Annotated in this window: 54 protein-coding genes (2 of these 54 running past the window's edge); 18 read left to right on the forward strand and 36 right to left on the reverse strand. The window is 74.2% G+C overall.

All coding sequences use genetic code 11. From position 1 onward, the window contains the following. Positions 1-744, reverse strand: the 5' portion of a protein-coding gene (locus ACA361_RS35710) for an alpha/beta hydrolase (protein ID WP_375019509.1). It extends 129 nt beyond the left edge of the window; 744 of the gene's 873 nt are visible here — the first part of the coding sequence; its start codon is at positions 742-744; its stop codon lies beyond the left edge, outside the window. A gap of 14 nt (positions 745-758) precedes the next feature. After that, complete coding sequence (locus ACA361_RS35715) at positions 759-2,339, reverse strand: ABC-F family ATP-binding cassette domain-containing protein (protein WP_375019572.1); 1,581 nt, start codon at positions 2,337-2,339, stop codon at positions 759-761. An 85-nt stretch (positions 2,340-2,424) separates the two neighbouring features. Here ACA361_RS35715 and ACA361_RS35720 point away from each other — a divergent pair, with 85 nt between their 5' ends. Next, a complete protein-coding gene (locus ACA361_RS35720) occupies positions 2,425-3,126 on the forward strand; it encodes a TetR/AcrR family transcriptional regulator (RefSeq protein ID WP_375019510.1) in 702 nt (233 codons plus the stop codon). Here ACA361_RS35720 and ACA361_RS35725 read toward each other — a convergent pair. The 3 genes from ACA361_RS35725 to ACA361_RS35735 form a co-directional block, all read right to left on the reverse strand. Next, on the reverse strand, positions 3,086-5,437 hold the full coding sequence (locus ACA361_RS35725) for a penicillin acylase family protein (protein ID WP_375019511.1): 2,352 nt from the start codon (positions 5,435-5,437) through the stop codon (positions 3,086-3,088). The two genes, ACA361_RS35720 and ACA361_RS35725, sit on opposite strands and share 41 nt — an antisense overlap. 114 nt (positions 5,438-5,551) lie before the next feature. After that, the gene (locus ACA361_RS35730; protein ID WP_375019512.1) at positions 5,552-6,190 is read right to left on the reverse strand and encodes a LuxR C-terminal-related transcriptional regulator; all 639 of its coding nucleotides are present in this window, start codon (positions 6,188-6,190) and stop codon (positions 5,552-5,554) included. Next, positions 6,178-7,413 carry a sensor histidine kinase gene (locus tag ACA361_RS35735; RefSeq protein WP_375019513.1) on the reverse strand — a complete coding sequence of 412 codons (1,236 nt, stop codon included), beginning with the start codon at positions 7,411-7,413 and terminating at the stop codon, positions 6,178-6,180. The genes ACA361_RS35730 and ACA361_RS35735 overlap by 13 nt, the downstream gene beginning before the upstream one ends. A gap of 115 nt (positions 7,414-7,528) precedes the next feature. Here ACA361_RS35735 and ACA361_RS35740 point away from each other — a divergent pair, with 115 nt between their 5' ends. The 4 genes from ACA361_RS35740 to ACA361_RS35755 all read left to right on the forward strand — a co-directional run bounded on the left by ACA361_RS35740 (position 7,529) and on the right by ACA361_RS35755 (position 12,343). Continuing rightward, complete coding sequence (locus ACA361_RS35740; protein WP_375019514.1) at positions 7,529-9,925, forward strand: FtsX-like permease family protein; 2,397 nt, start codon at positions 7,529-7,531, stop codon at positions 9,923-9,925. Between the two features lie 22 nt (positions 9,926-9,947). Further along, positions 9,948-10,118 (forward strand): hypothetical protein, encoded by a 171-nt coding sequence (locus ACA361_RS35745; RefSeq protein ID WP_375019515.1) that lies wholly within the window; start codon positions 9,948-9,950, stop codon positions 10,116-10,118. 120 nt (positions 10,119-10,238) lie between these two features. Beyond that, the gene (locus tag ACA361_RS35750) at positions 10,239-11,069 is read left to right on the forward strand and encodes a DUF4253 domain-containing protein (RefSeq protein WP_375019516.1); all 831 of its coding nucleotides are present in this window, start codon (positions 10,239-10,241) and stop codon (positions 11,067-11,069) included. 140 nt (positions 11,070-11,209) lie between these two features. Beyond that, positions 11,210-12,343 (forward strand): hypothetical protein, encoded by a 1,134-nt coding sequence (locus tag ACA361_RS35755; RefSeq protein ID WP_375019517.1) that lies wholly within the window; start codon positions 11,210-11,212, stop codon positions 12,341-12,343. Between the two features lie 22 nt (positions 12,344-12,365). Here the strand turns inward: ACA361_RS35755 and ACA361_RS35760 are convergent, their stop codons facing one another. The 3 genes from ACA361_RS35760 to ACA361_RS35770 form a co-directional block, all read right to left on the reverse strand. Then, positions 12,366-14,339 (reverse strand): SpoIIE family protein phosphatase, encoded by a 1,974-nt coding sequence (locus tag ACA361_RS35760; RefSeq protein WP_375019518.1) that lies wholly within the window; start codon positions 14,337-14,339, stop codon positions 12,366-12,368. Positions 14,340-14,513: 174 nt separating this feature from the next. Next, positions 14,514-15,440, reverse strand: a complete 927-nt coding sequence (locus tag ACA361_RS35765; RefSeq protein WP_375019519.1) for an RNA polymerase sigma-70 factor — start codon at positions 15,438-15,440, stop codon at positions 14,514-14,516. A gap of 57 nt (positions 15,441-15,497) precedes the next feature. Beyond that, positions 15,498-16,361, reverse strand: coding sequence for a spermidine synthase (locus tag ACA361_RS35770; RefSeq protein WP_375019520.1), 864 nt, complete (start codon positions 16,359-16,361; stop codon positions 15,498-15,500). Between the two features lie 56 nt (positions 16,362-16,417). Between ACA361_RS35770 and ACA361_RS35775 the strand changes: the two genes are divergently transcribed. Further along, complete coding sequence (locus ACA361_RS35775) at positions 16,418-17,299, forward strand: DUF72 domain-containing protein (protein WP_375019521.1); 882 nt, start codon at positions 16,418-16,420, stop codon at positions 17,297-17,299. Here the strand turns inward: ACA361_RS35775 and ACA361_RS35780 are convergent. Genes ACA361_RS35780 through ACA361_RS35800 form a run of 5 tightly spaced genes read right to left on the reverse strand, consistent with a single transcriptional unit; the run spans position 17,289 to position 22,810 of the window. Beyond that, positions 17,289-18,311, reverse strand: coding sequence for an ABC transporter ATP-binding protein (locus ACA361_RS35780; protein ID WP_375019522.1), 1,023 nt, complete (start codon positions 18,309-18,311; stop codon positions 17,289-17,291). The genes ACA361_RS35775 and ACA361_RS35780 overlap by 11 nt on opposite strands. Then, the gene (locus ACA361_RS35785; RefSeq protein WP_375019523.1) at positions 18,304-19,296 is read right to left on the reverse strand and encodes an ABC transporter ATP-binding protein; all 993 of its coding nucleotides are present in this window, start codon (positions 19,294-19,296) and stop codon (positions 18,304-18,306) included. Before ACA361_RS35785 ends, ACA361_RS35780 begins: the two co-directional genes overlap by 8 nt. Then, positions 19,296-20,264 (reverse strand): ABC transporter permease, encoded by a 969-nt coding sequence (locus tag ACA361_RS35790; RefSeq protein ID WP_375019524.1) that lies wholly within the window; start codon positions 20,262-20,264, stop codon positions 19,296-19,298. Before ACA361_RS35790 ends, ACA361_RS35785 begins: the two co-directional genes overlap by 1 nt. Continuing rightward, positions 20,261-21,187, reverse strand: coding sequence for an ABC transporter permease (locus ACA361_RS35795; protein WP_375019525.1), 927 nt, complete (start codon positions 21,185-21,187; stop codon positions 20,261-20,263). Before ACA361_RS35795 ends, ACA361_RS35790 begins: the two co-directional genes overlap by 4 nt. Positions 21,188-21,193: 6 nt before the next feature. Next, positions 21,194-22,810 (reverse strand): ABC transporter substrate-binding protein, encoded by a 1,617-nt coding sequence (locus ACA361_RS35800; protein WP_375019526.1) that lies wholly within the window; start codon positions 22,808-22,810, stop codon positions 21,194-21,196. Between the two features lie 225 nt (positions 22,811-23,035). Here ACA361_RS35800 and ACA361_RS35805 point away from each other — a divergent pair, with 225 nt between their 5' ends. Further along, positions 23,036-24,364, forward strand: coding sequence for a M20/M25/M40 family metallo-hydrolase (locus ACA361_RS35805; protein ID WP_375019527.1), 1,329 nt, complete (start codon positions 23,036-23,038; stop codon positions 24,362-24,364). Between the two features lie 26 nt (positions 24,365-24,390). On the opposite strand, the gene ACA361_RS35810 is transcribed toward ACA361_RS35805, so the two are convergent. The 3 genes from ACA361_RS35810 to ACA361_RS35820 all read right to left on the reverse strand — a co-directional run bounded on the left by ACA361_RS35810 (position 24,391) and on the right by ACA361_RS35820 (position 26,501). After that, positions 24,391-24,597 carry a DUF5988 family protein gene (locus ACA361_RS35810; RefSeq protein ID WP_375019528.1) on the reverse strand — a complete coding sequence of 69 codons (207 nt, stop codon included), beginning with the start codon at positions 24,595-24,597 and terminating at the stop codon, positions 24,391-24,393. A 32-nt stretch (positions 24,598-24,629) separates the two neighbouring features. Next, complete coding sequence (locus ACA361_RS35815; RefSeq protein ID WP_375019529.1) at positions 24,630-25,070, reverse strand: hypothetical protein; 441 nt, start codon at positions 25,068-25,070, stop codon at positions 24,630-24,632. A 228-nt stretch (positions 25,071-25,298) separates the two neighbouring features. Continuing rightward, positions 25,299-26,501, reverse strand: coding sequence for a glycosyltransferase (locus ACA361_RS35820; RefSeq protein ID WP_375019530.1), 1,203 nt, complete (start codon positions 26,499-26,501; stop codon positions 25,299-25,301). Between the two features lie 19 nt (positions 26,502-26,520). On the opposite strand from ACA361_RS35820, the gene ACA361_RS35825 reads away from it, so the two are divergent. The 3 genes from ACA361_RS35825 to ACA361_RS35835 are packed head-to-tail and all read left to right on the forward strand — an operon-like array spanning position 26,521 to position 28,799. Then, on the forward strand, positions 26,521-27,015 hold the full coding sequence (locus ACA361_RS35825; RefSeq protein WP_375019531.1) for a MarR family winged helix-turn-helix transcriptional regulator: 495 nt from the start codon (positions 26,521-26,523) through the stop codon (positions 27,013-27,015). Then, the gene (locus ACA361_RS35830; RefSeq protein WP_375019532.1) at positions 26,984-27,958 is read left to right on the forward strand and encodes a threonine/serine dehydratase; all 975 of its coding nucleotides are present in this window, start codon (positions 26,984-26,986) and stop codon (positions 27,956-27,958) included. The genes ACA361_RS35825 and ACA361_RS35830 overlap by 32 nt, the downstream gene beginning before the upstream one ends. Positions 27,959-28,004: 46 nt before the next feature. Beyond that, on the forward strand, positions 28,005-28,799 hold the full coding sequence (locus ACA361_RS35835; RefSeq protein WP_375019533.1) for an SMI1/KNR4 family protein: 795 nt from the start codon (positions 28,005-28,007) through the stop codon (positions 28,797-28,799). Positions 28,800-28,823: 24 nt separating this feature from the next. Here the strand turns inward: ACA361_RS35835 and ACA361_RS35840 are convergent, their stop codons facing one another. From ACA361_RS35840 to ACA361_RS35850, 3 genes are all read right to left on the reverse strand, one after another. Beyond that, positions 28,824-29,465 (reverse strand): gamma carbonic anhydrase family protein, encoded by a 642-nt coding sequence (locus ACA361_RS35840; protein ID WP_375019534.1) that lies wholly within the window; start codon positions 29,463-29,465, stop codon positions 28,824-28,826. A gap of 81 nt (positions 29,466-29,546) precedes the next feature. After that, complete coding sequence (locus tag ACA361_RS35845; protein ID WP_375019535.1) at positions 29,547-29,732, reverse strand: DUF397 domain-containing protein; 186 nt, start codon at positions 29,730-29,732, stop codon at positions 29,547-29,549. Beyond that, entirely contained in the window at positions 29,723-30,529 is an 807-nt protein-coding gene (locus ACA361_RS35850; RefSeq protein WP_375019536.1) for a helix-turn-helix domain-containing protein, read from the reverse strand. Before ACA361_RS35850 ends, ACA361_RS35845 begins: the two co-directional genes overlap by 10 nt. Positions 30,530-30,570: 41 nt before the next feature. On the opposite strand from ACA361_RS35850, the gene ACA361_RS35855 reads away from it, so the two are divergent. Continuing rightward, a complete protein-coding gene (locus ACA361_RS35855) occupies positions 30,571-31,137 on the forward strand; it encodes an ATP-binding protein (protein WP_375019537.1) in 567 nt (188 codons plus the stop codon). Between the two features lie 22 nt (positions 31,138-31,159). Here ACA361_RS35855 and ACA361_RS35860 read toward each other — a convergent pair whose 3' ends face one another. The 3 genes from ACA361_RS35860 to ACA361_RS35870 form a co-directional block, all read right to left on the reverse strand. After that, positions 31,160-33,703, reverse strand: a complete 2,544-nt coding sequence (locus tag ACA361_RS35860; RefSeq protein ID WP_375019538.1) for an ABC transporter permease — start codon at positions 33,701-33,703, stop codon at positions 31,160-31,162. 7 nt (positions 33,704-33,710) lie between these two features. Further along, positions 33,711-34,472 (reverse strand): ABC transporter ATP-binding protein, encoded by a 762-nt coding sequence (locus ACA361_RS35865; protein ID WP_375019539.1) that lies wholly within the window; start codon positions 34,470-34,472, stop codon positions 33,711-33,713. 66 nt (positions 34,473-34,538) lie between these two features. After that, positions 34,539-35,477 carry a TIGR03620 family F420-dependent LLM class oxidoreductase gene (locus ACA361_RS35870; protein WP_375019540.1) on the reverse strand — a complete coding sequence of 313 codons (939 nt, stop codon included), beginning with the start codon at positions 35,475-35,477 and terminating at the stop codon, positions 34,539-34,541. A gap of 101 nt (positions 35,478-35,578) precedes the next feature. Between ACA361_RS35870 and ACA361_RS35875 the strand changes: the two genes are divergently transcribed. From ACA361_RS35875 to ACA361_RS35885, 3 genes are all read left to right on the forward strand, one after another. Continuing rightward, positions 35,579-36,133 carry a TetR/AcrR family transcriptional regulator gene (locus ACA361_RS35875; RefSeq protein ID WP_375019541.1) on the forward strand — a complete coding sequence of 185 codons (555 nt, stop codon included), beginning with the start codon at positions 35,579-35,581 and terminating at the stop codon, positions 36,131-36,133. A gap of 9 nt (positions 36,134-36,142) precedes the next feature. Beyond that, entirely contained in the window at positions 36,143-36,973 is an 831-nt protein-coding gene (locus ACA361_RS35880; RefSeq protein WP_375019542.1) for a hypothetical protein, read from the forward strand. Positions 36,974-37,082: 109 nt separating this feature from the next. Then, a complete protein-coding gene (locus tag ACA361_RS35885) occupies positions 37,083-38,105 on the forward strand; it encodes an MBL fold metallo-hydrolase (protein ID WP_375019543.1) in 1,023 nt (340 codons plus the stop codon). Here the strand turns inward: ACA361_RS35885 and ACA361_RS35890 are convergent. Then, positions 38,087-38,710, reverse strand: a complete 624-nt coding sequence (locus tag ACA361_RS35890; RefSeq protein WP_375019544.1) for a TIGR03086 family metal-binding protein — start codon at positions 38,708-38,710, stop codon at positions 38,087-38,089. The two genes, ACA361_RS35885 and ACA361_RS35890, sit on opposite strands and share 19 nt — an antisense overlap. A 253-nt stretch (positions 38,711-38,963) precedes the next feature. On the opposite strand from ACA361_RS35890, the gene ACA361_RS35895 reads away from it, so the two are divergent. Beyond that, complete coding sequence (locus tag ACA361_RS35895) at positions 38,964-39,938, forward strand: sulfite exporter TauE/SafE family protein (protein ID WP_375019545.1); 975 nt, start codon at positions 38,964-38,966, stop codon at positions 39,936-39,938. A 257-nt stretch (positions 39,939-40,195) separates the two neighbouring features. Here the strand turns inward: ACA361_RS35895 and ACA361_RS35900 are convergent, their stop codons facing one another. The 9 genes from ACA361_RS35900 to ACA361_RS35940 all read right to left on the reverse strand — a co-directional run bounded on the left by ACA361_RS35900 (position 40,196) and on the right by ACA361_RS35940 (position 49,353). Further along, complete coding sequence (locus ACA361_RS35900) at positions 40,196-41,584, reverse strand: MFS transporter (protein WP_375019546.1); 1,389 nt, start codon at positions 41,582-41,584, stop codon at positions 40,196-40,198. Between the two features lie 187 nt (positions 41,585-41,771). After that, the gene (locus tag ACA361_RS35905; RefSeq protein ID WP_375019547.1) at positions 41,772-42,437 is read right to left on the reverse strand and encodes a dienelactone hydrolase family protein; all 666 of its coding nucleotides are present in this window, start codon (positions 42,435-42,437) and stop codon (positions 41,772-41,774) included. After that, on the reverse strand, positions 42,437-44,077 hold the full coding sequence (locus ACA361_RS35910) for a thiamine pyrophosphate-binding protein (protein WP_375019548.1): 1,641 nt from the start codon (positions 44,075-44,077) through the stop codon (positions 42,437-42,439). The genes ACA361_RS35905 and ACA361_RS35910 overlap by 1 nt, the downstream gene beginning before the upstream one ends. After that, positions 44,070-44,852 (reverse strand): SDR family oxidoreductase, encoded by a 783-nt coding sequence (locus ACA361_RS35915; protein ID WP_375019549.1) that lies wholly within the window; start codon positions 44,850-44,852, stop codon positions 44,070-44,072. Before ACA361_RS35915 ends, ACA361_RS35910 begins: the two co-directional genes overlap by 8 nt. A gap of 7 nt (positions 44,853-44,859) precedes the next feature. Further along, positions 44,860-45,612 carry an SDR family oxidoreductase gene (locus ACA361_RS35920; protein ID WP_375019550.1) on the reverse strand — a complete coding sequence of 251 codons (753 nt, stop codon included), beginning with the start codon at positions 45,610-45,612 and terminating at the stop codon, positions 44,860-44,862. After that, on the reverse strand, positions 45,600-46,523 hold the full coding sequence (locus ACA361_RS35925) for a VOC family protein (protein WP_375019551.1): 924 nt from the start codon (positions 46,521-46,523) through the stop codon (positions 45,600-45,602). Before ACA361_RS35925 ends, ACA361_RS35920 begins: the two co-directional genes overlap by 13 nt. Next, positions 46,520-47,890, reverse strand: a complete 1,371-nt coding sequence (locus tag ACA361_RS35930; RefSeq protein WP_375019552.1) for a recombinase-like helix-turn-helix domain-containing protein — start codon at positions 47,888-47,890, stop codon at positions 46,520-46,522. The genes ACA361_RS35925 and ACA361_RS35930 overlap by 4 nt, the downstream gene beginning before the upstream one ends. A gap of 26 nt (positions 47,891-47,916) precedes the next feature. Continuing rightward, the gene (locus ACA361_RS35935) at positions 47,917-48,852 is read right to left on the reverse strand and encodes a PDR/VanB family oxidoreductase (protein ID WP_375019553.1); all 936 of its coding nucleotides are present in this window, start codon (positions 48,850-48,852) and stop codon (positions 47,917-47,919) included. Positions 48,853-48,855: 3 nt separating this feature from the next. Further along, positions 48,856-49,353, reverse strand: a complete 498-nt coding sequence (locus ACA361_RS35940) for a cupin domain-containing protein (protein ID WP_375019554.1) — start codon at positions 49,351-49,353, stop codon at positions 48,856-48,858. A 173-nt stretch (positions 49,354-49,526) separates the two neighbouring features. On the opposite strand from ACA361_RS35940, the gene ACA361_RS35945 reads away from it, so the two are divergent. Beyond that, on the forward strand, positions 49,527-50,090 hold the full coding sequence (locus ACA361_RS35945; protein WP_375019555.1) for a MarR family winged helix-turn-helix transcriptional regulator: 564 nt from the start codon (positions 49,527-49,529) through the stop codon (positions 50,088-50,090). A gap of 27 nt (positions 50,091-50,117) precedes the next feature. Here the strand turns inward: ACA361_RS35945 and ACA361_RS35950 are convergent, their stop codons facing one another. Continuing rightward, positions 50,118-51,593 carry an aldehyde dehydrogenase gene (locus ACA361_RS35950; protein WP_375019556.1) on the reverse strand — a complete coding sequence of 492 codons (1,476 nt, stop codon included), beginning with the start codon at positions 51,591-51,593 and terminating at the stop codon, positions 50,118-50,120. Positions 51,594-51,727: 134 nt separating this feature from the next. On the opposite strand from ACA361_RS35950, the gene ACA361_RS35955 reads away from it, so the two are divergent. Beyond that, the gene (locus tag ACA361_RS35955) at positions 51,728-52,366 is read left to right on the forward strand and encodes a pyridoxamine 5'-phosphate oxidase family protein (RefSeq protein ID WP_375019573.1); all 639 of its coding nucleotides are present in this window, start codon (positions 51,728-51,730) and stop codon (positions 52,364-52,366) included. Between the two features lie 93 nt (positions 52,367-52,459). Here ACA361_RS35955 and ACA361_RS35960 read toward each other — a convergent pair whose 3' ends face one another. From ACA361_RS35960 to ACA361_RS35970, 3 genes are all read right to left on the reverse strand, one after another. Further along, entirely contained in the window at positions 52,460-52,651 is a 192-nt protein-coding gene (locus ACA361_RS35960; protein ID WP_375019557.1) for a DUF5302 domain-containing protein, read from the reverse strand. A 94-nt stretch (positions 52,652-52,745) separates the two neighbouring features. After that, positions 52,746-54,191: an aminotransferase class I/II-fold pyridoxal phosphate-dependent enzyme gene (locus ACA361_RS35965; RefSeq protein ID WP_375019558.1), complete on the reverse strand. Its 1,446-nt coding sequence runs from the start codon at positions 54,189-54,191 to the stop codon at positions 52,746-52,748. A 28-nt stretch (positions 54,192-54,219) separates the two neighbouring features. After that, a complete protein-coding gene (locus tag ACA361_RS35970) occupies positions 54,220-55,170 on the reverse strand; it encodes an endonuclease/exonuclease/phosphatase family protein (RefSeq protein ID WP_375019559.1) in 951 nt (316 codons plus the stop codon). Between the two features lie 107 nt (positions 55,171-55,277). Between ACA361_RS35970 and ACA361_RS35975 the strand changes: the two genes are divergently transcribed. Next, positions 55,278-55,294 carry the start of a DUF2795 domain-containing protein gene (locus tag ACA361_RS35975; protein WP_375019560.1) on the forward strand. It continues 394 nt past the right edge of the window, so only the first 17 of its 411 coding nucleotides appear in the window; its start codon is at positions 55,278-55,280; the stop codon falls past the right edge of the window.

Below are 55,294 nucleotides of genomic sequence, written 5' to 3' on the forward strand. Positions count from 1 at the left end.
GGCGAAGCGGCGGGACTGGTCCAGGAAGCCCGTCCCGTCGTGCTCCGCGACCGCGACCACGGCCGGGCACCGGCGCCCCGCCGGGAGCAGCCCCGGGCTGAGCGCCGCCGCGCGCGCGGTGTCGAGGCCGAGCCACTCGTTGACGTACACGCGCTGGAGCGGGCGCAGGTCGAACAGGCCGCTGAACGGCATCGCCGCCTTCACCACGTCGTCCGGGAGGCCGGACTCCGCCTGCCAGCCGCCCGCCATGAGCATGCCGGTCAGGTGGCCGCCGGCCGAGCTGCCGCCGGCGACGATCCGCTCCGGGTCGAGCCCGTGCGCGCGGCCCTCGCGGTGCACCCAGGCGACCGCCGCGCGCACCTGCCGGACGATCTCCTCCAGCGTGGCCTCGGGCGCGAGCGTGTAGTCCGGGACGACCGTGGCGATCCCCTCGCCGGCCAGCATCCGGGCCATGAACGCCGAGTCGCCGCGCGACAGCGCCCGCCAGTAGCCGCCGTGCACGAAGACGAACACCGGGCGGAGCCGTCCCTCCTCGACGCCCCAGACGTCCAGCGCCTCGCCGCTCGCCGCGTCGTAGACGATCCCCGGGCGGCCCGGCAGCCCGGCGACCGCCGCGTCCGACATCGAGCGGTAGCGGGCCATGTGGCGGGCGAAGAGCTCCTCGCCCGCCTTGGCGCGCACGTTGTAGGCGGTGTCGAGTTCGGCGTCGGACAGCTCGTGGCCGGGCCAGTCGTTCAGGTTCATACCGCCGGATGCTCTCACCCCGGACCGGCCGGATCGGCGGACTCGCGCACGTGTCCGTCCGTTCCGCAGATGAGGTAGCGGTCGAAGTCGGCGGCGAACCAGCGGTCGTGGGTGACCGCCAGGACCGTCCCCTCGAAGCCCTCCAGTCCCTGCTGGAGGGCCTCGGCGCTGGCCAGGTCGAGGTTGTCGGTGGGCTCGTCGAGGAGGAGCAGCGTGGCGCCCGACAGCTCCAGCAGCAGGATCTGCAGGCGCGCCTGCTGGCCGCCCGACAGCGTCTCGAACGGGCGCGCCCCGGCCGGTGCCAGCTCGTACCGGGCCAGCGCCGCCATCGCGTCGTTGCGGACGAGCGCGTGCTCGCTCATCACGATCTCGGCCGGGGTGCGCCCGTGCAGGTCGGGCCGGGTGTGCGTCTGGACGAAGTGCCCGGGGACGACGCGCGCGCCGAGCCTGGCCGTCCCCGTGTGCGGGACGGGCTCGCCGGCCAGGAGGCGCAGGAGCGAGGACTTGCCCGTGCCGTTGGAGCCCAGCAGCGCCACGCGCTCGCCGTACCGGATCTCGGTGTCGAACGGCCGCAGCAGCCCGGGCAGCCCGAGCGACTCGCACACCAGCGCCCGCTTGCCCGTGCGGCCGCCGCGCAGGCGCATCCGCACGTTCTGCTCCTTGGGGGCGCCGCGGGGCGGGCCCGCCTCCTCGTACCGTCTCAGCCGCGTGCGGGCCGCCTGGTAGGACGACGCGACCGCGTCGTTGTTGGCGGCGCGCTGGCGCAGCGTGTGGACGAGCCGCTTCAGCCTGGCGTGCTCGTCGTCCCACCGGCGGCGCAGCTCGTGGAGCCGTTCGGTGCGGTCGCGCCTGGCCTGCGCGTAGCCCGCGTAGCCGCCGCCGTGGACCCACACGTCGCCCGACTCCACGGTGACGATCCGGTCGGCGACGTCGGCGAGGAGCCGCCGGTCGTGGGAGACCAGCAGGACGGTCTTGGCGACCGCGTTCAGCCGCTCGGCGAGCCACTCCTTGCCCGCGATGTCGAGGTAGTTGTCGGGCTCGTCCAGCAGCAGCACGCCGTCGGGCCCGCGGAGCAGCGCCTCCAGGACGAGCCGCTTCTGCTCGCCGCCCGACAGGGTCGTGACGGGCCGCTCCCTCACCGCGTCGAAGGGCAGGCCGAGCGCGGCCGTGGCGCAGGTGTCCCAGACGACCTCCATGTCGTAGCCGCCCGCGTCGCCGTAGTCGGCGACGGCCTGCGCGTACGCGAGCTGCGACCGCTCGTCGCCGCCCAGCTCCCGCTCGGCCCGCGCGAGCCGTCCGGCGGCGGCGCGGACCGGCGCGGGCGCCACCGACAGCAGCAGGTCGTGCACGCTCCTCCCGTCCCGCACGCCGCCGATGAACTGCCGCATCACGCCGAGCCCGCCGGTGCCGGCCACCACGCCCCGCGCCGGCCGCAGGTCGCCCGCGACGAGCCTCAGCAGCGTGGTCTTCCCCGCCCCGTTCGGCCCCACCAGCGCGGCCTTGGCGCCCTCCCCGACCCGGAACGACACGTCGTCGAGGAGCACCCGCCCGTCGGGCAGGGCGTAGGTCAGCCGGCTCACCTCGACGTGCCCCATCGCCGCCTCCTCGTACACTGTTCGAGTCACCGGACCAACGTTCCATTACTCGCCCAACGTACTAGACGGCCGTAGGATCCCGCCCATGAGCGTGTGGATGAGACAGGACCGGCCGAGGCGGGGGAACCCGCCGCTGACCCGCGAGCGCATCGTCGAGGCGGCGGTGGCCTTCCTGGACGAGGAGGGGCACGAGCGGCTCACGATGCGGCGGCTCGCCGAGCGGCTGGGCACCGGGGCGACCACGCTCTACTGGCACGTCGACACCAAGGACGACGTGCTCGACCTGGCCCTGGACGCGATCTTCGGGGAGGCGCGCATCCCGGCGGGCGAGGCCGGCTGGCGGGACGACGTCAGGGCGCTGATCGGCGAGTGGCGGGCGGCGATGCTGCGCCATCCGTGGTCGGCGGCGCTGCTCGACCGGCCGCTGCTGGGCCCGAACGTGCTCGCACGGACCGAGTTCATGTACGCCACGCTGGTCCGCGCCGGCTTCCGCGGGCCGCGGCTGACGGCCGCCGCGGCCGGCCTGTCCAACTACGTCATCGGCGCCGCCCTGATGGAAGGGGGCGGGCACACGCGGAAAGCAGCGGACACGGCGGACGCGGCGGACCGGGCCGCCGGGGAGCTGGTGCGGCGGCGCCGCGACCTCTACCCCAACCTCGCCGAGCACGGCCATCCCGGCGGCGAGGACCGGGAGGCCGCGTTCGAGCAGGGCCTGACGTACCTGCTGGACGGGATGGCGCCCTACGTCAGCGGAGGCGGATCTCCTTCAAGGCCGGGGACCGCCTGATGTCGTTCTCGCAGAACGGGGTGCGCACCCAGCGGTTCTGCGAGAAGAGGCGGGTCTGGTCGGCGTAGTGCGGGGAGGTGGGGTCGGCGGACTGGGAGTAGGTGAGCACCGTCCGGACGTCGGGGCAGCGGCCGCGGCCGAACGCGACCACCTGGACGTAGCTGGAGCCGTGCTCGACCTCGGTGTAGCCCGCGCCGGGCGTCCAGGTCGCCTCGATCTTGTTGAGGATGCCCTGCGACTCCGTGCCGCCGCCGATCGGGATCCGCGCGCCGTTGCGGGTCACGTACTGGTGGTCGCCCAGGGGCGCGTCGAGCGGGATGCCGGCGCCCTTGAGCTCGGCGACGGCGTCGGCCAGGGCCGCGCGGACGGCGGGCGAGGCGGTGTTGAGGTCGCGCGGGGTGTTCACCGGGTCGGACGCGTCGAACGGCACGCGCCACAGGTCGGCGGCGCGCGCCGCCCGGCGCCAGTAGCGGTCGAACAGGAGCGCTCCCCTGCTGCCGGTGCCGGCCGTGCGGTCCCAGCGGGCGAGGACGTCGCAGACCTGGCCGAGGTCCATCTCGCGGCACATCGCGGCGGTGTCCGCCGCGGCCAGCTCGCCCGCGTGGTTGCGGTTGGCGAAGACCAGGTCCTGCATGTCCTGGCGGGTGAAGCGGCCCTTCTTCAGCTGGTCCTCGACGGCGACCAGGCCGCTGCGGGTGCGCAGCGAGCGCGTCGTGCGCTCGGTGCCGATGATGCGGTCGAAGCCCTCCAGCGGGCGCTCGGGGTTGGCGAGCCAGTGGCTGTCGTTGGAGTTGGTGACGTAGTCGGGGCGGTCCAGCACCGGGTAGCGGTCCGGGGACAGGATGCCGGGCTGGAGAGCGCCCTTGGCGTGGCCGGGCGTGCAGGACGATGTGGCGCCGTCCAGGATCGCCACGCCCGAGGACGCGAACACGGTCCTGCCGAGCGGGGTGTTGCACGTGCCGGCGAATTCGTTCGTGATGTTCGGGAGCACCTGGATCTGGGCGTAGACGGCCTTGCCGCGCGAGTCGGCGGCCAGGGTGTTGACCCACGGCATGCCCTGCGTGCCCTTGAGCGCGCGGATCGCCTCGTCGGTCGTGCGGGCCTTGCCCAGCTCCAGGGAGGTGTTGGAGATGCGCAGGTTGGCGGCGTTGGGGTCGTTCAGCGCGTACGCGGCCGTCGAGGTCCAGGGCAGCGGCACCGAGCCGAGGGAGGTGACGACCGGGCCGTAGCGGGTGCGCCACTGCGTGCCGGCGACCGGCTTCACCGAGCCGTCGGCCTGCCTGGCGGGGACGGTGATGCGGCGCTGCGTCATCTTCTCCGTGCGGCCGTCCACGAGGTACGAGGTGGGGTCGCCCGGGGCGAGCCGGAGCTGCGTCAGCGAGAACGGGACGCCGGTGGCGACGGTGTGGCTCCAGGCCATCGTGGCGTTGTGCCCGATCGACACCGAGACCGAGCCCAGCAGGGCGCCGCCGCTGACGTCCAGCTTCCCGGGGATGGTCTGGTGCATCTGCCAGAACCGGCGTCCGGTGTGCCAGGGGTAGTGCGGGTTGCCGAGCAGGAGGCCGCGGCCGTTCGCGGTCGCGGCGCGTCCCGCGGCGATCGCGTTGCTGCCCATGTCGGAGCCCGCCGTCATCGCGCGGACCTCGGCCGCGATCCGCCCCGGGTCGGGCGCCGCCTGGGCCGTGCCGGACGGGGGCCGCGCCGCGGCGATCTGGTCGGCCATCCGGCCGGAGCCGCCGAGCATCGCGAGCGCGTAGCCGCGGCGGGTCACGTCCAGCTCGGTGATCGGCCGGACCCACGGGGCGCCCTTGCACGCCGGGTCGGTGATCTTCCCCTCGCGCAGGTACTCGTTGTAGCCCGCCGCCCAGCCGCGGCCCAGGTCGCGCACCTCGCGGCTCGGCCCGTACGGGGCGGGCCGCCGCGCCAGCCGCTCGACGACACCGCTGGCGTTGATCTCGCGGAAGAACACGTCGCTGGCCAGGTTGGTGGTCGCGGACGTGAGCGACTGGTCCGGCGCGGCCTCGGCGCCGAAGTACCGGGAGCGTTCCCCGCGCAGCGTGACCATCCCCTGGGCGAGCAGGCACACGTTGTCGCGGGCGGCCGCGTACCCGGTGCCGAACCCCAGGCCCGCGTAGTCGCGGGCGACGATGTGCGGGATGCCGTACTCGGTGTAGCGGATCGTCGCCGACAGGCCCCTGCCGCCGTGCACGCCCTCGGCGGACGCGGGCGTGGCGGACGCGGTGACGGGCGAGAGCGCGGCGGCCAGCAGGACCGTCACGGTCCCCAGGCGGCGCGGGCCGGTGCGTGGCATGCACACTCCTTGATCACGACGGCCCCGCAAAAGTGGCACAGAACACCCCCGGCGGCAAGAGGCGCGGCTTGGCCGGATGGTGCGCGTCCGGGCGTTGCCCGCCAAGCGGCTCGGTCAGGAGTTGAGGTAGGCGAGGACGGCGAGCACGCGGCGGTGGCCCGAGTCGGACGGCGGCAGGCCGAGCTTGGCGAACACGGCGCCGATGTGCTTGCTCACCGAGCGCTCGGTGATGACGAGCGTGGTGGCGATGGTGGCGTTGTCGAGGCCCTGCGCCATGAGCCCGAGCACCTCGCGCTCGCGCGGGGTGAGGGCGCTGAGCGGGTCGTGCCGGGCCGTCATGAGCTGCGCGACGACCTCCGGGTCCAGCGCGGTGCCGCCGGCGGCGACGCGCTGGAGGGCGTCCAGGAACTCCTCCACCCGGCCCACGCGGTCCTTGAGCAGGTAGCCGATGCCGCCGGCGCCGCCGGCCAGCAGCTCGGCGGCGTAGGTCTCCTCGACGTACTGCGACAGGACGAGCACCGGCAGGCCGGGGATCTCCTTGCGGGCGGCGATGGCGGCGCGCAGCCCCTCGTCGCGGAAGCCGGGCGGGAGGCGCACGTCCAGGACGGCGGCGTCGGGCCGGTGCTCCAGCAGGGCGGGCAGGACGCCGGGGCCGTCCTCGGCGACCGCGGCCACCTCGTGCCCGTCGCCGGTGAGCAGCAGCACCAGGCCCTCGCGCAGCAGCGCGTTGTCCTCGGCGATCACGATCCGCACGGCAGCTCCACTTCGAGCGTCGTTCCCTGTCCGGCGGGGCTGTCGATGCGGGCCGTCCCGTCGAGCGCGGCGACCCGCCGGCGGATCCCGGCCAGGCCGCTGCCCCCGGCGGCGTCGGCGCCGCCCTTGCCATCGTCTCGCACCAGGACGTGCAGGGACGAATCGGAGCGGCGCAGCACGACCTCGGCGCTCGCGGCGCCGCTGTGCCTGGCGATGTTGGTGAGGGCCTCGGCGACGACGAAGTACGCGGCGGCCTCGACGGCGGCGGGCACCCGCGCCTCGGCCTCGCCGGGCAGCTCCAGCCGTACCGGGATGTGCTGGCCCGCCGCGAGCGTGCGGATCGCGCCGGGCAGGCCCCGGTCGGACAGGATCGGCGGGTAGATGCCGCGGATGACGGTGCGGAGCTGGGTGAGCGCGTCCTCGATGCCGTCGCGCGCCTGGAGGAAGAGGGCGCGGGCGGCGTCCGGGTCGGCGTCGAACCGGCGGTCGGCCAGGCCGAGCCGCAGCGCGACGGCGACGAGCTGCGCCTGCGTGCCGTCGTGCAGGTCCCGCTCGATGCGGCGCAGCTCGGCGCCGTGGGCCTCCAGCGCCTCGGCGCGGGTCTCGGTCAGCCGCTCGACCCGCCGGGTGAGGCGGGACCGCCGCGACGGCCCGAGCAGCCACCCGGCCAGCCGGGCCTGGAACCGCGCCAGGTACGGCAGCAGCCAGATCAGGGCGGCGGTGTTGACCGCGGCCTGGAGGAACGGCATCGTCAGCGCCCTGGGCCAGCCGTCCAGGACGACGAGCGCCGACACCGACCCCTCGGGCGCCGCCCACCACCACAGCGGCATCGACAGCGCGAACGCGATGGACGGCCACAGCGCGATCGCCAGCACGCCCATGACGAGCCCGCTGAGCCCGTGCAGCACCATCCACGCGAGGTCGCGCCAGGTGGACGGGTCCCGCAGCAGCCGGACGGCCCGTTCCAGGGTGGGGCCCTCGGCCGCCGGGTACGGTTCGGGGATCTCGCGGCCGAGCGCCCGCCCGGCCCGCCGCCGCTCGATCGCGGCCAGCGTGCGGACCGGCCGCAGCAGCCCGGGCAGCCAGGGCAGCACGACGAACAGCAGCGCGAGCAGGCCCGCGAACGGCAGCGCGAGCAGGCCCAGCATCGAGGGCAGTGCGGTGCGCAGGCCGGCCACCAGGTAGGCGGTGGCGGCGGCGCTGCGTCTGAGTGCTCGGTACATGGTCGCTATGAACCGTAGAGCACCCGGGGACCGGCGCGCGGTGTAGCGGGCTACACCATGCATTGGGGGGCGCGCGCCCATGTGCCGGAGCGCCCGCGAGCCTACGTTCGACCAGGTGAGAGTCGATACGGCCAGGGTGAAGTCCCGGCACGGGGTGTTCGTGGCGCTGGCGTTCGCGGCCATGCTCGCCGGAGCGTGCGGCGTTCTGCTGGAGACGGCGCTGCGGGCGCACGCGCCGACCGGGCGGTACGCGCCGGCGGCGGCCGTGGTGAGCGCCCCGCAGGAGGTGTCGGCGCGGATCGCGTCGGCGGGGTCGGAGCCGGAGACGCGGACCCTGCCGGCCGCGGAGCGGGCGCGGGTGCCGGCCGGCGCGGCCGAGCGGCTGCGCCGGGTCCCGGGCGTGCGGGACGTGGTCGCGGACGTGTCGTTCCCCGTCGCGCCCGTCGGCGGGCGGCCGCTGACCGGCCACAACTGGAGCAGGCTGGCCGGCCTGCGCGCGGGCCGCGTCCCGCGGGCGGCGCACGAGGTCGCGCTGCCCCGCTCCGCCGGCTTCGAGGTGGGGCGATGGGCGCGGCTGCAGGTCGACGGCGCGCCGCGCCCGTACCTGGTGACCGGGCTGGTCTCCTCCGGCGCCTACTTCGCGCAGACCCCCGCCCGCGTGGACGCGCTGCTGGTGTTCGGGACCGGGGTGGACGTGGACGCGCTGCGCGCGGCGGCCCCCGGCCTGAAGGTGTCGACCGGCGCCGCGCGCGGCGACGTGGCGGACCTCGCCGTGCCGGCCGCCCGGCCCGGCCTCGTCGAGATGGCGCTGTCGTTCGGCGGTGCGGCGATCATGACGGCGCTGATCGTGGTCGGCGGGCTGATCGCGCTGTCGATCCGCGAGCGGGCCCGCGAGTTCGCGCTGCTGCGCGCGATCGGCGCGACGTCCGGGCAGGTGCGCGCCGCGATCGTCCGGGAGAGCGCGCGGACGGCGGTCCGGGCCGGCCTGGCCGGCGGGCCGCTGTCGCTGCCGCTCGGCGCCGCGATGCACGCGGCGATGGTCCGCGGCGGGGTGCTGCCCGAGGGCTTCGGGCTGTCGCTGAGCCCGGCGCCCGCGGCCGCGGGCTTCCTGGTCGCGGTGGCGGCGGCGGTCCCGGCCGCGCTGGTGGCGTCGCTGCGGCTGGCGCGGATCCGGCCCGTCCAGGCGCTCGGCGAGTCCGCCGCCGAGCCCGCGGAGCTGCCCCGGTGGCGCCGGATCGCCGGCGTGGCCTTCCTCGTGGTCGGCGTGAACGCGCTGGGCGTCTCCGGACTGACCTCCGGCCCCACCGCGGCCGCGTCCGTCGGCGGCCTGGTCCTCTCGCTGATCGCGGCGACCGCGTTCCTCGGCCCCGTCATCGCGCGCTTCGGCGCCCGCACGCTCGGCGGCGCGGTCCGCCGCCTGGACCCGCGCATGGGCAACCTGGCGGCCCGCGCCGCCGGCGCCGCCGCGATGCGGGCCGGCGCGGTCCTGACGCCGGTGGCGCTGGCGGTGGCGTTCGCGGGGACGCAGCTGTTCGTGCAGTCCACGCTGGCGGACGCGACGCGGGAGCAGGCGCGCGACGCGACGCGGGCCGGCCAGGTGCTGGTCGCGGACGGCACCGGGCTCCCCGCCGAGGCGGCACGGGCCGTACGGGCCGTCCCGGGCGTCACGGCCGCGACCGCGGTGAAGCGGACGACGGTCGTCATGGCGGTCAGCGAGCTGGGCGACAAGCAGCTGCGGTCGGTGCCCGCGCGCGGCGTGAGCCCCGAGGGCCTGGAGCGCACCACCGATCCCGGCGTCGTCGAAGGCCGGCTGGCCGACCTGCGCGGCACGGCCGTCGCGCTCAGCCGCGACGTGGCCGGCGGCACCCGGGTCGGCGCGATCAAGCCGCTCTGGCTCGGCGACGGCACCCGCGTCAGGCCCCGCGTGGTCGCGATCTACGAGCGCGGCCTCGGCCTCGGCGACGTGCTGCTGCCGCGCGACCTGGTCGCCGCGCACGCCACGTCCCCGCTGGACGACCACGTCCTGGTCGCGGGCGGCGCCGACCTGCGGCCGGTCGCGGCCCGCTACGCCGGTGCCCGCGCGCTGCCCGCGGCGGCGCTGGACGGGCGGCTGTCGCAGGAGCTGCGGATGCAGGGCTTCATGAGCCGCGTCGCCGTCGCCGCCATCGCCGGCTTCATCGTCATCGGCCTGGTCACCACGCTCGCGCTGGCGACGTCCGGGCGCGGCCGGGAGCTGGCGCTGCTGCGGCTGGCGGGCGCCACCCGGCGCCAGGTCCTGCGCGCGGTGCGGCTGGAGACCGCGATCGTCCTCGGCACCGGCCTGGCGGCCGGGACGCTCATCGCCGCCGTGACGCTGGCGGCGTTCGCGGCGGTCGTGACCGGGCTCCCGCTGCCGTCCGTGTCCCCCGTCCCGACGGCGCTGATCGTGCTGTTCATCGCGGGCTCGGGCACCGCCGCCACCATGCTCCCCGCGCGCGTGCTGCTGTGCCGGGGCCGTCCCACCCTCAACTGAACCGAAGACCGAAGGGAACCTCATGGACAACGGCAAGCGCTGGAGCCTGTTCACCCTCCTGCTCCTGGTCAACGTCACGTTCAGCGTGCTGGCGAACGGCACCTGGTACCAGATCGTGATCGGCGCGCTGACCGGCGCCGGGATGCTGGCCCTGGCGGTCGAGTACCTGGTGCGGCGGCGCCGCGACGGCTGATCCGCGGGCGGCGGCCCCAACGAACCCGGCAGGACGTTCCCCCCGGCCGGGCCGTCGCCGTTAACATCTCCGGAGTGCCAAGATCCCTGTTGGCATGATCTGTACCGGAAACGGCGGGAGATGGACGATCTAGAGCTCCGGCACGGCCTGCCGGGCCACCTTCCTCAGCTGTTCGCCGACGGCGCCGCCGAGCGGACGCTGTCGGCCGAGCTGCCCGACGGGGACGTGGTGTGGCCGGACCCCGGCTATCCGCAGCACCAGGTGGTGCGCAGGCCCGCGTTCTGGGTCAGCGACGACCCGGTCGGCGGGGACCTGTGGGCCCGGTTGCGGGCCGAGCATCCGCGGTCCGGGCTGTGGCCGCTGCTGCTGGACGAGTCCGACCAGCCGTGGGCCGCCGGGCAGGTGGCGCCCGAGCCGGTCGCCGACGTCGCCAACTACGCGCCCGGCGCGTTCATGTACGAGGTGTGGGCCGACTGGTCGGAGCAGGCGTCCGAGGACGACATCGACGACCTGGCGCCGTTCGGGCTGCACTGCCCGGGCCCCGCGGCGCCCGGCGCGCCGATGCACGACCCGGACGCGCTGGCCGACCGGCACGCGGGGGTGCTCGCCCGCCGCGGCCTGTCGCTGGGCCTGGCGGCCGTGGAGCGCGGCGCCGACGCGCTGGCGGCGATGGGCTGGCAGGGCGCGCTCAACCACAACGAGTGGGCCGCCCCGCTCGCCGCGGTCGTGCGGGGCTGGGAGGACCGCTTCGGGGCGCGCGTCATCGGCCTGGGCTTCAACACCCTGGAGCTGAGCGTCGCCGCTCCCCCGCTGACCACCCGGCACGCGGTCCACGTCGCGGCCGAGCACTGGACGTTCTGCCCCGACATCCTGTTCCAGGGCCCCGGCACGCTCGCCGGCTACGCCGAGGAGATCCGCGGCAAGACGTCGTGGTCCTTCTGGTGGGACTGACCGCCCCGGGCTACCGGGTCCGGGTGGCGTTCATTCGTCGCCGTGTCTAATATTCGGCGAAAGATCGGCGGCGAGCCCCTCCTCGCCTCCACCGGGCACGCTGAGTCAGGACGGAGGCCTGGGTGCGTACGCGCGGGCGGGTGCTTTCGGGGGTCATCGGGGTCGCCGTGGCCGTCACGCTGGTCACCGACGTGGTGATCGTGGCGACGGGACGGCTGGACGGCCGCGAGGCGAAGGGCGGGGAGCGGCTGGTGTCGGTCGCCGGGGGCGCGGCGCCCCAGGCGCCGGTGGTGGCGCCCCTCACCAAGCGCTATACGCCCCATCTCCTCATCGCCGGTACCGGGACCATCCCCCCGGCGGCCGTGGAGCGCACGAGGCGCCTCAAGGGCGTCACGGGCGTCACCGTCGTGGACGCGGCGCGCGCCCAGGTCGGCGACCGCCGGATGGGGCTGCTGGGCGTGGACCCCTCGTCGTTCCGCGCGTTCGCCCCGGCGCAGTCGGCCGAGTCCGACCAGCTGTGGCAGACCGTCGCGACCGGCGGCCTCGCGGTGTCGTTCACGATGAGCCAGGACGGCTCGCTGCCGCTCGGCGGCGTGGTGCGGGCCGGGCGCAGCGACCGGCCGGGGCAGGTGCGGGTGGGCGCGTACGCGGCGATGGGCATCGGCGACGTGGACGCCGTCGTGTCCCGCAAGAAGGCGCGCGCGCTCGGGATGCCGCAGGGGAACGCCCTGGTGGTCAGCGCCCCGAAGGCGAACGCCGGGGCGCTGCAGAAGAAGCTCCAGAAGATCCTGCCGAAGGGCACCAGGATCGCCCGGCTGAACGCCGCGGCCACCACCCCCGCGCAGAACAAGGCGCGCCGGCAGCCCCGCGTCACCGGGCGGCCGGACGGGGTACGGTCGGCGCGCTCGCCGATCACCGGCAACATGATGACCGCGACCATGCGCACGCTGGTGCTGGAGATCGACTCGATGTTCGGGCCGTTCCCGACCATCGGCTGCTTCCGCAGCGGCGCGGACGCGCAGGACCACGGGGTCGGCCGGGCGTGCGACTTCATGGAGAGCGGCGGCGGCCGGATGCCGAGCGCGGGCGCCATGCGGCACGGCGACCAGGTGGCGCAGTACGCGATCAGCAACGCCCGCCGGCTGGGCGTCTCGTACGTGATCTGGAAGCAGCACATCTGGAACGTGCGCGGCGGCGGCTGGCGGCCGATGGCCGACCGGGGCAGCATCACCCAGAACCACTACGACCACGTGCACATCTCGGTGCTGCGCTAGGCCGCGCCGGCCCGCCCCCGGGCTACGGCAGCTCCTGCTCGCACCAGACGGCCTTGCCGCCCGCGGTGCGGCGCACGCCCCAGCGCCGGGCGAGCCGGCCGACCACGTGCAGGCCGCGGCCCGTCTCGGCGAGGTCGTCGCCCTCGTCGTGCCGGATGCGGGGGCGGCCGTCGGAGGAGTCGTAGACCTCGCACACCAGGCCGCCCTCGCGCACCAGCCGCACGGTGACGCGGCCGTCGGCGTGGTTGAGGGCGTTGGTGACCAGCTCGGAGGCCAGCAGCTCGGTGGACGGCGACAGCTCCGCCAGCCCCCAGTCCTTGAGCCGGCCGCGGATCAGGCCGCGGGCGCGGCGGACGGCGGCGGGGTGGGCGGGCAGCTCCCAGGTGACGTGGTCGTCGGCCGGGATGCGCCGCAGCCGCGCCACCAGCATCGCGATGTCGTCGCGGTGCTGGTCGTCGAAGACGCCGTCCAGGGTGGCCTGGCAGAGCTCCTCCAGCGGCCGGGCCGCGGCGCCCCGCGCGAACGTGCGGCGCAGCCGGGCGAGGCCGTCGTCGATGTCGCGGGCGCGGTTCTCCACGAGGCCGTCGGTGTAGAGGAACAGCAGCGTGCCGTCCTCCACCGTGAACTCGCGGGTGACGACCGGGCCGTCGCCCACGCCCAGCGGCGGCGCGGGCGGCACGTCCAGGAAGGCGGCGTCGGCGTCGGGCGGGGCCAGCAGCGGCGGCAGGTGCCCGGCGCTGGCGACCTCGCAGCGCCCGCTGACGGCGTCGTACACGACGTACGCGCAGGTCGCGAAGTGCGGCTCGCGCTCGCCGAGCGTCTGCATCAGCGAGTCGAGCCGTTCCAGCGCCTCGGCGGGCGGCAGCTCCAGCTGGGCGAGCGTGTGGATGGCGGTGCGCAGCCGCCCCATCGTGACCGCGGCGCGGACGCCGTGCCCGGCGACGTCGCCGACCACCAGCGCGACCCGGCCGCCGGGCAGCGCGATCGACTCGTACCAGTCGCCGCCGACCTCGATCAGCCGGCTGCCCGGCAGGTAGCGGTGGTGGACCTCGACCGAGGACGGCGCGGACAGGTCGGTGGGCAGCATGGCGCGCTGGAGGGTGAGCGCGGTGGCGCGCTCCCGCCCGTACCGGCGGGCGCTCTCGATGAAGATCGCCGCCCGGCTGGCGAACTCCATCCCGATCTCGATGTCGTAGGCGTCGAACGGGCGGTGCGCCACGTTGCGGGTGCAGACGAAGAAGCCGAGCATCGCGCCGTCGGCGAAGATCGGCAGGATCAGCATCGAGGCGCCCTTGAGCAGGTCGGCCACCGGCGGCCGGCGCCAGTTCTCGGCGATCCGGGCGGCGCCCTCGCCGCCGAGGCCGACCAGCACGGGGGCGCCGGTCTCCATGCACCGCACGTACGGCGTGCCGGCGGGGTAGGTGAACACCTCGCCGGTGGGGAACGTGGCGTCCCAGGACTGGTCGCCGTCGTCGGAGGCCACCGCCATCCGGCGCAGCGCGGGCGATCCCTCGTCGTCCTGCGGCTGCGGCGGCGGCTCGTCGGCGTCGACGAGGCTCTCCAGCATCAGCAGGCCGCCGGAGTTGCAGAAGTGCGGGACCAGGACGCTCATCAGGCCGCGCGCCAGCAGCTCCAGGTCCAGGGTGGCGCCCAGCCGCGGCAGCGAGTCCTCCAGCAGGGCGCGGCGGATGACGGCCGGGTCCAGGAACCGGTCGGCGAGCGGGACCGGGACGCGGATGACCGCCAGCGCGGCCAGGTCGGGCGTGCTCCCGCTCATCGGGTGCACGGTGACGACCGCGTCGTAGCTCGCGCCCTGCCAGGTCTCGACGGTCAGCATGGTGGTGCGCTCGCGCTCGAACCGCAGGGCCTCGTCCAGCGGATCCTGCGCGCCGCTGATCACCTCGCCCAGGCGCGCGCCCAGCAGGTCCTCGGGATTCTCGGCCAGCACGGCCGCGGCGTTGCGGTCGAACTGCAGGATTTTGCCCGACGCATCCATGCCGAGAATGAGAATTCGGGTGGACGACTGCATCGCTCAATTATGGGACATTGCGCGTGTCTTCGAGACAGATCGGCAAAGTATGAGCATCCGCCGCGATGTTCCTCCAGTACACGGCACCGGAATGCACCGTTCCACTGGATATTCGGCGCGGTTATGGCCAATCGCCGGCGATCAGCGCCCGCCCGGGCGCGGCAGCACCCGGGCGGCGCGGGCGAGCTTGTCGGGATTGCGGACGATGTGCAGCGCGGTGACGCGGCCGTCCGCGATGTGCGGCGCGAACACCGAGTACAGCGCGCCGTCCCGCCAGAAGGCCAGCGCGGGGCTCCCGTTCACGTCCTCGATCGCGATCTCGTAGTCGCCGATGTCGCGCGCCAGGCCGAGCACGAACCGCAGCACCCGCTCGCGGCCGGTGACCGGGCGGCGCGCCGCGGTCGCCTTGCCGCCGCCGTCCGCCCAGGCGGTGACGTCGGCGGCCAGCAGTTCCTCCAGGGCCGCCACGTCGCCGCGCGTCGCGGCGTCCAGGAAGCGCTCGACCAGTCGCCGCCAGCGCGCGGTGCCGGGCTCGAAGCGGCGCTCGGCGGTGCCGAGCCGCTGCCGGGCGCGGCGGTGCAGCTGGCGGCTGGCGGCCTCGCCGACGCCCAGCACGCCCGCGATCTCGCGGTGCGGGTAGCCGAACGCCTCGCGCAGCACGAACACGGCCCGCTCGGCCGGGGTGAGCGACTCCATCAGCGTCAGCAGCGCCAGCGACACCGACTCGCGCTGCTGGACGGTCTCCAGCGGCCCGAGCGCGGCGGCACCGGCCGGGACCGGCTCGGGGAGCCACGTCCCCGGGTACGCCTCGCGCCGGGCCCGCGCCGAGGTCAGCCGGGTCAGGCACAGGTTGGTGACGGCCTTGGCCAGCCACGGCCCGGGGGCCTCGATCGCCGCCCGGTCGGCGCGCTCCCAGCGCAGGAAGGCGTCCTGCACGGCGTCCTCGGCCTCCTGCACCTCGCCGAGCATGCGGTACGCGATCCCGGTCAGCCGCGGCCGGTGCTCCTCGAACGCGGCGGCCTCGGCGGCGCGCATGGCCCGGTGCCCCACGGCACTGCCCGCTTCCATGGCCTCATCGAACCACGGGTCACCCCACCACGGGCCGTCGAACCACGGCCATCGAGGTCACGGCCTCCCGAAGACCTGCGGGGGCGGCACCGGCGCCTCGAACTCCTCGCCGTCGCGCAGCGGCGCGGCGCCGCCGCAGAACCCGCCCAGCTCGTCGCCCGACATCAGCCGCGCCCGGACGATGCCGCCCGCCGCGCGGCGGGTCAGCTCGCCCACCGGCAGCGGCTCGCCGGACGCGGCCACGATGAGGTTGCCGAACCGCCGCCCGCGCAGCACGCCCGGCTCGCCGAGCAGCAGCGTGTGCCGGAACACCGAGCGGACGGTCGCGACCACCCGCCGCGCGTACGCCAGCCGGAACCCGTCGGCCACGTTCATCAGGTAGACGCCGCCGGGGCGCAGCACCCGCGCCGCCTCCAGCGCGAACTCGCGGGTGGCCAGCTCGACCGGCATCGACGCCTCGGCGAACGCGTCCATCACCAGCAGGTCGTCGGCGCCGTCGGCCAGCGCGGCGGTGCCGGCCCGGCCGTCGGTGATCCGGATCTTGAGCCCGGGGACGTCCTTGACCGGCAGCCGCTCGCGGACGAGCCGGACCAGCGCGGCGTCCGGCTCGAACACCACCTGCCGCGAGCCCGGCCGGGTCGCCGCGACGTAGCGCGGCAGCGTGCAGCCGGCGCCGCCGATGTGGGCGGCGTCGAGCGCGGCGCCGGGCGGGGTCATGCAGTCCACGACGTCGCCCATCAGCCGGATGTACTCGAAGTCGAGGTACGTCGGGTCGGCGAGGTCCACGTACGACTGCGGGACGCCGCCCACCATGAGCACCCAGCCGCCGTCCCGGTCGGCGTCGCGCAGCAGCTCGGCCTCGCCGCCCGCCACCGCGTGCCGGTCCGGTCCCGGCCGGTCCCGCCTCGACTTGCGCGCCATGATCCCCCACTCTAGGCCCGTGCCGCCCGCACGCGGCCGTTGCCTAGGCTGCGGGCATGCCTAGGATCCTGGTCGGCACCGCCTCCTGGACGGACCGCACGCTCCTCGACTCCGGCTGGTACCCGCCGGAGGCGCGGACCCCCGAGGAGAGGCTGCGCTACTACGCCTCCCGCTTCCCCCTGGTCGAGGTGGACTCCACCTACTACGGCCCGCCCTCCGAGCGGACCGTGGCCGCGTGGCGGGACCGGACGCCGGACGGCTTCACGTTCAACGTCAAGGCGTTCGGGCTGCTCACCGGCCATCCCACCCGGCCGTCCTCGATCTACAAGGACCTGCGCGACCGGCTCCCCGCCAAGAAGAACGTCTACCTCAAGGACGTGCCGGGGGACGTGGCGGACGAGGTGTGGCGGCGGTTCCTCGGCGCCCTGCGGCCGCTGCACGACGCCGGCCGCCTCGGCGTCCTGCTGTTCCAGTTCCCGCAGTGGTTCCCGATCGGCGGCCGCAACCGGGACCACATCCTGCGCGTCAAGGAGCGGTGCGCGCCGATGCGCGTCTGCGTGGAGTTCCGCAACCGCACCTGGATGTCGGAGGAGAACCGGGAGGAGACGCTGGGGTTCCTGGCCGCGCACGACCTGTCGTACGTGGGCGTGGACATGCCGCAGGGGCACCCGTCGTCCGTCCCGCCCGTGCTGGCCGCGACCGCGGACCCGGCGGTGGTGCGCTTCCACGGCCACAGCCCGAGCTGGAACAGCAAGGACGTCCGTGAGCGGTTCGCCTACCTCTACGGCGAGGACGAGCTGCGCGCGTGGGCGGAGCGGATCACCGGCCTGGCCGCCCGGACGGGCACCACGCACGTGCTCTTCAACAACTGCTGCGCCGACCACTCCCAGCGCAACGCGGCCCGGCTGATGGCGATGGTGGACGGCGTCAGGCCGTGACGCCGTCGCGTCCGGCGGCGAAGTGGCAGGCGCTCGGGTGTGCGGAGCCCTCCCGGGGCTCCAGGGCGGGCTCCTCCTCGGCGCACACGTCCCGGGCCTTCCAGCAGCGGGTGCGGAAGCGGCAGCCGGACGGCGGGTCCAGCGGCGAGGGCGGCTCGCCCTCCAGCACGATCTGCCGGTCCAGGCCCGCCAGCTCCGGGTCCGGCACGGGCACCGCCGACAGCAGCGCCTGGGTGTACGGGTGCGTCGGATGCTCGTAGATCCGGGTCTCGTCGCCGGTCTCCACGACCTTGCCGAGGTACATGACGGCGATCCGGTCGGAGATGTGCCGGACGGCGGCCAGGTCGTGCGCGATGAACACGTACGCCAGCCCCAGCTCGTCCTGCAGCTCCTCCAGCAGGTTCATCACCTGCGCCTGGACGGACACGTCGAGGGCGGACACCGGCTCGTCGCACACGATCACCTCGGGCCGCAGCGCGAGGGCGCGGGCGATGCCGACGCGCTGCCGCTGGCCGCCGGAGAACTGGTGCGGGTACCGGCTGTCGTGGTCGGGGTCGAGCCCGACCAGTTCCAGCAGTTCCCGCACGCGGGCGCGCCGCTCCCCCTTGGGCGCGACCTCGGGATGGATGGCGAACGGCTCGCCGACGATGTCGCCGACGGTCATCCGGGGGTTGAGCGAGGAGTACGGGTCCTGGAGCACCATCTGGACGCGGCGGCGCAGCGCCCGCAGCTCGCGGCGCGGCAGCGCGAAGACGTCGCGGCCGTCGAACCGCACGGTTCCCGCGGTGGGGCGCTCGGCCGCCATCAGCAGCCGGGCGAGGGTGGACTTGCCGCACCCGGACTCCCCGACGACGCCGAGCGTCTCGCCGCGGCGCAGTTCCAGGTCGATCCCGTCCACGGCCTTGATCCGGCCGACCTCGCGCTTGAACACCACGCCCTGCGCGACCGGGTAGTGCTTGACCAGCCCCCGCACCTCCAGGATGGGTCCCTCGGCCACCTGTCCGTCAACCACGGTGGACCTCCTCGGCGAAGTGGCAGGCGGCCGCGTGCCCCGGCGCGACCTCGGCCAGCGGCGGCCGCTCGTCGGCGCAGACGGCCTCGGCGCGGGGGCAGCGGGTGCGGAACGGGCAGCCCGACGGCAGCGCGGCCGGGTTGGGCGGCGCCCCTTTGATGGGCACCAGGCGGTCGCCGCTGCGGTCGAGCCGCGGCACGGAGGCGAGCAGGCCCGCGGTGTACGGGTGGGCGGGCCGCGCGTACAGGTCCCTGGCGGCGGCCGTCTCGGCGACCGAGCCGGCGTACATGACCACGGCCCGGTCCGCGACCCCGGCGACCACGCCGAGGTCGTGGGTGATGAGGATCAGCCCCATCCCGGACTCGGCCTGGAGGTCGGCCAGCAGCCGCATGATCTGCGCCTGGACGGTCACGTCGAGCGCGGTGGTGGGCTCGTCGGCGATGAGCACGTCGGGCTCCAGCGCCAGCGCCATCGCGATCATGATGCGCTGGCGCATGCCGCCGGAGAACAGGTGCGGGTGGTCGCCGAGCCGCTGGCGGGCCGACGGGATCCGGACCCGTTCCATCAGCTCGACGGCCTTCGCCCGCGCCTCCTTGCGCCGCATCCCGCGGTGCACCTGGTACATCTCGCTGATCTGGTCGCCGACGGTGTAGACGGGGTTGAGCGCGCTGAGCGCGTCCTGGAAGATCATCGAGATCCGGTCGCCGCGGTACGCGCGGCGGCGCTTCTCCGGCAGGCCGAGCAGCTCCTCGCCGCGCAGCCGCACCGCGCCGCCGGTGATCCGGGCCGGCGGGGTGTCCAGGATGCCCATCACCGCCTGCGCGGCGACGCTCTTGCCCGAGCCCGACTCGCCGAGGATGGCGAGCGTCTCGCCCTCGGCGAGGGTGTACGAGAGCCCGTTCACGGCCCGTATGTCCCGGCCCCGCACGCGGAACGCGACGCTGAGGTCCGCCACTTCGAGCAGCGGAGCGTTCTTCTGTGTCATCACCGGAGTTTCGGGTCGAGGGCGTCGCGGACGGCGTCGCCGAGCATGAGGAAGCTCAGCACGGTCGCCGACAGGAGCACCGCGGGGAACAGCAGCAGGTGCGGGTGGTCGACGAAGTAGGACTGCGCCTGGTTGAGCTGGAGGCCCCAGGAGACCTCGGGGTACTGGAGCCCGACGCCGAGGAAGTCCAGCGTGGCCTCGCCGGAGATCACGTTGCCGACGTTCAGCGTGGCCACCACGATCACCGGGGCGATCGCGTTCGGCAGGATGTGCCGGAACATGATCCGCAGGTCCGAGGCGCCCAGCAGCCGGGCCGCCTGCACGTAGTCGGCGCCGCGCACCGAGATCACCTGGGCGCGCATGATCCGGATCATCGTGGTCCAGCCGAGCAGCACCAGCACCAGCGTCATCGCGCCGACGCCGTGGCCGGGGAAGGCGACGAGGATGACGGTGGCGCCGAGGACGAACGGCAGCCCGAAGAACACGTCGGTGATGCGCGCGACGAGCGTGTCCAGCAGCCCGCCGTAGTAGCCCGCCAGCATCCCGAACACCACCGCGATCAGCGCCGCGAAGAGCGTCACCGCGACGCCGATCAGCAGCGTCGGGCGGGCGCCGTGCACGACGTGCGCGAAGTAGTCGCAGCCGGACAGGTCGGTGCCGAACGGGTGGTCGCCGCCCGGCGGGAGCCGGGTCAGGTTGGGGTCGCAGTTCTCGTTCTTGCCGATGTCCGTGAACAGGCGGGGGAAGGCCGCCATCACCGCGACCAGCGCCAGCACCGCCGCCGCCCACCAGAACACCCAGCGGCGCCGCAGGTCGTGCCAGGCGTCGTGCCACAGCGAGGCCGGGCGCCCGACGGCGAGGTCGCCGCCCGCCTCGGCCACGGCCGCCACCGCCGCGCCGTGCGCGGCGGCCGACCCCCGGTCGGGGACGTCGAGCGGCTCCGGGAGGTCCGCGTCGTCGATCTTCATTCGTACCGGATCCTGGGGTCGAGCACCCCGTAGAGGAGGTCCACGATGAGGTTGACCAGCAGGAAGATCAGCACCAGTACGGTCACCGCGCCGACCACCACCGGCCCCTCCTTGAGCTGGATGGACTGGAACACCTGCTGCCCGATGCCGGGCAGGTTGAAGATCCCCTCGGTGACGATGGCGCCGCCCATCAGCGCGCCGAAGTCGACGCCGAGGTAGGTCACCACGGGGATCAGCGAGTTGCGCAGCGTGTGCCGGCCGACCACCCGCGCCTTGGACAGGCCCTTGGCGCGGGCGGTGCGGACGTAGTCGGCGCGCAGGTTCTCGGCGAGGCTGGTGCGGGTCAGCCGCGCCACGTACGACAGCCCGAGCGACCCCAGCACCATGCCGGGCAGCAGGTAGCTCATCGGCCACCCGTCGTCGGTGCCGGCGGTCGGGAAGATCTGCCACTGCACGCCGAGGACGATCTGCGCGGTGTAGCCGAGCACGAACACCGGGACGGCGATCATCAGCGTGGTGCCGCCGAGCACGAGCGTGTCGGCGAGCTTGCCGCGCCGCAGCCCCGCCCACACGCCGAGCGCGATCCCGACCAGGAGCTCGAAGATCCAGGCGGTGACCGCGAGCTGGATCGTCACGGGCCACCGCCCGGCGAGCATCTCCGAGACCTTCTGGCCGGTGTAGTTCTCCCCGAGGTCGCCCTGGAGCAGCCCCAGCATGTACTTGCCGTACTGGATCAGCAGCGGGTCGTCGAGGTTGTAGCGGTCCCGCAGGGTCTTCGCCACGGACTCGGGGATGGGCTTGTCCCCGGCGAGCGCCTGGATCGGATCGCCCGGCAGGGCGAACACCATCGCGTAGATGAGCAGCGTGGTGCCGATGAAGACGGGGACCGCCTGCAGGAGCCGCCGGAGGACGTAGCGCCACATGGGTGCTTACTTCACCGTCACTTCGTGGACCAGGAGCCCGCCCGCGTACGGGGTGATGGTCACGTTGTCGACCTTGTCGGAGCGGCCGCCCTGGCCCGCCCAGGTCCACAGCGGGATCTGCGGCATCTCGCGGATCGCCAGGTCCTCGGCCTGGTTGTAGAACCTGATGGCCTCCTGCTCGTCCTTGGCCGCGTTGCCCTTGGCGATCAGGGCGTCGAACTCCTTGTTCTCCTTGGTGGTCTCCCACCCCATCTTGTTGCCCTCGCTGCCCCACATGTTCTGCAGGTAGTTCTGGGCGCTGGGGTAGTCGGCCTCCCAGTTCTGCCGGTACGGGCCCTTCTCCTCGCGCCGCGACAGCATGCCGAAGTAGTCGGCGGCCGGGACGGTGCGGAACTGGATGTCGGTGATGCCGAGGTTCTGCTTCAGTGAGTTCGCGACGATCGTCATCCACTGCGCGTAGGTCGGCTGGGCGTTGGAGAAGTACAGCTCCAGCGTCCCCTTGAACCCGCCCGCCTTGTCGAACAGCTTCTTCGCCTCGGCCGGGTCGTAGGTGCACACCTGCCCGCACGCGTTCGGCCGGTGCCCGGCGATGATGGCGGGGAGCAGCGAGTCGGCGACGATGTAGTCGCCGTTGTAGACGGCCTTGTTGATGCCGTTGCGGTCGATCGCCATCGAGATCGCCCGGCGCAGGTCGGCGCTGGCGAAGCGCTTGTCCCACAGCGGGAAGCCCAGGTAGTCGATCGTCCCCATCTTGCGCGGCAGGAACCGGTCGCCCAGCAGCCGCTTGGCCTCGGGGACCTTCGCCGCGGGGATCGTCTGCTGCACGTCGACCCGGCCGGCCCGCAGGTCGGTGTAGATGGTGTCGGCGCTGGCGTAGCTCTTCCAGACCACGCCCTTGTTCTTCGGCTTGCGGGGGCCGGTGTAACCGCCGAACGGCACCAGCTTGATCTGCTTGTTGCGCTCCCACTTGCCGCTGATCCTGTACGGCCCGTTCCCGATCGGCGCGTCCTCGTACGCCTTGAGGTCCTTGTAGGCCGCCTTCGGCATGGGAGCGAACGCCGGGTAGGTCAGCAGCTGCGGGAACTGGTTGAACGGCTCGTTCAGCGTCACCTCGAGCGTCGTGTCGTCGACGACCTTGAGGCCGGAGAGCTTGTCGGTCTCCGGCTTGGCCTTCTCGTCCTCGGGGTTGAGCTCGTCGTACCCCTTGATGTGCGAGAAGTAGTCGTTGGCCTCGTAGGCGTTGGGCCCGTACGCGGCGTTGCTCCAGGCGTCGGCGAAGCTGGCGGCGGTGACCGGCTCGTCGTTGTGGAACTTCTGGCCGGGCCGGATCTTCACCGTCCAGACCTTCTGGTCGTCGGACTTCACCGACTCGGCGGCCAGCGGGACGGGCTTGCCGTCCTTGCTCAGCCCCATCAGGTTCTCGAACAGGCCGCTCAGGACGTCGAACGAGTAGCTGCTGGTGGTGTTGCCGGGCACCAGGTGGTCGGGCTCGCTGTGCCCGACGGTGAACGTCCCGTCGGCCGATCCGCCGCCACCGCCGCAGGCCGTCACCCCGACCGACGCCGCGAGCGCCAGCGCGGACAGCGCCGCGGCGCTCCGGCGCGCACCCCTCTGGATGGTCATGGTCCTCCTCCAGGTCGGCTCAGGCCGACTCGGCCGGGCGCCGGGCGAGGCGTCCCGGCGCGTTGCACGCAGCGTTGTACCGTTGGCGGCGTTTGGGTACGCCGACTGGCGATTCTTCATCGGATCGAGACCATCCCGCAATGATCATGGCCGTCGTGCCTGGTCAGGACATACTGGTAATTGCAAGAATCCTTCAATAATCAATTGACGGACGGGAAAAGACCGTTGACCGAACCGCAATTGCTCGACCGCGGCCCGGCCGCGGCCGGCGAGGTGGCGGAACTGTGCGCCGACCTCATCCGTTTCGCGACCGTCAACCGCGGCGAGGGCGACGCCGACCCCGAGCGCCCCGCCGCCGAGTACGTCGCGACCCTGCTCTCCGACGCCGGCGCCGAGCCCGTCATCGTGGAGCCGGCGCCCGGCCGGGCCAGCGTGCTGGTCCGGATCGCGGGCACCGACCCGTCCCATCCGGCGTTCCTCGTGCACGGGCACCTCGACGTCGTCCCGGCCGACCCCGCCGACTGGTCCGTGCACCCGTTCTCCGGCGAGGTCCGGGACGGCTGCGTGTGGGGCCGCGGCGCCGTCGACATGAAGGGCAGCCTCGCCATGACGCTCGCCGTCGTCCGGCAGCGGCTGCGCGAGGGCCGCCGCACGCGCGGCGACCTCGTCCTGGCGTTCCTGGCCGACGAGGAGTGCACCGGCGACCACGGCTCCCGGTACGTGGCGCGCGAGCACCGCGACCTGTTCACCGGCTGCACGGAGGCGATCAGCGAGTCCGGGGGCTTCAGCGTCGCCGCCGGCCCGGACCGCCGGATCTACCCGATCGCGACCGGCGAGCGCGGCACGATGTGGATGCGGCTCACCGCGCGCGGCACCGCCGGCCACGGCTCCAAGCCCGCCCCCGACAACGCGGTCGCCGAGCTGGCCCACGCCGTGTCCCGGATCGCCGCGTACGAGTGGCCGGTCCGGCTCACGCCGGGCGTCCGCGCCCTCCTGGACGGCCTCGCCGCCGCCCTCGGCACCACCATCGACCACGACCGGCTGGACGAGGAGGCGCGGCGGCTGGGCGCGCCCGGCCGGCTGTTCGAGTCCACGATCCGCAACTCCGCCAACCCGACCCGCCTCGACGCCGGCTACAAGGTCAACGTGGTCCCCGGCGCCGCGCACGCCCAGGTGGACGGGCGCTACCTGCCCGGCACCGGCGAGGAGTTCCTGGCGACGATCGACCGGCTGCTCGGCCCGAAGGTCACCCGGGAGTTCATCAACCGCGAGGAGGCCCCCGCCGCCGACCCGGCCGGCCCGACGTTCGCCGCCCTCGCCGGCGCCCTGCTCGCCGAGGACCCGGGCGCGCGGCCCGTCCCGTACGTGATGGGCGGCGGGACCGACGCCAAGTCGTTCGACGCCATCGGCATCACCGGCTACGGCTTCGCGCCGCTCATGCTGACCCCGGACCTGGACTACTTCGGCATGTTCCACGGCGTCGACGAGCGCGTCCCGGTCGAGGGGCTGCGCTTCGGCACCCGCGTCCTCGACCGCTTCCTCGACACCCGCTGACGCGCCGCACCGGGTCCCGGCGCCGCCTACTCCGCGAGGGCGGTCCGGCCCGACCAGGCGAAGACCGGGAGCCGGCCCTCGGGGGTGTCGTGGTGCCGCGGCGTGGCCCTGAAGTGCTCGTACCCGCCGCGGAACGGCAGCTTGACCTCGACACCGGGCGGCGTGATCCCCACGATCCGCACGGGCAGGTCCGCCGGTCCGCCTTCGAGGAAGGCCATCAGCCGAGTGTCCATGCGGGGATCGTCACACAGCGGGGAGGGCCGTCCTATGTCCCCGAAGGCGTGTCCGCCGTACCCCGCAGGCCGAGCAGCGAGAGCAGCTCCTCGAACACGCCGTCCACCCGCCGGTGCGCGGGCGCGCCGAGCAGTTCCTCGATCGGCTCCGCGGCGACCGTGCGGTGCGCGTCGGCGGCCCACTCGACCAGGTGCCGCGCGGTCTCCGCGGCGGGCAGCGGCCCGCCGCCCGACAGCAGGACCTTCCAGTAGCCGCTCGCCCCGCTGAAGCCCTCCACGGCGGCCGGGCCGCCGTCCAGCCCGGAGGCCAGCAGCGCGGGCGCGTGCGTCGCGGCGGCGATGTCCACCAGGAGGGACACGCTGTCGGCGATGCCGGCGGCCCCGTCCAGCTCGCAGACCTGCCAGCCGTCGCCCCGCGGGAGGGTGCCGGTCACCGCCGGCAGGAGCTGCCGTAAGACGAACAGCTCCGGCAACGGCCTCTCGTTACGGGCCACAACGCGGTAACCACCGATTGCCTGCGACATGCCCTAACGACCTCCCTGTCGTACTTCTCATGACAGCGTCCAAGGAGGTTGAAATGTCACACGCCGGCTCTCCTGCTCCAGGCGTCCGCCATGTCCGCGACCGCCGCATGTGGCCCGATGCGCGCGAGGCACCCGGCGATCGGCGGGTTCGGCGGCGCCGCCCGCGGGCCCTGGCGGTCAGCGGCCGGGAAGCAGGCTCGGCGCCGCGCTCTCGTGGAGTTCGAGGACGGCCTCCGCGGCCCGGCCGGCGCCGTCGGCGGCGAGGTACAGGTCGCGGACGCGGGCGGCCGCCTCCCGGAAGGCACCGCCGGCGAGCATCTCCTCCGCCCGGGCCGTGAGATCGGCGACGGCGCCGGGAGCGAGGGCGCGGGCGGCGCCCAGCCTCTCGGCCATGGCGGCGTTCAGCGCCTGCTCGGGCTGGAGCGGGACGGCGATCAGCGGGGTGCCGGCGGCCAGGGCCGTCTGGACACTGCCCTGGCCCCCCGTGGTCACCGCCAGGGCGGCGCGCGGCATGATCTCGTGGCTGGGCAGGACCCCGCCTGCGAGCACCCGGGCCGATTCCAGGTCGGCGAGGTCGTGCACGGTCGCCGCGACCAGGACGCGCAGGCCGTCCACGGCCAGCAGCGCCTCCACGACCGCGCGCACGAGGCCGGGGCCGCTGCTGGTCAGCGCGACGTAGGCGACGGGCCCCGGCGCGTCCAGGAAGGCGCGGACCCCGGCCGGGACGGGCAGGGCGAGCCGGGCGAAGAGCGGGCCGGTGTAGCGCAGCCGCGCGCCCGGCCGGTACCGGCGGTCGCCGCCGGGCGACCACGCCTCCATGACCTCCGCCGGGACGCCCGCCACCTCGGGGTGTTCGGGCACGAGCGTCAGGTCTCCCATCAGCAGCGCGGCCAGGCTCGGGACCCCCTCCACGCCCAGCGCGCCGGCGACCCGGTCGAAGCCGTCGCAGTGGATGCGGAGGCCGGCCGGGTGGTCGCCCGTGACGGGCGGGACGAAGATGCCCGCGTGCTCGGTGACGAGCCGTACCCACGCCAGCCGCGACGACAGTAACGCCGTCAGCGTGAACCCGGTGACGGCGACCCGCACCCCGTGCGCCCGGAAGTACTCGGCCTCGGCCAGGACGTGGGCCCGCATCTCCTCGTCGGAGTACATCGACTGGTCGGCGGCGCCGATGCCGACGCCGTCCCGGACGAACCGGGCGCATCGCGCGGCGTCCATGCGCGGCGGGACGAGGTCGTACGGGACGTCGATGAGGTCCTCGTACGTGCCGCCATGGGTGGCGAGCCGCACGGGCGCCCCGCGCGCGGCCAGGGCTCGGTGGATCTCCAGCATGCGGGAGGTCTCGGACAGGTACGCGACGTTGGGCAGCAGTGCGATCATATTAGGTAATATATTGCGCATGTCTCGTGAACAGAAGACCCGGGACGCCGTCGAGGCGTTCCAGGCCGTACTCGGCCTCGCCCTCCGGCTCCGCAACCAGATGGACGAGCGGCTCCGCCCGGACGGCCTCACCACCCAGCAGGCCGCGCTCCTGACGGCGGTGGAGCGCCTCGACGGGCCCTCGCTCAGCCAGGCCGCCGCGTACCTGGGGTCCTCGCACCAGAACGTCGCGCAGCTCGTCGCCTCGCTCGAACGCAAGGGGATGCTCGCCACCCACCCGGACCCGGCCGACCGCCGGCGCCGCGTCCTGCGCGCCACCGCGGCCAACGCCGACTACTGGCGCGCCCGCGACCCCGCCGACCACGCCGCGGTCGCGGACTGGTTCTCGGTCCTGTCCGACGACGAGCTCGGCACCTTCCGCGCCCTCACCGTCCGCCTCCTGCGAGCCCAGTACGACCGCGCCAAGCCCCATACTCCAGATCATGGAACCGCCCATGCAGCAGACCCGACTTGACACCGGCCGCGTCCATGCGGCCCGGCGGGTCATCGATCCCGTCTTCCTCGGCAGCCCGCTCTACCGGTGCGAGGCGCTGGAGCCCGTCCTCGGGTGCGCGGTGAGCGTCAAGCTGGAGACGGCGAACCCGGTCCGCAGCTTCAAGGGCCGCGCCACCGAGCTCATCGCGGACGGGCTCGCCGGCGGCGGCTCGCGGGCCGCGGTGTGCGCCAGCGCGGGCAACCTCGGCCAGGCCCTCGCCTGGTCCGGCCGCGGCCGGGGACTCGACGTCACCGTCGTCGCGTCCCGCTCCGCGCCCGCCGCCAAGCTCGACCGCATCCGCGCGCTCGGCGCCCGCCTGGAACTGGTGGACGGCGACTTCGACACGGCCCGCGAGCGGGCGGCGGACATCGCGCGCCACGACGGCGTCCGGCTGGTCGAGGACAGCCTGGACATCGAGACCTGCGAGGGCGCCGCGACGATCGGCCTTGAACTGGCGGAGGCCGCGCCGCCGTTCGACGCCGTCCTGGTCGCTCTCGGCGGCGGGGCGATGGCCACCGGGGTGGGCCATGTGCTGAAGGACCTGGCGCCCGGCGTCGAGGTGATCTGCGTCCAGCCGCTGGGCGCGCCCGCGATGACCCTGTCCTGGCGCGAACGCCGGGTCGTCACCACCGGCTCGACCGACACCATCGCCGACGGCGTCGCCGGCCGCCTTCCCATCCCGGCCGTCCTGGACGACCTCCTGCTGGTCGCCGACGACGCCGTCCTGGTCCGGGAGGCGTCGATCGTCGCCGGGATGCGGCTGCTGTTCGAGCACGCGGGCCTCGTCGTCGAGCCGTCCGCCGCCCTCGGCGTCGCGGCCCTCCTCGAAGACCCCGCCCGCTTCGCCGGCCGGCACGTCGTCACCATCGTCTGCGGCGGCAACGTCGACCCGGCCGCCTACCGCGACTGGATCGGCGCATGACGGAACTCGACAGGCTATTGGCACTCGTCCCCCGCCCGCGGATCCCGTGGACGCCGACGCCGACTGGACGCGGGTGGAGGACGCGCTCGGGCTGCGCCTTCCCCGCGAGTTCACCGAGATCGCCCGGCGGTACGGGCGCGGCACGTTCTGCGACGAGTTCACCTGCCGCACCCCGGAGGAGATGGCCGGCGAGACTCCCGGCCGCCTGGAGGATCTGCGGCTGATGCTCCAGGACGAGGGCGAGGACTGCCCGCACCCCGTTCACCCCGAGCCCGGCGGGCTGCTGCTGTGGGCGTCGGACTCGGTCGGCGGAGCGCTGTGCTGGCTGACCGAGCCCGCCGACTCCCCCGAGCAGTGGAAGACCGTCTACTGGACGCGCGATGACGGGTTCGAATACCCCGAAGGCGGCGTGGCCGCCGTACTGGCCGGGCTCCTCGAAGACCTGACGCCGAGGATGGGAGAGAACGGCGCGGACGTCGACGGCCCCTGGTTCGACCCGTACCGCAGGCACGTCCACGTCTATCTGCAACTGGCGGAGGCGCCCGGTGCGCCGCCGTACGACGAGCGGCTCCGCATCCTGCGCCGGAGCCTGGCACCGACCAGCGCCCGCGGCGGCTTCCAGGGCGCGACCGGCGGCCGGCAGGACCATTTCGCCGCGGCCGGCGGCCGGTGGACGTTGACCTACGAGACGGCCTACGGGCACCAGATCCGCGTCGCCTACCCGCCCGGGGCGGACGAGCGCGTGCGCGACGCGCTGCTCCCCGCGATCGACGCCATGGGCTGCCGCGTCAAGGGCGTCCTCCCGGTACACGGCACCGCCCACTGGCCCGACCCGGAGTAGAACACCTGCCCGGCACGGCGAGCGCTAGCCGGGCCCCAGGACCTCGTCGTCCGCGTGCGCGCCGAACTCGGCGACGCGCACCTCCGCGATCTGCTCGTACCGGCGGATCCGGTCGGTCCACTCCGCGTCGACGCCGAACGCCACCTGCGCGAAGCCCACCCCCCTGACGGCCTCGGCCAGGCCCGGGTCGCCGGGGGCCAGCAGCCGCACCGGCGCGTCGAGCGCCACGGTGTGCGGCGGCACGAAGTACTCGTCCGGCACGACGGTGCCCGCATGGACGAGCGCGCCGACGGCGACGACCGATCCGGCCCCCAGCCGTGCGCGCTGCAGGACCGTCGCCGCGGTCGCCACATAGACGCACCTGCCGACCTCGGAGCCCAGCAGCGTGGCATGCGGCCCCACGAAGACGTGGTCGCCGACGAGCACCGGCTGATCGCCGGCGGCCGCGGACCCGCGCAGCACCGCGTTCTCGCAGATCACCGCCGCCTCGCCGACCTCGATCCGCGACCCCTCGGCATCGAGCACCGCGCCGTACATCACCCGCGCCCTCGGCCCCACGCGGACGTCACCGACGAGCGTGGCCGTCGGGGCGACATAGGCGCTGGGATGAACCTGCGGTTCACGCCCGCGGTGCCGGATGCGGATTCCCTGCACTTCAGCGCTCACGAGCGGATTCTCACCCGAGCGACCGCGAGCATGCTGGCGGTTTTCCGACGTCGCGTTCGCCGGGACAGCCCTGCGAACAGGTCAGGATCGCTTGATCACCGCCGCGAACCTCCGGAAGTCACCACGGTTCAGGTGAAGCCTCGGCCCTTCTGGGTCCTTGCTGTCACGCACCGCGACGGCGCCCGGAAGGGGCGCGATCTCAACACAGTTACCACCGTTGTTTGAGCTTCGGGACGCCTTGCGCCAGTGCAGGGGGGTCACGTCCATCGTTCTTTCGCCACTTTCCTTATGAGGTCGATCGATTGATTCTGCGGGTAGGCATGGGACTGAATCAATGAAAAATTCTCGCTGAGTCGTGCGACGTCTGCACGGTCGGCTGTCGTCTCCCCACGGATCTCAGCATCTCTGTAACCCAACTCCATTCCTCCTGCGAGCGTACCTATGAAGAAGGCTCCTGTCAGTCCACCGTGGTTCATGCTGGGAACGATCTGGACTCTCACCAGGCGCGATGAGACGGCAGCCAAGTATTCCAGTTGCGCCGCCATGACCTCATGACCACCGATGTCACGGTAGAGCACCGATTCATCGATCACGTACATCAGGCTTGGTGGAGGTGGAGACATGCGCGAGAGGAGCGCCTGGCGAGCGATTCTTGCCTCAACTTTCGCCTCGTCGCCGTTCAGCAGCGCGCGAGCATATTCCGGCGTTTGCAGTAGCCCGGGAACGACGATCGGCTCGAAGCTTCGGATGTTGATGACCTCGGGCTCGTGCTTGTACCAGTCCAGGAACCAGGACGGGATAGCGCTGAGGTGCTTGAAGAGGGCGTCCCACAGGCGGGTGAGGGCTCCTCGGGTGTCGAGGACCTTGTCGGCTTCTACGGCCAGGGAACGGTCGCAGCGGGTTTCGGCGCGTTCGGTGGCGCTGATCGTGCTCTTGGCGAACGGGATCTTGTTGCTGAGCTGGGTGCAGCTGAGACCGGCGGCCTCGCGGTAGTGGCGCAGTTCGGAGCCGAAGAGGGATTCGGGGGATTCCCAGGGGCGGAGGTCGTTCGGTCGCTGCGGCATGGGAGCGCACTCCGTTCGCTGATGGCCGCCCATGACCGGCGATGGCCATTGACGACTGGGGGGCGGGCGGCCATGGACGGGCTTTGACCGGCCATGACGCCTTTCTCGGCTTTCAGGGTGCCACAGGGGCGATGATTCGAGCAGCCCATTCGAACAACTCCTCGAAGGCCATTCTCGTGATCGACTCGAATTCGCTCTCCAATATCCCCACAGAACGGGCACAATCGCCACAGGGTGCGACGCCTACGGTGATCCTGGAACCGACCGACAAGGCCGCCCGGTATGCACGTGCATTCGTGGCCGGCATCTTCGCGAAATGGGGTTTTCCCGACGACTATCTGGCACGGCTGGTGGTCTCGGAACTGGTCACCAACGCCTACCGGCACGGGCAGGGGGCGATCATCGTCCGGCTGTCGATCGGGGTGCCGGACGGGCTGCCGCTGATCGAGGTCTACGACGCCGGGGAACGGCTCCCCGCCGTCCTGCCGGAGAACCACGCGGCGACCGGGGGCCGGGGGCTGCCGACCATCGCGCACGTCACCTCCGCGTGGGGCGTGCGCCGGGTCGGGCAGGGCGGCAAGGTCGTCTGGGCCCGCCTCCTCACCTGACCCGGCGCGGGGCCGCCGCGGGTCATTCGGTGGTGACCGCTCGCAGGACGTCGATGCGGGCGGCGCGGCGGCCGGGGAGGACCGCCGAGACGAAGCCGACCACGCCCGCCGCGATGACCAGGCCGAGCAGGGTGCCGGCGGGGAAGGCGAACTCGGTGATGCCCTCGTCCTCCAGGGCGAACACCAGCGTCCAGCCGAAGAAGACGCCGATGGCGAGGCCGAGGACGGCGCCCAGCACCGAGATGATCACCGCCTCCCAGCGGATCATCGCGCGGAGCTGGCCGCGGGTCATGCCGACCGCGCGCAGCAGGCCCAGCTCGCGGACGCGTTCCAGGACCGACAGGGCGAGGGTGTTGATGATCCCGATGAACGCGATGACGACCGCCAGCGCGAGCAGCACGTAGAAGAGGATGAGGATCTGGTCGATCTGCGCGGCCTGGCTCTGCTTGAACTCGGCCTGGTCGCGGACCTCGACGCCGGGGAACGCGGCGGCGGCCCGGTCGACGGCCGCGCGGGACGCCGCCGGTTCGGTCCCGGGCCTGGCCTTGACCAGGGCGAACGTGTCGAGCTGGTCGGCGTAGTGCCGCTGGTAGCTGGACAGCCCGATCATGTACGCGCCGTTGAGCTGGTTCTCGGCGTACACGGCCTTGATCTGGAGGCGTTCGGTGCCGCCGACCGGGAAGCGCATCGCGACGGTGTCGCCGACGCTCCAGCCGTGCTGCTCGGCGGTGTCGTCCCGGACGGCCAGGCCGCCCGAGGCGATGCCGGCGAGGTCCCCGGCGATCGTCTCGGTGCGGACGGTGCGGAAGTAGGCGGGCGGGTCGACGCCCGTGAGGCCCTGGGCGCGGCCGTCGTCCAGCTTGAACGCGCCGGGCCGCACCCCGGCGGCGGACTCGATCTCGGGCTGGGCCGCGAGCCGCCGGACCAGGTCGGGGCTGAACCCGGACATGCCGCCGGACGGGCCGGTGATGACGTAGTCGGCGGCGATGGTCTCGTCCAGGACGCGGGTCACCGACGCCTTCATGGAGGCGGCCAGGATCGTGACCAGGCTGACCAGCGCGAGGCCGATCATGAGCGCGGCGGCGGTGGCGGCGGTGCGGCGCGGGATGCGCATGGCGTTCTGCCGGGCCAGCCTGCCCGGCTGCCCGGCCCAGCGCGCGAACGGCCAGCCCAGCAGCCGCGACAGGGGACGGGCGACCAGCGGGCTGAGGACGGACACGCCCAGGAAGATCGCGACCGCCCCGGCGGCGGTGAGCGCCAGGTTGCCGCCGCCGGTGAACAGGCCGGCGAGCAGCAGCGCGACGCCGGCGGCCGTGAGCAGCGCGCCGAGCGTGATCCGCACGGGGCCGATCCGGGCGGGCGCGGCCATGATCGCCTCCTGCACGGCGGCGACCGGCGGCACGCGGGTGGCGCGCAGCGCGGGCAGCAGCGAGGCGAGCACGGTGACCAGCAACCCCACCGCGAGGCCGGCGACGACCGTGCGCGGCCGGACCTGGAGCGTGGTGCTCGGCAGGTCCCCGCCGAGCACGGAGAACAGCTCGCGCAGGCCGATCGCGATGAGGATGCCCGCCCCCACGCCGATGACCGACGCGACCAGGCCGACCAGCGCGGACTCCGCGAGCACCGAGCGCAGCAGCTGCCGCCGCGAGGCGCCGAGGCAGCGCAGCAGCGCCAGCTCGCGGGCCCGCTGGGCCAGGATGATCGAGAAGGTGTTGACGATGATGAACGACCCGACGAACAGCGCGACGAACGCGAACGCCAGCAGCGCGATGTTGATGAAGTCGACGAACTGCCCGATCGCGCGGGCGCTCTCCTCGGCGTACTCGGCGCCCGTCTGCACCTGGTAGCCGGGCCCGACCCGGGCCTTGACGCGGTCGCGCAGCACCTCCGGAGACACCCCGGGCGCCGCGACGACGTCGACCTCGTCGAAGACCCCCGGGCGGTTGAGGACCTGCCGCGCGGTGGCCATGTCGAACGCCGCCAGCGTCGCCCCGGCCATGTTGTCGGCCTCGCCGAAGCCGACGACGCCGGTCACGGTGAACTCCCGCGGCGGCCCCTGGAACAGGATCCGGATCCGGTCGCCGGCCTTGAAGCCCTCCTTCTCGGCCGTGCCGGCGTCCACCGCGACCTCGCCGGAACCGGCGGGCAGCCGCCCGGAGCGCAGCGACACCGACCCCTGGAGCTCGGGGGTGGTGTAGACGGACACGCCGAGCGTGGGCGCGCCGCCGGTGGTGACGGGCTTGCCGTCCTTGCCGACGAACTGCGCGTACCCGAACACGTTGCCCTCGGCGGCCTTCACGCCCTCGACCCGCGCGATCTGGTCGCGCACCGCCTCGGGGACGGGCTGCCGCTGCTCCATGGCCTGGGTGGTGAACGACTCCTTGCCGCGCACCGCGACGTCGATGCCCTTGGTGACGCCGCTGAACAGCTGGCTGAAGGTCTTGTCGATGGTGTCGGTGAGCACGTACGTGCCCGAGACGAAGCCGACGCCGAGGACGACCGCGAGCCCGGTCAGCGCGAGCCGCAGCTTGTGCGCGAGCAGGCTGCGCCAGGTGAAACGCCACATGGCCCGCTCACCCCCCGAGGCCCTTGAGGAAGTCCAGGACCTTCTCCGCCGTGGGGTCGTCCATCTCCTCGACGATCCGGCCGTCGGCCAGGAACAGCACCCGGTCGGCGTACGCGGCGGCGCTCGGATCGTGGGTGACCATCACGATCGTCTGGCCGAACTCGTCCACCGAGCGCCGCATGAAGCCCAGCAGCTCGGCGCTGGTCCGGGAGTCGAGGTTGCCGGTGGGCTCGTCGGCGAACACGATCGTGGGCCGCGACAGCAGCGCGCGGGCGACCGCGACCCGCTGCTGCTCGCCGCCCGACAGCTCGGTGGGCCGGTGCCCGAGCCGCCTGCCGAGGCCCAGCTGCGCCACGACGCGGTCGAGCCACTTCCGGTCCGGCCGCTCGCCCGCGATGGCGAGCGGCAGCGCGACGTTCTCCTCGGCCGTCAGCGTGGGGATCAGGTTGAACGCCTGGAAGACGAACCCGACCCGCTCCCTCCGCAGCAGCGTCAGCTTCCGGTCGGAGAGCCCGCTCAGCTCGGTGTCGCCGATCCAGACCTCTCCCCCGCTGACGCGGTCGAGCCCCGCGAGGCAGTGCAGCAGCGTCGACTTCCCGGAACCGCTCGGCCCCATCACCGCCGTGAACCGGCCGGGCGGGAACGTCACCGTCACCCCGTCCAGGGCCCGGACCTCGGTGTCGCCCGTCCCGTACACCTTGCTGACGTCCACGGCTCGCGCGGCGTCGGCCAGGCCGGCCCCGGCGGTGGCCGTCTCCTCTTGGTCCATGAGCTTCCTCTGCCCTTCCGCCGCCCACCTGCGACTGTCCGCCGGTACGCGCGATCGGGCAAGACCTCATTCCAGGACGGCGGCGGCCAGCTCGCGCCATTCGGGCAGCGGCAGGGCGCCCGGGTCGGCGGTGAGCACCTGGAGGCAGACGTGGTCGGCGCCTGCGTCCAGGTGCTGCCGCACGCGTTCGCGGATCACCTCGGCGTCCCCGTAGGCGACGATGTCGTCCACCAGCCGGTCGCTCGGCCCGCCCGCCAGGTCGGCGTCGCCGAAGCCGAGCCGCCGCAGGCTGGCCACCTGGTGCGGCGCCTGGAGGTAGCCGGCCACGTGCGCCCGCGCCACCTCGCGCGCCCGGCCGGGGTCGGTGTCCAGCACCACGGCCTGCTCGACCGCCAGGAACGCCTCCGTCCGCACCCCGTCCTCGACCCGCCCCGGCCCCATGATCTCCCTGGCCCGCGCGGTGTGGCGGACCGGCACGAAGTACGGGTGCGCCCCCCACGCGCGGCGCCCGGCCAGCTCCAGCATCTTCGGGCCGAGGGCCGCGAGGACGCGGCGCGGCGGGACCTCGGGCGGCACCGAGTGGACGGGCAGCGCGTCCATCCGGTCCAGGTAGCCGGTCATGGTCGCCACGGCGCGGCCCAGCGACGGCATCGGGTAGCCGTCCAGGACGCCCGGGGTGTCGTCGACGCGGTGGCCGCCCAGGCCCAGCACGTACCGGCCGGGGAACGCCTCGGCCAGCGTGCGCTCGGCAGTGGCCATCGCGATCGGGTCGCGCAGCGCGATGTTGGCGATGCCGGACGCCACGACCAGGCGGCGCGTCGCCGACAGCAGCAGCCACGCCTGCCCGGCCGTGTCGCGGCCGAACGCCTCGCCGAACCAGACGGCCCCGTACCCCAGTTCCTCGATCTCGGCCGCCGCCTCGCGGACCCGCCCGGCGGGCTGCCCGTCGAACGCGAACGTCCACAGCCCCACGCGGCCGGGATCGCGGTGTCCTGCATCGATCATCGTCGCTCCTTGGGACGAACGAACCGGAGAGGTTCTCCGGTTGCCGTCCGGTACGATACGGAGAACTTCTCCGTTTGGCTAGCCGGAAAGGACGGACGCCCATGGCGGCGGCGATGCGCGCGGACGCGGCGCGCAACCGGGAGCGGATCGTCGAGGCCGCCCGGGAGGCGTTCGGCACCGAGGGGCCCGAGGCGTCCCTGAACGAGATCGCGCGGCGCGCCGGCATCGGCCCCGGGACGCTCTACCGGCACTTCCCCACCAGGGCGGCGCTCCAGGCGGCGGTGCTGGCCGGCCGCATCGAGCGGCTGCGGGACCGGGCCGCCGAGCTGCGCGGCGCCCTGCCGCCGGACGAGGCGCTGGCCGCCTGGCTGCGCGCGTTCCTGGCGCACGCGAGCACCGACCACGGCCTCGCCGGGCACCTGATCGCGCAGGAGACCGCCGCGCTCGGGATCGACTGCCACCAGGTCATCAGGGACGCCGCCGCCGAGCTGCTCGACGGCGCCCGCCGCGCGGGCGCCGTCCGCGCCGACGTCTCCGCGCAGGACGCGATCGACCTCGTCGTCGGCGTCGCGCTGGCGACCGGCGGGACGGAGGGCGCCGGAGCCGAGCGGGCGGAGCGGCTGCTCGGGCTCGTGCTGGACGCGCTGCGCGGGTAGTAACCGGGCGTGGACCTCACCAGTGCCGCCCAGGACCTGTACGGGGCCGCCCCGGACGACTTCATGGACACGCGGAAGCGGCTCGTCCAGGAGGCGAAGCGGGACGGCGACGCCGCGCTCGCCAAGGAGATCGGGGCGCTGCGCCGCCCGACGCTGCCCGCGTGGGCGGTGAACCTGCTGTCCCGGTCCGCCGGGGAGGAGCTGGAGCGGCTGCTGGACGTGGGCGCGCGGATGCGCGAGGCGTGGTCGTCGGGCGGCGACATCGGCGGGCTGGAGCAGCGGCGCGGGGAGCTGGTGGCGTCGCTGGTGCGCCGGGCGCTGGAGCTGGCCGCGGAGGGCGGCCACCCGCTGCGCGACGCCGCCGTGCGCGAGGTGGAGGACACGCTCCAGGCCGCGACCGTGGACGCGGACGTCGCGGCGGAGGTCGGGCGGGGACGCCTCACGCGCCCGCGCAGCCACACCGGGTTCGTCCTCACGGCGGGCTTCCCGGCGGCCGGGGCGCCGAGGCAGAAGGCGGGCGGGCAGGACGGCGCGGCGGACACGAGGAAGAAGGACGGTAAGGGCCGGGAGAAGCCGCGCAAGCGGAACGCCGCCGCCGAACGGGCCCGGAAGCGGGCCGAGGAGGCGGAACGGGAGCTGGCGGAGCGGGAGCGGGAGGTCGCCGAGGCGCGGGACGAGCGCGACGCCGCCGACGCCGAGGCCGGGCGGCTGCGGCGGGAGCTGGACAGGGCGGTGCGGCGCCAGGGGGCCGCCGAAGATCATCTGGAGAAGGCCGAGCACCGCCGCGAGAAGGCCGCCGAGGCCGCCGAGCAGGCGCGCCGCCGGGCCGGACCGGACTGAGGCACCGCCGATCCCGGACCCCCGATACGGGGCGGAAACATCCATGAAGTACCGTTCGCCCCGAACTCGATTCTAAAAAATGAGGGGGCGCGCGGTGGCGGTACCGGCCTTGGAGCAACCGGCGGACTGGACCGAGCCGGGGGCCCACCCGGTGGCCCCGGGCGTGCACCGGATCCCGCTCGAACTGCCGATCCCGTCGCTGCACTCGGTCAACGTGTACGTGATCGAGGACCCGGCCGGGCCGGTCCTGGTCGACCCCGGCTGGGCCATGCCCGACAGCCGCGCCGCGCTCGCCGGCGCCCTGCGCACGCTCGGCCACCGGCTGGAGGACGTCGGCCAGTTCCTGGTGACGCACGCGCACAGCGACCACTACTCGCAGGCCATCGAGCTGCGCTCGGCGTTCGGGACCAGGGTCCGGATCGGCCGCGGCGAGCGCCCGTCCATCGAGGCCACGCTCGCGGCGGGCGGGCCGACCCACACCGGGCAGGCCGCGCTGCTGCGCCGCTGCGGCGCCGCCGAGCTGGCCGACGAGGTGCTGAGCTGGGACCGCGGGGACCGTCCCGGCTGGCCCGACAACACCCCGGACGGCTGGCTGGACGACGGCGAGCGGATCGAGCTCGCGCGGCGCGGGCTGGACGTGTTCGCCACCCCGGGCCACACCCGCGGCCACATCGTGCTCCGCGACGCGGAGGCCGGCCTGCTGTTCTCCGGCGACCACGTGCTGCCGCACATCTCCCCCTCGATCGGGCTGGAGACCTCGCCCGAGCCCAAGCCGCTGCGCAGCTACCTGGCCTCGCTGCGGCTCGTCCGGGACATGCCCGACACGCTGCTGCTGCCCGCGCACGGCCCCGTCACCGCCAGCGCGCACACCCGGATCGACGAGCTGATCGCGCACCACGAGGCCCGGCTGGACACCGCCGCGGCCCAGGTCAGGGCCGGCCACACCACCGCGTACGAGGTGGCGCGGGCGATGCCGTGGACCCGCCGCCGCAGGAAGCTGGACGACCTGGACCCCTTCAGCCGGATGCTGGCCATCCTGGAGATCGACGCCCACCTCGACGTGCTGGTGGACCAGGGCGTGCTGGAATCCGCCGAGTCCGGCGGGGTCCGCTCCTACGCGGTGCGGGCCTGACCGTACGCGGGGTCCCGGCCGAGGTAGGCGACCAGCCGGCCGCCCGCTGAGGAACCCCGCGGCGCCGCCAGCGGCGGGGCGAACAGCCCGGTACGGGCGTGCCCGGGCACCAGCAGCGGCGTGACCCGCAGCAGCCGCTCCGCGAGCGGGCCGGGGATCTCGGCGTCGCGGCCGCGCGACCGCGCGACGTCCCAGGCGTGCACGGCCAGCTCGACCGCCCCCGTGGCCGCCACGACCCCGGCCCCCACCGGACACCCCGCCACCGTGACCACCCGCTCCCCGCCGGGGCCGTGCCATGACTCCAGGAGTCGGACGGCTCCCTCGCGCACCGCCGCCACCAGGCCGGCCGGCCGCCGGCCGGCCGCGGGCGGGTAGAGCGCCACCGTGCCGCCGGTCACCGCCTCGTGGAGTGCGGCCAAGGAATCCTCCATGTGGTGCAGCAGCGTCCCCAGGTCCCAGCCAGCGCAGGGCGTCGGCCGGGCCAGGTCGCGCGAGGCGACCGGGGGCGGCGCGTCCAGCGTCTCCAGCGCGAACGCCGCCGCCCGCTCCAGCAGGCGCGACCCGTACCTCCGCAGCGCCGCCGCGTCCGCCTCGCTCATCGTCATGGGGGCTCCCTTCTCGCGGTTACTGACCTGATCAAGGCGGGGAACTCATCGGGCGGCGCCGTTCGAAAAGGTTTTCGGTTCCGGCGATGAGTTCCGGCGAGGCGGGCGGTCGGTACGGGCGGACGGGCCGGATGTCGCCGGCTGTGACATCTACGGCACCTGGAGGTAAGGATCCCGACTGCCCCGGATCCGTCCCGGAAAGGAGCAGTACGTGAAGCGCGAGTGCGACGACTAGACGAGCGGAGGGACGCTGGTGGGCGACGCCGCCGTGCTCTTCCTCACGGGCGCCGGGACCGGGCTGCTGGCCGGGGGCGCCTCCTGCGCGGCGGTCCAACTGGGGCTGCTGGCCGGGGCGGTGCGCGGGGCCCCGCGGCCCGCCGTCCCGGTCGCGGCCTTCCTGGTCGCGAAGCTGGCCGCGCACACCGTCCTCGGCGCCATCCTCGGCCTCGCCGGCGCCGCCGTGCAGCCCGGCCCCCGGGTGCGGGCGGCGCTGCTGCTGGCCGCGGCCGCCGTGCTGGTCGTCTTCGCGCTCGACATGCTCGGCTTCGCGCCCGCCCGGCGCCTGCTGCGCCGGTCCGGCAGGCCGGGCGGAGCAGGCGCCGGGCACTGCGCCGCCGCTCCCCCGCGCGTCCGCCGCCCCGCGGCCCTGGGCGCCGCCACCGTCCTGCTGCCGTGCGGCGTCACGCTCTCCGCCGAGCTGCTGGCGGTCACGTCCCGCTCACCGGTGGCCGGGGCCGCCGTGATGGCGGGTTTCGTCATCGGCACGGCGCCGGTGACGGCCCTGGCCGGGCTGGGCGTCGGGCGCGGCATGGCGGTCCTGCGGGGCCGCCTCACCGCGGTCGTCGGCGCGGGCCTCATCGCCGTCGCCGGCTGGACGGTCCTGTCCGGCCTGCGGCTGGGCGGCTGGCTGCCCGAGCCCGCGGGCGCGGCCACCGCCGCGAACGTCACGGCCGGCCCCGGCGGCACCCAGGTGATCACCATCGGCGCCGCCGACCGCGGTTACCGGCCGGCGCTGGTCGCCGCCCGGTCCGGGGTGCGCACGGTCCTGATCGTCCGCACCCACGGGAACCGCGGCTGCACGCGCGCGTTCACGATCCCCGCCCGCGGCCTGGAACGCACGCTCCCCGAGACCGGCGACACCCGGCTCGACCTGGGCGTGCCCGCCCCGGGCCGGCTCCGCTTCACCTGCGCGTCCGGCCACTACCCGGGCGTGATCACGTTCCGCTGACCCCGGGGCTAGCAGCTCGGGGTGCAGACGCGGCGGGACATCGCCTCCAGGAGGGAAAGGCGCGCATAAGGCTGCAGGAGGCGCCGGACATCGGGCGGTACGGGAAGCGCCCGGGGCGGTTCTTTCCGGTGTACGCGACGGCGGTCGGCCGGATCTCCATCGCGCTCGCGCTCGGTCCCGAACCGTTCGCCGGCCGCGGCCACCATCGGGAAACGGGACGATCGCCGCCGGATCCGGCGGCGATCGTCCACTCGCGGTCAGTTCTCCGGGGAGAGCTGTTCCAGGGTCCGGCCGCGGGTCTCCACGGCGAAGAGCGCCGAGAGGGCCCCGGCCAGCGCGACCGCGCCGAGGACGGCGAAGACGGTGGCGGCGCCGGCGCCGGCCCCGACCATGTTGCCGACCACGATCGGGCCGATGATCACGCCGAGCCGGTTGAAGACGCCGCCCATGGAGCAGCCGAGGGCGCGGCTGCGGGTCGGGTACAGCTCGGGCGTGTAGAGGTAGAGCGCGACGTTGGTGGCGAAGACGAAGAAGGCCGCCACCGACGCCCACACCGCGACCTGGCCGCCGGAGACGGCGCCGAGGGCCGCCAGCGTCATCAGCGCGGCCGCCGCGCCGGCCAGCCCGAACGCCAGGGCGATCCGGCGGCCGACCTTGTCGACCAGGAGCGCCACTGTGAGGCAGCCCAGGAATCCGGCGGCGTTGGTCCACAGGTTGTAGTGCAGGGCCGTGTCCAGGGGGACGTGGAAGACCTTGGTGTAGAGGGTCGGCAGCCAGGCGGTGATGCCGTAGTTGACGAAGTAGCCGAAGAACCAGAGGGCCGACACGACCGTCGTTCGGCGCAGGTAGACGCCGGTCAGCAGGTCGCGGACGGTGGTCCGGGGCGTGGCGGCCCCCTCGGCGGCCGGGGCGGCGGCGGGCGTGGCCGCGGGTTCGGGGAGCGTGCCCCGGGTGCGGGAGACGGCGGTCTCGATGCCGGTCAGGACGCGGTCGGCCTCGGCCAGCCGTCCCTTGGAGGCCAGCCAGCGCGGCGACTCGGGCACGCCGCGCTGCATGAACGCGATGGCCAGCGCCGGGACGCCCCCGATGACGAACAGGGCCCGCCAGCCCCAGTTGGGCACCACCCAGGCCGCGACGACCGTGGCGGTGAACAGGCCGGCGGGGAAGACCAGCTCGTACAGCAGCACGAACCGGCCGCGGTGCTTGGCCTTGGCGATCTCGCTGACGTAGGTGGCGGCGACCGGGACCTCGCCGCCGATGCCCAGTCCCTGGACGAAGCGCAGGACGACCAGCCACAGGAAGCTCGGCGCGAACGCGATGGCCAGGCTGGACAGGCCGGTGAGCAGGACGCCGAGGGCCACCATCCGGACCCGGCCGACGCGGTCGGCCAGCCAGCCCGAGACCAGGGCGCCCAGCAGCATGCCGACCGAGCCGGCGGTGATGGCGAGGGTGACCTGGCCGGTGCTCAGCCCCCACTCCTTGATCAGCAGCGGCATCGCCGAGGCCACCAGCAGCTGGTCGAATGCCTCGAAGAAGGTGACCGCGCCGATGAGGGTCCGCACCTTCAGGTGCCAGCGGGAGGTGGGGAGCCGCTCCAGCCGGGCGGCGATGGACGCCACCGTGGGCGTGCTCGAGACGACGGTCATACGTGCTCCATCCTGCCTCATGACGGCGAGTGACCCGGGATCCGATGGAGAACGAGAAGGATGAATTCCCAGGTCGGCGGCCACCGGGGGCCGCCACTGCTCGCGTTTCGGGAGAGACTAAGCGGCAAGAATCTTAGGGGTCAATAGCTTGGTACTAACCAATTGGTCTCGCCGACCGTTTCCGGCCTCAGACCCCGCCCAGAAAGGCCGAGATCCGCTCCCACAGCGCCGGATCGACGCCCTCGCGGTAGAAACCGTGGGCGGCCCCCGGAACGGTCACCACGGCCCCCTCAGGCGCGGCCGCGAGCGCCTGAGGGTCCCGCTCCCCGATCACGCCCAGCCAGGGGGCCCGGACCTCGGGCAGCAGCTTCTCCAGGGGCGGCAGGCCGTCCCAGGGCGCCGCGCCCGCACCGGACGGGCTCACCGCCACGGCGGCGGCCACGTCCAGGTGGGCGGCCGCCCAGGTGGCCAGATAGCCGCCCATGCTGAAGCCCGCCACCGCCACCCGGGAGACGCCCCGCCCCTTGAGGTAGGAGATCGCGCCGTCGATGTCGGCGGCGAGGTCCTCGCCTCTGAGGCGCTCCATCTCCCGGCGCGCCACCGCCAGCTCGGCCGTGTCGAACGCCGGGCCGCCGCGCTCGTAGTAGAGGTAAGGCGACACCGCGAGCCGGCCGTCGCGGGCCAGCCGCCTGCAGACGTCCTCGGCGAGGTCGGTGACGCCGAGGACGTCGTGCAGCACCACGACCCCGCCGCGCACGTCCACCCCGCTCCAGGGCTCCCGGACGAACAGCGGCGCGGCGGTCTGGAGCACCCGGCGGCCCCGGTTGGCGGGGCCGTGCGACAGGTGCCCCATCAGCCCTCCTCGGGAATGGGCACCGGCGGGACGAACGGCACCGGCGTGGGCCCGACCGAGGTCACGTCCACCTCCAGCACGTACGGCTCGCGCGCGGCGACGGCCTTGGCGAACGCCTCGTCGAACGCCTCCGCGTCCTGGACCAGCGCGTACGGCATGGCCATCGAGCGGGCGAGCGCCCCGAAGTCGGGCGTGAAGAGGTCGACGCCGGAACGCCGTCCCATGTGGGCGTCCTGCATGTTGCGCAGCACGCCGTAGCCGCCGTCGTTGAAGACCAGCAGCACCAGCCAGGGCCGCTCCTGCGCCAGCGTGGCCAGCTCGCCCAGGTGGACGGCCAGCCCGCCGTCCCCGGCGATCACCAGCGCCGGCACGTCCGGCCGGGCGGCCGCGGCGCCGATGCCCATCGCCAGCCCCTGCCCGATGCCGCCGCCGAGCGGGAACACGTTGGCGGCCGGGTCCAGGATCGGCAGCAGCCGGTTGCCCCACTGGCTGGACGGGATGGTCACGTCCCGCGCGATCGGCGACGCCGGGTCCAGGTGCTCGCGGAGGGCGTCGCAGATGCCCGCGTACGGCCCGATGTCGGCGCGCAACCGCTCGCGGGTCTCCCGGCGGGCCGCCACGGCCCGCGCCCGCCACCCCTCCTCGGCCGCCGCCCCGGCGGGCAGCGCGGCGAGAAGGTCGTCCAGGACGCGGGACGCCTCGCCGCGCAGCCCGTGCGTGATCGGGTACGCGCGGCCCAGCGCGGCCGGGTCGACGTCGATCTGCACGTGCCGTTCCGGGAGGGCGAGATGGTAGTGCCGGGTCTCGTTGGACCGGAAGTGGGTGCCCACGCTGATCAGCAGGTCGGCCTCGGCCAGCAGGGCCTGCCCGGCGGGCTGGGCCGCGAAGTTGCCGACGACGAGGTCGTGGTCCTCGGGCACGGTCCCGCGCCCGGCGTTGGAGGTGAGGACGGGCGCGCCGAGGCGTTCGGCCAGCTCGCGGACCTGCCGTCCGGCCGTGCGGGCGCCGCCGCCGGCCCAGATGACCGGCCGCCGCGCCGCCGCCGCCTCCCGCGCCGCCTCCGCCACGCCCTCGGGGGCCGGGACGGGAGCGGGCCCGCGAACCACGGGAAGGGAGTCGAGGCGCTGCGCCGCGTACTGGAGGTCGATCGGCCACTCCACGCTGGCCGGCCCCTGCGGCAGGGCCAGCGCCGCCGCGGCGGCCTCGTACAGGACCTCCGCCGCCGCCGCCGCGGACGGGACGGCGGCGGCGTGCTTGGACACCGCCGCCAGCATCCCGAGCTGGTCCTTGGTCTCATGGATGACACCGCGCCCCTGCCCGAGGAACGCGCTGTCGATGTTGCCGGTGACGTGCAGCACCCGGCTGCCGGCCGACAGCGCCTCGATCAGCGACCCGGCCGCGTTGCCGGCGCCCGTCCCGGTGCTGGTCAGGGCGCAGCCGAGGCCGCCGGAGACGCGGGCGTGGGCGTCGGCGGCGTTCACCGCGGCGGCCTCGTGCCGGACGGCCACGAACCGCAGGTCGCGCTCCACCGCCTCCACCAGGGGCAGGTTGTGGACGCTGACCACGCCGAAGACGGTGTCGACGCCGTGCGCGCGCAGGACGCGGACGAGCAGGTCGCCGCCGTTGAACCGTTCAGACATACCTGGCGACTCCTCCGCCGACGTCGATGGACGAACCGGTGATGTAGGACGCGCGCGGCGACAGCAGCGCGACGATGGGATGGGCGACCTCCTCGGCGCGGCCGAGCCGGCCGAGCGCGACGCCCCGGTCGGCGGCCAGCGCCGCGCTCCACTGCTCGTACGACTCGCCGGTGCCCGCCGCCTCGTAGCGGCGCCGCCACTGGCCGGTGTCGATCAGCCCGAGGCAGACCGAGTTGACCCGGACCGGGGCCAGGTCGGCGGCCAGCGTCCGGGTGAGGTTGAGCAGCGCGGCGCGGGCGGCCGAGGTGGCGCCCAGGCGCGGCTCGGGCTGGCGCGCCAGGATCGCGTTGACGTTGACGATCGAGGGCGCGTCCGAGCGGCGCAGGTACGGCTCGGCGGCGCGGACGGTGTTCAGCACGCTGAAGATCTTCAGCTCGAACTCCTCCCGCCACTGGTCCGCGGTGGTCTCCGCGACCGGCGCCAGCAGCGAGCGGCCCGCGTTGTTGACCACGCCGTCCAGCCCGCCCAGCTCCGCCGCCGCGCCGTCGACGAACGCGCGCACCGCGTCGCCGTCCAGCACGTCGCAGGGCCGCGCGTGCACCCGGGCGCCGGCCGCGCGCGGCAGCGGCTCCAGCGCGGCGGCCAGCCGGCCGGCGTCGCGGGCGCAGGCCGCCACGTGCGCGCCGTCGGCGAGCAGCAGCGCCGCCGTGGCCAGCCCGACGCCCGAGCTCGCGCCGGTCACGACGTACGCGCGCCCGGCCAATCCGAGGTCCATGAGACTCCTAGTTGAAGACGAAGCCGCCGTCGACGACGAGCGTCTGGCCGGTGATGTACCCGGCGGCGTCCGACAGCAGGAACAGCACCGCGCCGGTGAGGTCGCCCGGCTCCTGGGGGCGGGTCAGGGCGCGGTTGAGCCGGTACAGCTCGTGCCGCTCCGCCGGGATGCGGCCCGCGGCCTCCCCGAGCGTGAGGCCCGGGGCGACGGCGTTGACGGTGACGTCGTGCGGGCCGGCGTCCCGCGCCATCGCCCGGGTCATCCCGACGATCGCGCTCTTGGACGTCACGTAGTGCGCCAGCCGCGGCGACCCGTAGAACGCCGCGTCCGAGGCCAGGTTGACGATCCGGCCGGGCCGGGCGAGCAGCGGCCACAGCGCCCGCGACACCAGCCAGGTGCCGCGCACGTTGACGGTCAGCACCGCGTCCCACTGGCCCGGGTCGATCTCGTAGAACGGCCGCCCGCCGACGCCGTCGGCCAGCGCGGCGTTGTTGACCAGCCCGTGCACCGGCCCGAGCGGCGCGACCGCCGCGGCGAGCCGGGCCACGGAGTCCTCGTCGGCGACGTCGGTGTCGGCGCGGTGCGCCTCGATCCCGGCGCCGGCCAGGTCCGCGACGGCCGCCTCGGCGCGGTCGCCGTCGCGCTCGGCGACGACGATCCGGGCCCCGGCCGCGCCGGCGGCCCGGGCGATCTCCAGCCCGAGGCCGCGGCCGGCGCCGGTGACGACGACGAGCCTGCCCTCCAGGCTCACTCCTCCCACCAGCCGCCCGGGTCGGGGACGCCGGCCATGTGCGTCCGGACGTCCCTGGACGGCGGCCCGGCCGTCCCCCACAGGTCCGACAGCTCCGGCACGCGCCGCCACACCCGGCACAGCCAGGCGTCCTCCTCGACCTGCTCGACCTCGGAGGTGTACTCGCAGACGAGCCCGGCCGGGTCGGCGAAGTAGGAGAAGGTGTTGTTGCCGGGCCCGTGCCGGCCAGGGCCCCACAGCGGCGTGACGCCCTGGTGCCTGAGCCGCCCGATGCCGCGCATGAAGTGGTCGATCGACGGCATCTCGTACGCCATGTGGTTCACCGAGGTCCACTCGGCCTGGTTGAACGCGATGACGTGGTGGTCGGAGTTGCAGCGCAGGAACGCCATCTGGTGCTCGGACCAGTCGGAGATCCGCATGCCCAGCACCTCGGTGTAGAACGCGCAGGCCGCGTCGATGTCGACGGTGTTCAGCACGACGTGGGCGAGCTTGCGCGGCACCGCCTCGCGGCCGTCGGGGTCCTTCGGGACCACGGCCTCCACGTCGGTGGACAGCTCGACGAGGCGGTTCTCGGGGTCGGCGAAGCGCAGCCCGTACCCGCCGCCGGCCTGGTCCAGCCGGCCGGGCTCGGCGACCAGCGGGACGCCGGCCGCCTCCAGCCGCCGCGCCGCCTCGTCCACCTCGCGGGGCGTGCCGACCGAGAACGCGATCTTGCCGAGGGCGTTCCGGTCGGCCTCGCGGACCTCCAGGATGTGGTGCTCCTGGCCGGTGCCGCGCAGCCACGCCACGTTCCCGTCGTCCTCGACGGCGTCCAGCCCCCACACGTCCTGGTAGAACTCGGCGGCCTTCTTGGCGTCGGGCGTGCGCAGCGCGACCGAGCGCAGCGAGCGCAGCCGCGCGACCGGCTCCCGCGCCGTCATGCCCGCACCGCCGTCCCGGCCGGGGCCGCGGGCGCGGCGGGGGCGGGGGCCGCGGCGCGCTCCTCGCGGGCGCGGATCTGCTTGCGCGCCTCGTTGCGCAGCAGGCGGCGCAGCCGGACGAGCGCCAGGTCGTGCTGGTAGAGGTTCTCCCGGTCCCAGGCGTCGAGGGGCATGGCCTCCTCCATCCGGCGGTCCTGCTCCAGGACGGCCCAGTGCCGCTCCTCCAGCCGCGTCTTGTAGAGGAAGCGCCACACGTCGCGCTCCCATCCCCCGACCTTGCGGCAGCGCCAGAAGAACGCGGCGTGCTGGTTCTCGTTGATCGGCGTGGCCGTGCACACGATCCGGAACGGGCCGCCCGGCCCGGCGGTGGCCGGGTACGGGATCTCCAGCCGCACCCACTGCATCGCGGTGTCGATCCACTCCGACCAGTCGAAGTTCACGCCGGCCTGGTCGGTCTTCTCGAACACGAACCCGGTGTCGGTGTCGCGGATCTGGAAGACCGCCTCGCGCTTCCCGCCCGCCATCGTGTGCGACTTGCGGTGCAGGAACGCGCCGTGCATCGGGTCCATCAGGTTGTCGAGCGAGTACACCCAGGGGGCGTCCCACTCCACGTACGCCAGGAAGTGCTCCCATTCGCCGCCGATGCCCTCGGGCAGCACGAACGGGGCGGGCTCGCCGCCCTCGGGATCGCCGAACCAGGCGAAGACCGCGTCGGCGTGCTCGACGGCCGGGAACGTGCGCAGGCTCCGCTTGCCCTCCAGCGCGCAGCCGGGGCTGCCGGGCACGGACACGACCACGCCCTCGGCGTCGACCTGGACGCCGTGGTACTCGCAGGCGATCCGGTCGCCCATGTGCACGCCGCGCGACAGGCGGGCGCCGCGGTGCGGGCAGCGGTCCTCCTGGACGTGGACGGTCCCGGCGGCGTCGCGCCACAGCAGCAGTTCCTCGCCGGCCCGCTCCAGGCGGGTCAGCTGGCCGCGCCGGACCTCCTCCGAGCGGCACAGCGCGTACCAGCGGTCGCGCAGCCCGAGCCGGACGAGGCCGTCGGCGGTGTCGAGGGCCGCGTTCCCGGAGGGGTGCCTGCCGCCGCCCTTCCGGGCGGCGCGCTCCCCGGCGGGCCCGGCGGGATCGGCGGGGAACGGCGCGTGCTCCTTCTCGCCGAGCCGGGCCATCTCGGCGGCGAACGACTCCGCCGTCCAGTCGGCGCCGTCGGCGGGCCGCAGGCCGGTCTCGTTCAGCGCGGCCACCAGGCCGGGCAGGTCGTGCACGCCCGTGCCGAAGATCGCCTCCAGCTCGTCGGCGAGCGCGTTCTCGTAGCTGGTGGGCTCGTGGTCGCGGGACTGTACGGGCCGCAGTCGCAGGGCCATGGCGCGGAGCTCCCTTTCAGACGGGGTCAGAGGTCGAGGACGAGTTCGGGGCCGCGGGAGCGGGAGACGCAGAGCATCATCGACTCCCCCGCGGCGCGCTCGTCGTCGGTGAGCAGGTGGTCGCGGTGGTCGGGCTCGCCCGCCAGCACGCGGGTCTCACAGGTGCCGCAGACGCCCTCCTCGCAGGACGAGGGGACCTGGAGGCCGCCCTCGCGGAGGGTGTCGAGGATGGACGCGCCGGGCCGGACGGTGAACCGGCGGCCGCCGCAGACCACGTCGAACGGGGCGTCGGCGGCCCGGCCGGCGGCGGGGGCCTGCGGGGCGCGGAACCGCTCCACCCGCAGCCGGGCCGGGTCGTCGATCGCGGCCTCGACGGCGGCCAGCAGCGGCTCGGGGCCGCAGCAGTAGACCAGCGCGCCGCCGGGCAGGTCGGCGAGGACCTTGTCCAGGTCGGGCAGTCCGCCGCACTCGTCGTCGGCGTGCAGCGTGACGGTGCCGCCGGCGAGCCGTTCCAGCCGGTCGGCGAAGGCCATGCCCGCCCTGGACCGGCCGCAGTAGAACAGCCGCCAGGCACCGCCGCGCCGCTCCAGCGCCTCGGCCATCGCCTTGACGGGCGTGACGCCGATGCCGCCGGCGATGAGGACGTGCGCGGGGGCGTCCTCCAGCGCGAAGTTGTTCTTGGGGCCGTCCACCTCGATGGTCTCGCCGACCCGGAGCCGGTCGTGCACGCACGCGCTGCCGCCCCGGGAGGCGGCGTCGCGCTGGACGGCGACGGCGTACCGGTACCGGTCGGCGGGGTCGCCGCACAGCGAGTACTCGCGGGCGTGCCCGCTGGGCAGGTGGAGCGTGAGGTGGGCGCCGGGCTCCCAGGCCGGCAGCTCGGCGCCGGCCGGGTCGGCGAACTCCAGCTGGACGACGCCCTCGGCCAGCCAGGTGGAGCGGATGAGCCGCAGCCTCGCCATCGGTCAGTCCCGGGTGATGCCGTGCATCGGGGAGGTCGGCGGGTAGGTCGGCAGCTGCGGCTTCTGCGCACCGATCACCACGCAGAACAGCGCGTCGGTGTCCCCGATGTTGCGCAGGCTGCGCGGCACCCCCGCCGGCACCCGGATCAGATCCCGGTACCCCAGCACCCGCGAAGCGGTCCGGGTGCCGTCCTCCACATCGTGAACGGTCACCTCCAGCTCACCCTCCAGGACGAAGAACACCTCCTCCACGTCATGGTGGGTGTGCTCCGGCCCGATCGCCCCCACCGGCAGCCGCATGTTGGAGAACGTGAAGTGCTCCGACGGCAGGATCCGCGCGTCCGTCTCGTGGTTCCCGGTCGCACCCGAGCCGATGTAGCGGATCTGCGCCCGCTTGAACTCCTCCCCCGCCTTGGCCTGGAACCCCAGCGTGTCCCAGTCCTCCAGGCGGCTGTCCCGGCTGGCGATGCAGCCGTCGATCAGCTGGTCCAGATCGGTCATGGCGATGTCGCTCCTCTGCTGATCTGCGGAAAATAGTTGAGCGCCAAGATGTATGGGGATGTTTTAGCACTCAGTTACTTATCGGCGCAATACCCGCCGCGCGGCGGCCCGGCGCCACTAGAATCCGTCTTGGTACTCAGACAAGTGGGCGCACGTCAGGAAGCGGGGGCGAGATGGCGCGCAAGGCCGCGGACCGGGCCGACACCGTCGATCTGATCATCGAGCAGTGGCAGCGCGAACGGCCCGACGTGGACGTCTCCGGGCTCGCCGTCTTCGGCCGCATGCACCGCGGCTTCCTGCGCTACTCGATGCTGCTCGGCGAGGTCTTCGACCGGCACGGCATCAACATGGCCGCCTTCGACGTGCTGGCGACCCTGCTGCGCAGCGGCCCCCCGTACCGCAAGACCGCGGGCGAGCTGGCCGGCATCTCGCTGGTCAGCACCGGCGGCGTGACGCTGCGGCTGGACCGGCTGGAGAAGGCCGGGCTGGTCGTGCGCGAGCGCGACCCGGACGACCGCCGCGTGGTGTACGCCCGGCTGACCGAGCGCGGCCTGGAGCTCACCAACGCGGTGGTGTCCGACCACTTCGCCAACGAGCGCCGGATGCTGGCCGGGCTGTCGGAGACCGAGCAGCGCCAGCTCGCCCGGCTCCTCAGCCGCCTCGAACGCTCCCTGGAAACGGCCGAGACGGCCGGCCGGGACGACCCCGCCAAGCCCGGCGAGGCCGGACCGGCCTGAACCGTCCCGGACCGGCCCTGGCGGCCCTCAGGTCGCCCAGGGCAGCGGGTTCTCGTCCAGGCCCCAGTAGAGGCTCTTCTGGCGCATGTACGCGCGGATGCCCTCGCGGCCCTTCTCCCGGCCCAGGCCGCTCTCCTTGAAGCCGCCGAACGGGGTCGAGATGCTGAACTGCTTGTAGGTGTTGATCCAGACGGTGCCCGCGTCGATCCGGCGCGCGACCCGCCACGCCCGCCGGTAGTCGGCGGTCCAGATGCCGCACGCCAGCCCGTACACCGTGTCGTTGGCCTGGGCGACCAGGTCCTCCTCGTCCTCGAACGGCAGCGCCACCAGCACCGGCCCGAAGATCTCCTCCTGGCAGATCGCGGCGCCGTTGGGCACGCCGTCCAGGATCGTGGGCAGGTAGTAGGCGCCCTCCGCGTACTCCCCGCCCTCGGGGATCCGCCCGCCGCAGCGCAGCCGCGCCCCGTCCGCCACGGCCCGGTCGACCATCGCGGCCACCTTGTCGCGGTGGGCGTGCGCGACCATCGGCGCGACCTGCGTCGCCGGGTCGGTGCCGGGCCCGACGCGCAGCTTCCCGGCACGGGCGACCAGCTCGTCCAGCACCTCGTCGTAGATCGACGCGTGCACGAACACGCGCGAGCCGGCGATGCAGCTCTGCCCGGACGAGGAGAAGATCCCGAACAGCAGCCCGGCGAGCGCCTGCTCCCGGTCGGCGTCGGGGAACACGATCGTCGGCGACTTGCCGCCCAGCTCCAGCGACACCGGCATGATCTTCTCGGCCGCGGCGGCGCCGATGGTCCGGCCGGTGGAGGTGCCGCCGGTGAACGACACCTTGCCCACGCCCGGATGGCGGACGATCGCGTCCCCGACGATCCGGCCCGGCCCGGCGAGCACCGACAGCAGGCCGGGCGGCAGCCCGGCGTCGCAGATCAGCCGGCCCAGCGCCAGCGAGACCAGCGGCGTCCACTCGGCGGGCTTGAGCACGACCGCGTTCCCGGCCGCGAGCGCGGGCGCGATCTTCTGCGCGTCGCTGGCGATCGGCGAGTTCCACGGGGTGATCGCGCCGACCACGCCGATCGGCTCGTGCACGCTCATCGTCAGGTACGGCCCGCGCGGCGGCGTGAGGGCGTCCTCCAGCGTCTCCAGCGCGCCGGCGAAGTAGCGGAACGTGCCCTGCGCGCTGGCCACCAGCGCCCGGGTCTCGTTGATGGACTTGCCGGTGTCGGCGGTCTGGAGCGCGGCCAGGTCGTCCGCCCGCTCGGCGATCAGGTCGGCGATCCGGACCAGGTACCGGGCCCGCTCGTGCGGCGGCACGTCCCGCCAGGCCGGGTCGGCCGCGGCGGCGGCGCCGGCCCGCACGGCCTCGTCCACGTCGGCCGGGCCGGCGCCGCGCAGCCGGGCGAGCACCTCGCCGGTGGCGGGACTCCGCGTCTCGACGACCGCGCCGGAGCCGGGCCGCCAGCGGCCGCCCACCAGGATCTCGTCGGCGAACCCTTCAAGCACCGCCGCCTCACCTCCACACGTACGTAGCAGGACAAAAAACCTTGGCCCTAAGATTTATCGGGACCCGTGCCCCGCTGTCCAGCCCGCGCCGCGATAACCTGGCGCCCCCCTGAGCGCGGAGGTTCCCGGTGCCCCTGTCGTACGAGTCCGCGGAGACCACGGAGATCACCTCGGAGGCCGAGCTGCGGGAGCTGCTCGGCGCGCCCATGCCCCGGGCGCTGGCCAAGGAGCGGGCCCGCCTGCACGAGCGCGACCGCGAGTGGCTGTCGCTCTCCCCGTTCTGCCTGATCGCGACCAGTGACGCCGAAGGGAACTGCGACGCCTCCCCCAAGGGCGACCCGCCCGGCTTCACGAAGGTCCTGGACGACACCACCATCGCCGTACCGGAGCGCCCCGGGAACCGGCGGGCCGACGGGTACCGCAACATCCTGGCCAACCCGCGCGCCGGGCTGATCTACCTGATCCCCGGCCGCGGCGAGACGCTGCGGATCAACGGCCGCGCCCGGCTCGTCCGGGAGGCGCCGTTCTTCGACGACATGGTGGTCAAGGGGCACCGGCCGATCCTGGCCCTGGTGGTGGAGATCGAGCAGATCTTCTTCCACTGCGCCAAGGCGCTGATGCGCTCCTCGCTCTGGAAGCCCGAGACCTGGGAACCGGACGCGCTCCCGTCGCACGCCCGGCTGGTCAAGGACACCCAGAAGACCGAGGAGAGCGTCGAGGAGCTGGAGCGCTACTACGGCGAGGCGTACAAGGAGAAGCTCTACAAGGGCTGACCCGGCCTCACCCGGCCCGCCCCGGCCCGGCCGCCCTGACGCGGACCGGCCCCCGCGTCCGGGGACGCGGGGGCCGGTCTCGCTGATCCTCCGTCAGCCGCTCTTGCGGCGGAACTGGCGCTGGTGGTCGGCGCGCTCGTGCGTCCCCCGGACCTTCGAGGAGTTCTTGCCGCCGCCCCCCGAGTTCTTGTCCCGGGCGGCATCGCGCTTGCGGTCCAGAGCCTCCCTGAACCTGCGCTTCACATCGTCCTCGGTGCCTTCCGGTTCTCCTGCCGAGTCGGCCATGTCAACCTCCCGCTCTCCTTGGTCCGTTCCCTAGCGTCGCACGCCGGGCCCGGCCCGAACATCACGGCCTTCGTGAGACCGCAGCCCTATTCGATCATGGGCCGGCGGCCGCTTCGTCCCGGATCCGCCGCCACGCGTCCCGGACGTGCGCGTCCCGGGTCGCCGGGGCGCCGATCGCCATCCGCAGCAGGACGCGGCCGCCCGCCCTGGTATGGGTCAGGTAGAGGGCGCCGGAGTCGTTGAGGCGCTCCATCAGCCGCAGCGTCGCCGCGTCCGCCTCGTCCGGCGGCAGCCCCTCCCAGCGCGGGCGGAAGCACACCAGCCCGAACGGGCGGTCAGGCCGCACCTCGAAGCCGGGGTCCGCCTCGATCCACGACGCCAGCTCCCCCGCGAGCCGCACCCCGGTACGGACGTGCTCGCGCAGGCCCTCCGCCCCGTACCAGCGGATGACCGACCACAGTTTGAGCGCCCGGAACCGCCGTCCCAGCGGGATCTGCCAGTCGCGGTAGTCGATGACCTCGCCGGACGCGGACGCCGCGTTCCGCAGGTACTCCGGCAGGATCGACAGCGCCCCGACCATCGGCTCGGGGTCGGCCAGGTACAGCAGGTTGCAGTCGAAGTTGGTGAGCAGCCACTTGTGCGGGTTGGTGGAGTAGGAGTCGGCGTGCTCGGCCAGCCCGTCGTTGATCCACCGCAGCTCGGGGCAGACCGCCGCGACACCCGCGTACGCGGCGTCCACGTGCAGCCAGACGCCGTGCCGGGCGCACACCTCGCCGATCGCCCGGACGGGGTCGACGGCCGTGGTGGAGGTGGTCCCGACCGTCGCGCACGCCAGCACCGGCACCGCGCCGGCCGCGACGTCCGCGGCGATCAGGGCGTCCAGGTGCGCGGGATCCATCGCCAGGGTCTCCGGATCGACGTCCACGAGCCGGACGTTGTCCGCGCCGATCCCGGTGATGCGGGCCGCCTTCTCCAGCGACGAGTGCGTCTGGGAACTGATGTAGACCGTGTGCCGCCGCCCCCCGAACCCGGCCCGCGCGGGCGGCGATCCGCCGCCGGCCCGGTGCAGCGCGGCCAGCAGCGCCACCAGGCACGCGCCGGACGCCGAGTCCTGGATGACGCCGTTGCCGCGGAACCGCGCGGGGAGGTCGAGCAGCTCGGCGAGCCAGTCGGCGACCCGGGTCTCCAGCTCGGTGCACGCCGGGCTCGTCGCCCAGAGCATCCCCTGCACGCCCAGCCCCGCCGACAGCAGGTCGCCCAGGATCGCCGGGCCGGACGCGTTGGCCGGGAAGTAGGCGAAGAACCCCGGGTGCTGCCAGTGCGTGACGCCGGGCATGATCACCTGGTCGAGGTCGGCCAGCACGGCCTCGAACCCCGCGCCGGTCTCCGGCGGGTGCTCGGGCAGCCCCGCCAGCACCTCGCCCGGCGCGACCCGGGACAGCACCGGGTACGACTCGATCTTCTCCTGGTAGTCGGCGATCCAGTCGACCACCTGCTTCCCGTAGCGCCGGAACTCCTCCGGGGTCATATGCCCGCCCACACCGTCTCCCCTGCTCGCCGCCGGACGATCACCGATTCTTCCCGATCGTCACGTGGGCGATGACCGGGTAGTGGTCGGAGGGGTAGCGGCCTTCCTCCTGGTACGGGGCGATCTCGCTCCAGGTGGTGGCCACGGCGCCCCGGGCCAGGATCCAGTCGATCCGCCAGCCGCCGGGCAGCGGCTTCCGCCACCCGCCGTAGGTGTTGTAGTCGGGGCCGTGCGCCCGCGCCGCGTTCCACGTGTCGGCGAACGCGCCCGGCGCCGTGAGGACGCGGTACGCGTCGCCGCCGCCCGCCGGGGTGTTGAAGTCGCCGGTGAGCAGCACCGGGACGCCCGCCCGGAAGGCCCGCACCCGGTCCAGGATCATCCGCGCGCTCCGTACCCGCGAGTATCCGGAGTGGTTGTCGAGGTGGGTGTTGAGGTGGTAGACGAGACCGCCGCCGCGGCGGTCGCGGAACAGCGCCCAGGTCACCATGCGGGGGTACCGGTTCCCCCAGGTGATCGAACCCGGCACGGTGGGGGTCGACGACAGCCAGAAGTGCCCGGACTCGCGGAGTTCGAGGCGGTCCTCCCGGTAGAGGATCGCCGTGGCCTCGTCGCGGGTGCCGCCCTCGCGCCCCATGCCGACGACGCCGTACCCGCCCAGCGCCTCGCCGAGTTCGCCGTCCAGGTCGCGGACCTGCCGCCACAGCGCCTCCTGGACGCCCAGCAGGTCGGGGGCGTGCCGGCGGAGCTGGCGGATCATCACGGGCAGCCGGGTCTCCCAGTCGCGGGGCGGCGCGTCCATGTCCTCGCGGATGTTGTACGTCACCACGCGCAGCGCGGCCGGGTCGCCGGGCGCCCGCGCGGTCTCGGGCCCGCCCGACCGCGCGAGCGCGGCGGACACCGCGACCGCCGCGACCCCCAGGACGGCCGCGGCCGACAGCGCCGTGCCCCGGCGGCCGAAACGGGCGAGCGGATCGTGCCGGTTCCGCGCCAACGGCGGCCTCCTCACGCGGGCCCGGTCCCGTCCCGCCCCCGTTTATCCTCCGCCGCTCGGGAACGACCACACCGCAAGCTGGAGAGATGAGCACGGAAGGGGGACACATGGACCAGGAACGAAG

The organism is Actinomadura sp. 21ATH, from assembly GCF_041951345.1.
Lineage (GTDB): Bacteria > Actinomycetota > Actinomycetes > Streptosporangiales > Streptosporangiaceae > Spirillospora.

Bases quoted from the DNA above. Each gene is read 5' to 3' on its own strand.
- ACA361_RS35865 (WP_375019539.1), bottom strand. From the start codon at position 34,472: ATGGACCAAGAGGAGACGGCCACCGCCGGGGCCGGCCTGGCCGACGCC.
- ACA361_RS35870 (WP_375019540.1), bottom strand. From the start codon at position 35,477: ATGATCGATGCAGGACACCGCGATCCCGGCCGCGTGGGGCTGTGGACG.
- ACA361_RS35960 (WP_375019557.1), bottom strand. From the start codon at position 52,651: ATGGCCGACTCGGCAGGAGAACCGGAAGGCACCGAGGACGATGTGAAG.
- ACA361_RS35785 (WP_375019523.1), bottom strand. From the start codon at position 19,296: ATGACACAGAAGAACGCTCCGCTGCTCGAAGTGGCGGACCTCAGCGTC.
- ACA361_RS35905 (WP_375019547.1), bottom strand. From the start codon at position 42,437: ATGGGGCACCTGTCGCACGGCCCCGCCAACCGGGGCCGCCGGGTGCTC.
- ACA361_RS35935 (WP_375019553.1), bottom strand. From the start codon at position 48,852: ATGGCGAGGCTGCGGCTCATCCGCTCCACCTGGCTGGCCGAGGGCGTC.
- ACA361_RS35940 (WP_375019554.1), bottom strand. From the start codon at position 49,353: ATGACCGATCTGGACCAGCTGATCGACGGCTGCATCGCCAGCCGGGAC.
- ACA361_RS35925 (WP_375019551.1), bottom strand. From the start codon at position 46,523: ATGACGGCGCGGGAGCCGGTCGCGCGGCTGCGCTCGCTGCGCTCGGTC.
- ACA361_RS35875 (WP_375019541.1), top strand. From the start codon at position 35,579: ATGGCGGCGGCGATGCGCGCGGACGCGGCGCGCAACCGGGAGCGGATC.
- ACA361_RS35810 (WP_375019528.1), bottom strand. From the start codon at position 24,597: ATGGACACTCGGCTGATGGCCTTCCTCGAAGGCGGACCGGCGGACCTG.
- ACA361_RS35850 (WP_375019536.1), bottom strand. From the start codon at position 30,529: ATGCCGCAGCGACCGAACGACCTCCGCCCCTGGGAATCCCCCGAATCC.
- ACA361_RS35910 (WP_375019548.1), bottom strand. From the start codon at position 44,077: ATGTCTGAACGGTTCAACGGCGGCGACCTGCTCGTCCGCGTCCTGCGC.
- ACA361_RS35760 (WP_375019518.1), bottom strand. From the start codon at position 14,339: ATGGATGCGTCGGGCAAAATCCTGCAGTTCGACCGCAACGCCGCGGCC.
- ACA361_RS35900 (WP_375019546.1), bottom strand. From the start codon at position 41,584: ATGACCGTCGTCTCGAGCACGCCCACGGTGGCGTCCATCGCCGCCCGG.
- ACA361_RS35845 (WP_375019535.1), bottom strand. From the start codon at position 29,732: ATGGACGTGACCCCCCTGCACTGGCGCAAGGCGTCCCGAAGCTCAAAC.
- ACA361_RS35825 (WP_375019531.1), top strand. From the start codon at position 26,521: ATGTCTCGTGAACAGAAGACCCGGGACGCCGTCGAGGCGTTCCAGGCC.
- ACA361_RS35795 (WP_375019525.1), bottom strand. From the start codon at position 21,187: ATGTGGCGCTACGTCCTCCGGCGGCTCCTGCAGGCGGTCCCCGTCTTC.
- ACA361_RS35930 (WP_375019552.1), bottom strand. From the start codon at position 47,890: ATGGCCCTGCGACTGCGGCCCGTACAGTCCCGCGACCACGAGCCCACC.
- ACA361_RS35860 (WP_375019538.1), bottom strand. From the start codon at position 33,703: ATGTGGCGTTTCACCTGGCGCAGCCTGCTCGCGCACAAGCTGCGGCTC.
- ACA361_RS35735 (WP_375019513.1), bottom strand. From the start codon at position 7,413: ATGTACCGAGCACTCAGACGCAGCGCCGCCGCCACCGCCTACCTGGTG.
- ACA361_RS35775 (WP_375019521.1), top strand. From the start codon at position 16,418: ATGCCTAGGATCCTGGTCGGCACCGCCTCCTGGACGGACCGCACGCTC.
- ACA361_RS35720 (WP_375019510.1), top strand. From the start codon at position 2,425: ATGAGCGTGTGGATGAGACAGGACCGGCCGAGGCGGGGGAACCCGCCG.
- ACA361_RS35800 (WP_375019526.1), bottom strand. From the start codon at position 22,810: ATGACCATCCAGAGGGGTGCGCGCCGGAGCGCCGCGGCGCTGTCCGCG.
- ACA361_RS35820 (WP_375019530.1), bottom strand. From the start codon at position 26,501: ATGATCGCACTGCTGCCCAACGTCGCGTACCTGTCCGAGACCTCCCGC.
- ACA361_RS35915 (WP_375019549.1), bottom strand. From the start codon at position 44,852: ATGGACCTCGGATTGGCCGGGCGCGCGTACGTCGTGACCGGCGCGAGC.
- ACA361_RS35890 (WP_375019544.1), bottom strand. From the start codon at position 38,710: ATGACGATGAGCGAGGCGGACGCGGCGGCGCTGCGGAGGTACGGGTCG.
- ACA361_RS35855 (WP_375019537.1), top strand. From the start codon at position 30,571: ATGGCCATTGACGACTGGGGGGCGGGCGGCCATGGACGGGCTTTGACC.
- ACA361_RS35790 (WP_375019524.1), bottom strand. From the start codon at position 20,264: ATGAAGATCGACGACGCGGACCTCCCGGAGCCGCTCGACGTCCCCGAC.
- ACA361_RS35765 (WP_375019519.1), bottom strand. From the start codon at position 15,440: ATGGAAGCGGGCAGTGCCGTGGGGCACCGGGCCATGCGCGCCGCCGAG.
- ACA361_RS35745 (WP_375019515.1), top strand. From the start codon at position 9,948: ATGGACAACGGCAAGCGCTGGAGCCTGTTCACCCTCCTGCTCCTGGTC.
- ACA361_RS35725 (WP_375019511.1), bottom strand. From the start codon at position 5,437: ATGCCACGCACCGGCCCGCGCCGCCTGGGGACCGTGACGGTCCTGCTG.
- ACA361_RS35750 (WP_375019516.1), top strand. From the start codon at position 10,239: ATGGACGATCTAGAGCTCCGGCACGGCCTGCCGGGCCACCTTCCTCAG.
- ACA361_RS35945 (WP_375019555.1), top strand. From the start codon at position 49,527: ATGGCGCGCAAGGCCGCGGACCGGGCCGACACCGTCGATCTGATCATC.
- ACA361_RS35830 (WP_375019532.1), top strand. From the start codon at position 26,984: ATGGAACCGCCCATGCAGCAGACCCGACTTGACACCGGCCGCGTCCAT.
- ACA361_RS35770 (WP_375019520.1), bottom strand. From the start codon at position 16,361: ATGGCGCGCAAGTCGAGGCGGGACCGGCCGGGACCGGACCGGCACGCG.
- ACA361_RS35715 (WP_375019572.1), bottom strand. From the start codon at position 2,339: ATGGGGCACGTCGAGGTGAGCCGGCTGACCTACGCCCTGCCCGACGGG.